Source organism: Rhodococcus erythropolis NBRC 15567 (assembly GCF_001552595.1).
In the GTDB taxonomy this organism is placed as follows: domain Bacteria; phylum Actinomycetota; class Actinomycetes; order Mycobacteriales; family Mycobacteriaceae; genus Rhodococcus_F; species Rhodococcus_F erythropolis.
Genome location: NZ_BCRM01000001.1, coordinates 344,512 through 399,457, shown reverse-complemented (window position 1 = coordinate 399,457; position 54,946 = coordinate 344,512). Strand labels below are relative to the sequence as shown.

At 61.3% G+C, this 54,946-nt stretch carries 59 protein-coding genes (2 of these 59 running past the window's edge); 29 read left to right on the top strand and 30 right to left on the bottom strand.

Annotated elements, in window-relative coordinates:
- From RE4_RS01890 to RE4_RS01880, 3 genes are all read right to left on the bottom strand, one after another.
- Window positions 1-305: the 5' portion of a hypothetical protein gene (locus tag RE4_RS01890; protein WP_060937881.1), read on the bottom strand. Its footprint begins 205 nt before the window's first position; 305 of the gene's 510 nt are visible here — the first part of the coding sequence; its start codon is at window positions 303-305; the stop codon falls past the left edge of the window.
- 70 nt (window positions 306-375) lie between these two features.
- Window positions 376-1,191: a DUF72 domain-containing protein gene (locus RE4_RS01885; protein WP_019745594.1), complete on the bottom strand. Its 816-nt coding sequence runs from the start codon at window positions 1,189-1,191 to the stop codon at window positions 376-378.
- Between the two features lie 44 nt (window positions 1,192-1,235).
- On the bottom strand, window positions 1,236-1,418 hold the full coding sequence (locus RE4_RS01880) for a hypothetical protein (protein ID WP_007729726.1): 183 nt from the start codon (window positions 1,416-1,418) through the stop codon (window positions 1,236-1,238).
- Window positions 1,419-1,499: 81 nt separating this feature from the next.
- On the opposite strand from RE4_RS01880, the gene RE4_RS01875 reads away from it, so the two are divergent.
- From RE4_RS01875 to RE4_RS01855, 5 genes are all read left to right on the top strand, one after another.
- A complete protein-coding gene (locus RE4_RS01875) occupies window positions 1,500-1,820 on the top strand; it encodes a GYD domain-containing protein (protein WP_007729728.1) in 321 nt (106 codons plus the stop codon).
- Window positions 1,821-1,864: 44 nt separating this feature from the next.
- A complete protein-coding gene (locus tag RE4_RS01870; protein ID WP_031333826.1) occupies window positions 1,865-2,713 on the top strand; it encodes an LLM class F420-dependent oxidoreductase in 849 nt (282 codons plus the stop codon).
- A 75-nt stretch (window positions 2,714-2,788) separates the two neighbouring features.
- Complete coding sequence (locus RE4_RS01865; protein ID WP_060937880.1) at window positions 2,789-3,538, top strand: SDR family oxidoreductase; 750 nt, start codon at window positions 2,789-2,791, stop codon at window positions 3,536-3,538.
- Window positions 3,539-3,600: 62 nt separating this feature from the next.
- Window positions 3,601-4,065, top strand: a complete 465-nt coding sequence (locus tag RE4_RS01860) for an RrF2 family transcriptional regulator (protein WP_020909359.1) — start codon at window positions 3,601-3,603, stop codon at window positions 4,063-4,065.
- Window positions 4,066-4,183: 118 nt separating this feature from the next.
- Complete coding sequence (locus RE4_RS01855) at window positions 4,184-5,326, top strand: GGDEF domain-containing protein (protein ID WP_020971004.1); 1,143 nt, start codon at window positions 4,184-4,186, stop codon at window positions 5,324-5,326.
- A 26-nt stretch (window positions 5,327-5,352) separates the two neighbouring features.
- On the opposite strand, the gene RE4_RS01850 is transcribed toward RE4_RS01855, so the two are convergent.
- Window positions 5,353-6,237, bottom strand: coding sequence for a helix-turn-helix transcriptional regulator (locus tag RE4_RS01850; RefSeq protein ID WP_007729733.1), 885 nt, complete (start codon window positions 6,235-6,237; stop codon window positions 5,353-5,355).
- A 167-nt stretch (window positions 6,238-6,404) separates the two neighbouring features.
- Here RE4_RS01850 and RE4_RS01845 point away from each other — a divergent pair, with 167 nt between their 5' ends.
- Genes RE4_RS01845 through RE4_RS01830 form a run of 4 tightly spaced genes read left to right on the top strand, consistent with a single transcriptional unit; the run spans window position 6,405 to window position 9,761 of the window.
- A complete protein-coding gene (locus tag RE4_RS01845; RefSeq protein ID WP_021345745.1) occupies window positions 6,405-7,442 on the top strand; it encodes a zinc-dependent alcohol dehydrogenase family protein in 1,038 nt (345 codons plus the stop codon).
- A gap of 42 nt (window positions 7,443-7,484) precedes the next feature.
- Window positions 7,485-8,957 (top strand): MFS transporter, encoded by a 1,473-nt coding sequence (locus tag RE4_RS01840; protein ID WP_019745601.1) that lies wholly within the window; start codon window positions 7,485-7,487, stop codon window positions 8,955-8,957.
- Window positions 8,932-9,318 (top strand): DUF2255 family protein, encoded by a 387-nt coding sequence (locus RE4_RS01835; protein WP_019745602.1) that lies wholly within the window; start codon window positions 8,932-8,934, stop codon window positions 9,316-9,318. Before RE4_RS01840 ends, RE4_RS01835 begins: the two co-directional genes overlap by 26 nt.
- A gap of 29 nt (window positions 9,319-9,347) precedes the next feature.
- Entirely contained in the window at window positions 9,348-9,761 is a 414-nt protein-coding gene (locus tag RE4_RS01830) for a (R)-mandelonitrile lyase (protein ID WP_060937879.1), read from the top strand.
- A gap of 13 nt (window positions 9,762-9,774) precedes the next feature.
- Here the strand turns inward: RE4_RS01830 and lexA are convergent, their stop codons facing one another.
- Complete coding sequence (lexA, locus tag RE4_RS01825; RefSeq protein WP_020909365.1) at window positions 9,775-10,464, bottom strand: transcriptional repressor LexA; 690 nt, start codon at window positions 10,462-10,464, stop codon at window positions 9,775-9,777.
- 77 nt (window positions 10,465-10,541) lie between these two features.
- Between lexA and RE4_RS01820 the strand changes: the two genes are divergently transcribed.
- Window positions 10,542-11,000 (top strand): hypothetical protein, encoded by a 459-nt coding sequence (locus RE4_RS01820; protein ID WP_060937878.1) that lies wholly within the window; start codon window positions 10,542-10,544, stop codon window positions 10,998-11,000.
- Window positions 11,001-11,101: 101 nt separating this feature from the next.
- Here the strand turns inward: RE4_RS01820 and RE4_RS01815 are convergent, their stop codons facing one another.
- Window positions 11,102-12,601 (bottom strand): flavin-containing monooxygenase, encoded by a 1,500-nt coding sequence (locus RE4_RS01815; protein ID WP_060937877.1) that lies wholly within the window; start codon window positions 12,599-12,601, stop codon window positions 11,102-11,104.
- A 579-nt stretch (window positions 12,602-13,180) separates the two neighbouring features.
- On the opposite strand from RE4_RS01815, the gene RE4_RS01810 reads away from it, so the two are divergent.
- The 3 genes from RE4_RS01810 to RE4_RS31505 are packed head-to-tail and all read left to right on the top strand — an operon-like array spanning window position 13,181 to window position 14,896.
- Window positions 13,181-13,840: a helix-turn-helix transcriptional regulator gene (locus RE4_RS01810; RefSeq protein WP_029537113.1), complete on the top strand. Its 660-nt coding sequence runs from the start codon at window positions 13,181-13,183 to the stop codon at window positions 13,838-13,840.
- A complete protein-coding gene (locus RE4_RS01805) occupies window positions 13,768-14,586 on the top strand; it encodes an AfsA-related hotdog domain-containing protein (protein ID WP_306305298.1) in 819 nt (272 codons plus the stop codon). The genes RE4_RS01810 and RE4_RS01805 overlap by 73 nt, the downstream gene beginning before the upstream one ends.
- A complete protein-coding gene (locus RE4_RS31505; protein WP_495677201.1) occupies window positions 14,528-14,896 on the top strand; it encodes an AfsA-related hotdog domain-containing protein in 369 nt (122 codons plus the stop codon). Before RE4_RS01805 ends, RE4_RS31505 begins: the two co-directional genes overlap by 59 nt.
- 38 nt (window positions 14,897-14,934) lie before the next feature.
- Here RE4_RS31505 and RE4_RS01800 read toward each other — a convergent pair whose 3' ends face one another.
- A complete protein-coding gene (locus RE4_RS01800; protein ID WP_019745609.1) occupies window positions 14,935-15,579 on the bottom strand; it encodes a ScbR family autoregulator-binding transcription factor in 645 nt (214 codons plus the stop codon).
- Window positions 15,580-15,665: 86 nt separating this feature from the next.
- On the opposite strand from RE4_RS01800, the gene RE4_RS01795 reads away from it, so the two are divergent.
- Window positions 15,666-16,508 (top strand): NAD-dependent epimerase/dehydratase family protein, encoded by an 843-nt coding sequence (locus tag RE4_RS01795; protein ID WP_060937876.1) that lies wholly within the window; start codon window positions 15,666-15,668, stop codon window positions 16,506-16,508.
- Window positions 16,509-16,726: 218 nt separating this feature from the next.
- Here the strand turns inward: RE4_RS01795 and RE4_RS01790 are convergent, their stop codons facing one another.
- Together RE4_RS01790 and RE4_RS01785 are read right to left on the bottom strand one after the other, a co-directional pair.
- The gene (locus RE4_RS01790; protein WP_020909371.1) at window positions 16,727-17,233 is read right to left on the bottom strand and encodes a hypothetical protein; all 507 of its coding nucleotides are present in this window, start codon (window positions 17,231-17,233) and stop codon (window positions 16,727-16,729) included.
- 218 nt (window positions 17,234-17,451) lie between these two features.
- Window positions 17,452-18,108, bottom strand: coding sequence for an alpha-ketoglutarate-dependent dioxygenase AlkB family protein (locus RE4_RS01785; RefSeq protein ID WP_042953100.1), 657 nt, complete (start codon window positions 18,106-18,108; stop codon window positions 17,452-17,454).
- A 94-nt stretch (window positions 18,109-18,202) separates the two neighbouring features.
- Between RE4_RS01785 and RE4_RS01780 the strand changes: the two genes are divergently transcribed.
- Genes RE4_RS01780 through RE4_RS01770 form a run of 3 tightly spaced genes read left to right on the top strand, consistent with a single transcriptional unit; the run spans window position 18,203 to window position 19,501 of the window.
- Window positions 18,203-18,547, top strand: coding sequence for an ArsR/SmtB family transcription factor (locus tag RE4_RS01780; protein WP_019745614.1), 345 nt, complete (start codon window positions 18,203-18,205; stop codon window positions 18,545-18,547).
- 2 nt (window positions 18,548-18,549) lie between these two features.
- The gene (locus tag RE4_RS01775) at window positions 18,550-19,032 is read left to right on the top strand and encodes an SRPBCC family protein (RefSeq protein WP_029256428.1); all 483 of its coding nucleotides are present in this window, start codon (window positions 18,550-18,552) and stop codon (window positions 19,030-19,032) included.
- 40 nt (window positions 19,033-19,072) lie between these two features.
- A complete protein-coding gene (locus tag RE4_RS01770) occupies window positions 19,073-19,501 on the top strand; it encodes a VOC family protein (protein ID WP_021345757.1) in 429 nt (142 codons plus the stop codon).
- Here the strand turns inward: RE4_RS01770 and RE4_RS30580 are convergent.
- The 5 genes from RE4_RS30580 to RE4_RS01750 are packed head-to-tail and all read right to left on the bottom strand — an operon-like array spanning window position 19,464 to window position 23,346.
- A complete protein-coding gene (locus tag RE4_RS30580; protein WP_007729748.1) occupies window positions 19,464-19,757 on the bottom strand; it encodes an Ada metal-binding domain-containing protein in 294 nt (97 codons plus the stop codon). The two genes, RE4_RS01770 and RE4_RS30580, sit on opposite strands and share 38 nt — an antisense overlap.
- Entirely contained in the window at window positions 19,747-20,466 is a 720-nt protein-coding gene (locus RE4_RS01765) for a 2OG-Fe(II) oxygenase (protein ID WP_060937875.1), read from the bottom strand. The genes RE4_RS30580 and RE4_RS01765 overlap by 11 nt, the downstream gene beginning before the upstream one ends.
- A 21-nt stretch (window positions 20,467-20,487) precedes the next feature.
- Window positions 20,488-21,507, bottom strand: coding sequence for an ABC transporter substrate-binding protein (locus RE4_RS01760; protein WP_060937874.1), 1,020 nt, complete (start codon window positions 21,505-21,507; stop codon window positions 20,488-20,490).
- Entirely contained in the window at window positions 21,504-22,880 is a 1,377-nt protein-coding gene (locus RE4_RS01755) for an MFS transporter (RefSeq protein ID WP_060937873.1), read from the bottom strand. The genes RE4_RS01760 and RE4_RS01755 overlap by 4 nt, the downstream gene beginning before the upstream one ends.
- A 46-nt stretch (window positions 22,881-22,926) precedes the next feature.
- Complete coding sequence (locus RE4_RS01750; protein WP_007729752.1) at window positions 22,927-23,346, bottom strand: MerR family transcriptional regulator; 420 nt, start codon at window positions 23,344-23,346, stop codon at window positions 22,927-22,929.
- A gap of 132 nt (window positions 23,347-23,478) precedes the next feature.
- Between RE4_RS01750 and RE4_RS01745 the strand changes: the two genes are divergently transcribed.
- The 3 genes from RE4_RS01745 to RE4_RS01735 all read left to right on the top strand — a co-directional run bounded on the left by RE4_RS01745 (window position 23,479) and on the right by RE4_RS01735 (window position 27,888).
- On the top strand, window positions 23,479-24,888 hold the full coding sequence (locus RE4_RS01745) for an ABC1 kinase family protein (protein ID WP_019745620.1): 1,410 nt from the start codon (window positions 23,479-23,481) through the stop codon (window positions 24,886-24,888).
- Window positions 24,889-24,965: 77 nt separating this feature from the next.
- Window positions 24,966-26,693 (top strand): PucR family transcriptional regulator, encoded by a 1,728-nt coding sequence (locus RE4_RS01740; RefSeq protein ID WP_238076610.1) that lies wholly within the window; start codon window positions 24,966-24,968, stop codon window positions 26,691-26,693.
- A 79-nt stretch (window positions 26,694-26,772) separates the two neighbouring features.
- Window positions 26,773-27,888 carry an NDMA-dependent alcohol dehydrogenase gene (locus tag RE4_RS01735; protein WP_060937871.1) on the top strand — a complete coding sequence of 372 codons (1,116 nt, stop codon included), beginning with the start codon at window positions 26,773-26,775 and terminating at the stop codon, window positions 27,886-27,888.
- A gap of 58 nt (window positions 27,889-27,946) precedes the next feature.
- Here RE4_RS01735 and RE4_RS01730 read toward each other — a convergent pair whose 3' ends face one another.
- Window positions 27,947-28,942 (bottom strand): alpha/beta hydrolase, encoded by a 996-nt coding sequence (locus tag RE4_RS01730; protein ID WP_020971029.1) that lies wholly within the window; start codon window positions 28,940-28,942, stop codon window positions 27,947-27,949.
- Between the two features lie 201 nt (window positions 28,943-29,143).
- A complete protein-coding gene (locus RE4_RS01725; protein ID WP_020971030.1) occupies window positions 29,144-29,734 on the bottom strand; it encodes a GlcG/HbpS family heme-binding protein in 591 nt (196 codons plus the stop codon).
- Between the two features lie 184 nt (window positions 29,735-29,918).
- Between RE4_RS01725 and RE4_RS01720 the strand changes: the two genes are divergently transcribed.
- Both RE4_RS01720 and RE4_RS01715 read left to right on the top strand, forming a co-directional pair.
- Window positions 29,919-31,088, top strand: coding sequence for a sensor histidine kinase (locus RE4_RS01720; RefSeq protein ID WP_020971031.1), 1,170 nt, complete (start codon window positions 29,919-29,921; stop codon window positions 31,086-31,088).
- The gene (locus tag RE4_RS01715; protein ID WP_019745626.1) at window positions 31,085-31,714 is read left to right on the top strand and encodes a response regulator; all 630 of its coding nucleotides are present in this window, start codon (window positions 31,085-31,087) and stop codon (window positions 31,712-31,714) included. The genes RE4_RS01720 and RE4_RS01715 overlap by 4 nt, the downstream gene beginning before the upstream one ends.
- A 20-nt stretch (window positions 31,715-31,734) precedes the next feature.
- On the opposite strand, the gene catC is transcribed toward RE4_RS01715, so the two are convergent.
- From catC to catA, 3 genes are read right to left on the bottom strand one after another with little or no spacing between them, the layout of a single operon-like run.
- Entirely contained in the window at window positions 31,735-32,016 is a 282-nt protein-coding gene (gene catC / locus RE4_RS01710; protein ID WP_003940264.1) for a muconolactone Delta-isomerase, read from the bottom strand.
- Between the two features lie 13 nt (window positions 32,017-32,029).
- Window positions 32,030-33,151 carry a muconate/chloromuconate family cycloisomerase gene (locus RE4_RS01705; protein WP_019745627.1) on the bottom strand — a complete coding sequence of 374 codons (1,122 nt, stop codon included), beginning with the start codon at window positions 33,149-33,151 and terminating at the stop codon, window positions 32,030-32,032.
- Window positions 33,152-33,180: 29 nt separating this feature from the next.
- Complete coding sequence (gene catA, locus RE4_RS01700; RefSeq protein WP_021331787.1) at window positions 33,181-34,020, bottom strand: catechol 1,2-dioxygenase; 840 nt, start codon at window positions 34,018-34,020, stop codon at window positions 33,181-33,183.
- 198 nt (window positions 34,021-34,218) lie between these two features.
- Here catA and RE4_RS01695 point away from each other — a divergent pair, with 198 nt between their 5' ends.
- Complete coding sequence (locus tag RE4_RS01695; protein WP_060938243.1) at window positions 34,219-34,989, top strand: IclR family transcriptional regulator; 771 nt, start codon at window positions 34,219-34,221, stop codon at window positions 34,987-34,989.
- Here the strand turns inward: RE4_RS01695 and RE4_RS01690 are convergent.
- Window positions 34,986-35,924 (bottom strand): AraC family transcriptional regulator, encoded by a 939-nt coding sequence (locus RE4_RS01690; protein ID WP_021345772.1) that lies wholly within the window; start codon window positions 35,922-35,924, stop codon window positions 34,986-34,988. The two genes, RE4_RS01695 and RE4_RS01690, sit on opposite strands and share 4 nt — an antisense overlap.
- A 275-nt stretch (window positions 35,925-36,199) precedes the next feature.
- On the opposite strand from RE4_RS01690, the gene RE4_RS01685 reads away from it, so the two are divergent.
- Both RE4_RS01685 and RE4_RS01680 read left to right on the top strand, forming a co-directional pair.
- Window positions 36,200-36,769, top strand: a complete 570-nt coding sequence (locus RE4_RS01685) for a flavin reductase family protein (RefSeq protein WP_019745631.1) — start codon at window positions 36,200-36,202, stop codon at window positions 36,767-36,769.
- 11 nt (window positions 36,770-36,780) lie between these two features.
- Window positions 36,781-38,409 (top strand): 4-hydroxyphenylacetate 3-hydroxylase family protein, encoded by a 1,629-nt coding sequence (locus RE4_RS01680; protein WP_020971036.1) that lies wholly within the window; start codon window positions 36,781-36,783, stop codon window positions 38,407-38,409.
- A 186-nt stretch (window positions 38,410-38,595) separates the two neighbouring features.
- Here RE4_RS01680 and RE4_RS01675 read toward each other — a convergent pair whose 3' ends face one another.
- From RE4_RS01675 to RE4_RS01635, 9 genes are read right to left on the bottom strand one after another with little or no spacing between them, the layout of a single operon-like run.
- Complete coding sequence (locus tag RE4_RS01675; RefSeq protein WP_020971037.1) at window positions 38,596-39,486, bottom strand: phytanoyl-CoA dioxygenase family protein; 891 nt, start codon at window positions 39,484-39,486, stop codon at window positions 38,596-38,598.
- Window positions 39,487-39,496: 10 nt separating this feature from the next.
- Window positions 39,497-40,372: an NAD(P)-dependent oxidoreductase gene (locus RE4_RS01670; protein ID WP_020971038.1), complete on the bottom strand. Its 876-nt coding sequence runs from the start codon at window positions 40,370-40,372 to the stop codon at window positions 39,497-39,499.
- A gap of 5 nt (window positions 40,373-40,377) precedes the next feature.
- Complete coding sequence (locus tag RE4_RS01665; RefSeq protein ID WP_019745635.1) at window positions 40,378-41,859, bottom strand: flavin-containing monooxygenase; 1,482 nt, start codon at window positions 41,857-41,859, stop codon at window positions 40,378-40,380.
- Between the two features lie 15 nt (window positions 41,860-41,874).
- Window positions 41,875-43,359 (bottom strand): aldehyde dehydrogenase family protein, encoded by a 1,485-nt coding sequence (locus RE4_RS01660; protein WP_060937870.1) that lies wholly within the window; start codon window positions 43,357-43,359, stop codon window positions 41,875-41,877.
- On the bottom strand, window positions 43,356-44,846 hold the full coding sequence (locus tag RE4_RS01655) for an amidase (RefSeq protein ID WP_232816851.1): 1,491 nt from the start codon (window positions 44,844-44,846) through the stop codon (window positions 43,356-43,358). The genes RE4_RS01660 and RE4_RS01655 overlap by 4 nt, the downstream gene beginning before the upstream one ends.
- Entirely contained in the window at window positions 44,833-45,591 is a 759-nt protein-coding gene (locus tag RE4_RS01650; protein WP_029256441.1) for a gamma-glutamyl-gamma-aminobutyrate hydrolase family protein, read from the bottom strand. Before RE4_RS01650 ends, RE4_RS01655 begins: the two co-directional genes overlap by 14 nt.
- On the bottom strand, window positions 45,569-46,654 hold the full coding sequence (locus RE4_RS01645) for a Zn-dependent alcohol dehydrogenase (RefSeq protein ID WP_029256442.1): 1,086 nt from the start codon (window positions 46,652-46,654) through the stop codon (window positions 45,569-45,571). The genes RE4_RS01650 and RE4_RS01645 overlap by 23 nt, the downstream gene beginning before the upstream one ends.
- A gap of 20 nt (window positions 46,655-46,674) precedes the next feature.
- Window positions 46,675-48,054, bottom strand: a complete 1,380-nt coding sequence (locus RE4_RS01640; protein ID WP_019745640.1) for a glutamine synthetase family protein — start codon at window positions 48,052-48,054, stop codon at window positions 46,675-46,677.
- A complete protein-coding gene (locus RE4_RS01635; RefSeq protein ID WP_097386755.1) occupies window positions 48,047-48,721 on the bottom strand; it encodes a hypothetical protein in 675 nt (224 codons plus the stop codon). Before RE4_RS01635 ends, RE4_RS01640 begins: the two co-directional genes overlap by 8 nt.
- A gap of 341 nt (window positions 48,722-49,062) precedes the next feature.
- On the opposite strand from RE4_RS01635, the gene RE4_RS01630 reads away from it, so the two are divergent.
- The 3 genes from RE4_RS01630 to aztD all read left to right on the top strand — a co-directional run bounded on the left by RE4_RS01630 (window position 49,063) and on the right by aztD (window position 53,322).
- The gene (locus RE4_RS01630) at window positions 49,063-49,656 is read left to right on the top strand and encodes a TetR/AcrR family transcriptional regulator (RefSeq protein WP_019745642.1); all 594 of its coding nucleotides are present in this window, start codon (window positions 49,063-49,065) and stop codon (window positions 49,654-49,656) included.
- A gap of 273 nt (window positions 49,657-49,929) precedes the next feature.
- Window positions 49,930-51,387, top strand: coding sequence for an APC family permease (locus RE4_RS01625; RefSeq protein ID WP_255246877.1), 1,458 nt, complete (start codon window positions 49,930-49,932; stop codon window positions 51,385-51,387).
- A 687-nt stretch (window positions 51,388-52,074) separates the two neighbouring features.
- Window positions 52,075-53,322, top strand: a complete 1,248-nt coding sequence (gene aztD, locus RE4_RS01615) for a zinc metallochaperone AztD (RefSeq protein ID WP_060937866.1) — start codon at window positions 52,075-52,077, stop codon at window positions 53,320-53,322.
- A 251-nt stretch (window positions 53,323-53,573) separates the two neighbouring features.
- Here aztD and RE4_RS01610 read toward each other — a convergent pair whose 3' ends face one another.
- Window positions 53,574-54,041 carry a VOC family protein gene (locus RE4_RS01610; RefSeq protein ID WP_029256446.1) on the bottom strand — a complete coding sequence of 156 codons (468 nt, stop codon included), beginning with the start codon at window positions 54,039-54,041 and terminating at the stop codon, window positions 53,574-53,576.
- Between the two features lie 102 nt (window positions 54,042-54,143).
- On the opposite strand from RE4_RS01610, the gene RE4_RS01605 reads away from it, so the two are divergent.
- Window positions 54,144-54,946, top strand: partial view of a helix-turn-helix transcriptional regulator gene (locus RE4_RS01605; RefSeq protein WP_060937865.1) — the 5' portion only. 172 nt of this gene lie beyond the right edge of the window; 803 of the gene's 975 nt are visible here — the first part of the coding sequence; the start codon lies at window positions 54,144-54,146; its stop codon lies beyond the right edge, outside the window.

Sequence of the window (54,946 nt, the reverse complement as noted above, 5' to 3'; positions counted from 1 at the left end):
ACGTCCAGATCCGGCAGCCACACGATTGTGGACTTGGCGCAGGCAGTAAGCGCATCCTGCACGTCCTCGCTGGACAAGCCGTCCGGATGCGTGTCCTCGAGCAATTCGCGCACGATCGCCGCGTGAACCGAGCTGACCTGCTCGAACGAGAGCCCGCGCAGTTCCTCGACAGCCACGAGCAGTCCGTCACGATTTGCCGCCCGCACCGCGGCGAGTGCGTCGGCCGTGGCATCAGCGATGTCACGGGCGACCTTCGGCCAATGCGTCGGCCAGCTCTGTTCTGGCGTCCGCTGGTCTGGCGTCATCGTGGTATCTCCTCGGTCCTCGCGTTCATGCGGAAGCCTTCCACATCCCACCGACAGGCCAGGCGATCCGTCAGCGCAGCCGCTCCAACAAGGACATTGCGTTGTGCGGCGCAAAGCCTTTCATGTCGTTGTCGAAGTAGACGTACACGTCGAGGCCTTCGTCCATCCAATCCCGAAAGCGCTTGGACCACTTGTCCAGAGCTTCGTCGGTGTACCCACTCGCATACAGTTCCTTGTCCCCGTGCATCCGCACGTAGACAAAATCGGTAGTCGGAGTGGTGATGCGGGGATATCTGCCGGCGGTGTCTGCGACGACAAAACCGATGGAGTGCTCGCGCATCAGGTCCACGGCTTCGTCGGTCTCGAAGCTGGCGTGCCGCGCTTCCACCGCGTAGCGAATCGGCACATCCCTCTCGGTCTGGGCAAACACTCGGTCTTCGGTGAGTTTGTCGTCGTGCTGTGCTGCCAGATCGGCGGCAGCCTGGGTGGTGCGGGGAAGACCGTCGAAGAAGTCGGTCAACCGCTGCGGTTCGAACTGCAGCGTCGGAGGTAGTTGCCACAGGATCGGTCCGAGCTTGGGACCGAGGGCGAGTGTTCCGGCGGCGAAAAAGTTGGCGAGTCCGTCACGGGCGTCGAGCAGTCGTTTCATGTGCGTGATGTACCGGCCGCCCTTGATCGCGAACACAAAATCTTCGGGAGTTTCACTGCGCCATTTGGTGTAGCTTTCCGGCTTCTGCAGGGCATAGAACGAGCCGTTGATCTCGATCGACGTCAATCTCTCTGCGGCATAAGATAATTCTTTGCGGTGAGCAAGACCTTTCGGATAGAAATCTCCGCGCCACGCGGGATACGTCCACCCGGAGATACCTACCCGAATATCTGCCATCGATTCAGACTAAGCGGCACTCGAGCGTTTTGACACTCCGTGTTTCAAACTCCGGCACTGAGCGCGACGGATACCGGTACGACGGTCAGGCACACCACCGCGCCGACGAACAACGCGATCACGAGGCGACGGTCCCACTTTCCGCGTGCACCACTGGCAGCCAGCATGAAGATCACAAAACCCACACACACGGACACGATAGTCACGATCACCGGAGTTCCAACCATGCCGTGATTGTCCCCTACCCATTGCCACCGAGCGCCCTACGGGTACACGATCGAAGTACCCATCCCGAGCAAGGAGTGGAAATGCCGAAATACCTCTGGCAAGTGACGTACTCACCTTCCGGCGCCGCCGGCCTACAGCAGGAGGGAGGCACTGCGCGGCGCGACGCGATAACCCGAATGGTCGAAAGCATCGGCGGCACAGTCGAATCCTGCCACTTCGCACTGGGCGGTCACGACATGTTCGTCATCGGCAACCTACCGGACGACGTCGCGGCAGCCGCATTGAGCATTCGCACGGCTGCGGCAGGTGCAGCACGCTCGGAGTCGATCACGCTGCTCACGCCGGAGCAGATCGACGAGGCAGTCAAGCGACCGACCGACTACCGCGCGCCGGGCAAATGACGACGGAAGGAATAGATCCCGGCAGCAGCCGAGTTGCACCCGCTGTGACGGAGACTACGAAAACACCTGACCTGGGCACCTACGGAATCTGGCGAGGAGCGGCTGGTTTGCCGCCGGGACTGGGAACAGCGATCGAGAAACTCGGTTTCGGCACCATCTGGATCGGCGGCTCACCACGCGCCGATCTACGGATCGCCGAGAAACTTCTCGACGCGACCGAGCACATCACCGTGGCAACCGGAATCGTCAACATCTGGTCCTCACCTGCGGCCGAGGTGGCGGAGTCCTATCACCGACTCGAAGCCGCACATCCGGGGCGATTCCTGCTCGGCGTAGGCGTCGGACATCCGGAGGCGACCGGCGACTACACCAAGCCGTACGCCTCGCTCGTGTCGTACCTCGACGAACTCGACGAGGCCCAGGTCCCGGAATCGCGGCGCGTCCTCGCCGCACTGGGACCGAAAGTGTTGAAACTGTCCGCAGATCGCGCTGCCGGCGCGCATCCGTACCTGACCATCCCCGAACACACCGCCGAAGCTCGTGAAATCCTCGGCCCTTCGAAGATTCTTGCCCCCGAGCACAAGGTTGTTCTGGAAACCGATCCGGAGAAGGCCAGAGCAATCGGTCGCCCCGCCGTCGCCAACCCGTATCTGTATCTGCGCAACTACACGAGCAATCTCGAGCGCCTCGGTTTTGCGCCCGAAGAGTTGGCGAACGAAGGAAACGATCGCGTCATCGACGCTCTGGTTGCGCGCGGTACCGCGAAGTCCATCGCGGATCGACTTCGGGAGCATGTCGCGGCAGGTGCCGATCACGTTGCGATCCAAGCACTTCCCGCCGAGGGTGATCCGCTCGCGACCTACGAAGCACTGGCAGCCGAACTCTTCGACTGATCAGACAACCCTTGACTTGGATAAGTTGTGTCCGAGTATACTTGGACACGACTTATCCGAGTAAAGGAGAAAATCGTGAAGATCGTCATTTTCGGAAGCGGACTGATCGGAAGCCAGGTCGCCGCCAAGCTCGCTGACGCCGGGCACGACGTGAAGGCGCTCGGCCGGGCAGACGGGATCGACATCACCACCGGCGCAGGAATCGCCGAAGCAGTCGATGGTGCCGACGTCGTCGTGGATCTGACCAATTCCCCGTCGTGGTCGGACGAAGACGTCTTGGCCTTCTTCCATGACGGAACCAGCCATATCCTCGCCGCAGAAGAGAAGGCGGGCGTCGGTCACCACGTCATCCTGTCCATCGTCGGCGCCGATCGACTGCCCGATTCCGGGTACATGCGAGCCAAAATCGCCCAGGAAGACCTGGTCAAAGCCGGCCCGACCCCATACACGATCGTCCGATCGACCCAGTTCTTCGAGTTCGTCGCCGGAATCGCCGACGCCGGAACCACCGACGGCACGGTCCATGCAACACAGGCACATCTGCAGCCCATCGCATCACGGGACGTCGTTTCTCACGTCGCCGAGGTAGTGACCGGTGCGCCGCGTAACGGCACGGTCGAGATCGCCGGGCCCGAACCGCTGGGCATCGACGAACTGGTCCGGCGCCTGTTCGTCGTCACCGGCGACAAGCGCTCGGTGATTTCCGATCCCGAGGCCGGGTACTTCGGCGCGAAACTCGACAACTCGGCACTCACCCCGACACCCGGCGCCGACGCATGGATTGCGCCGACAACGTACGACGTGTGGCTTGCCGAGAAGGCCTGACGTCGACCACTCGAGCGACGTCCGGCCCGCATCACGTTCCACCACGTCGATAGAGTTCAACCATGAAGCTTTCCGGAGGCGTGGAGTGGTCACTCCACTGCTGTGTGGTTCTCAGCCAGGCCGAGGGGCCGGTACCCACAGCCAGACTCGCCGAACTTCACGGGGTGTCGAAGACATACCTGGCGAAGCATCTGCGAGCGCTCGCGCACGCCGGTCTGGTCAATCCGACCGAGGGCCGAGACGGTGGGTACGTCCTCACCCGGGCTCCCGAGAAAATCACCGTTCTCGACGTCGTCCAGGCGGTTGACGGCACTGAACCTGCGTTCCGGTGCACGGAGATTCGACAGCAAGGAATCCTCGCCGCTCCACCGGAGCAATGCCGTTCCGCCTGCGGAATTGCCAAAGTCATGGCCGACGCCGAAAAAGCCTGGCGCGCATCGCTGTCGGGAGTCACGATTGCAGATCTTGCTGCAACCCTGGATCTTCCGGCACTCAGAAAGATCCTGACCACACCGATCGCACCTTAGAGCGGCCCACACCTCACGAGGCATCAATCCATCGTTCAACTATCGGGTACCTTGTTCGGGGATCAAATCTTGACGAAGAATCTTCCGGGAATTTTCGCAAGATCTCGGAGGGGGTTTCATGGGAGTCAGTGGCGCTGCGGGGTTGGGGCAGAACATTCGTCAAACAACTGGACTGTTGCGTCGCTGGTGGTCTCTTGCGTACGACGGTGAATGGTTCCCTCGGTTTCTGGCTGCTCGATCGATGTTGGGGACAGCCAGAGTGGTCGTCACCTTTTGGTGCGCCGTGTTCGTGGCACTCGCCGTACTGGCTCAATTCGTGAAGGGTGGCGCAACCGACCTCCCTGAACGGCTCGCGGCGGGCGCAGCATGCATGATCGCGCTCTACTGCATGATTCGCTGGTCACTCGGACGGTCCTGGCCGAGCCACCACCAATCCGTTCGTTTCATTTCGCTCACCAATATCTGCTTGTCCTTGATACTTCTCGCCGGAATCCATTCGAGCTTCCTGGCGTTGACCGGCGCCGTTCTGTTCGTGGTCGTCGCGAACTATTCGTCGGTATTCCACAGCCCTCGAATAGTCACGGCACAGATCGTCGGCGCGCTGTTCGTCGTTGCCCTACTGACAATTCGCGCTGTAACCGATCCGGATACCGATTCTTCGCTGTCGGTGTCCACTGGATTCGTCATCGGGTGTGTTATCGCGTCCGCCGCGATGACCGTGCATTTCCTCGTCTTGTACCTGACCGACGATGCACGACACTCTTGGCGCGATCCACTCACCGCTGCTCTGAACCGACGTGGGCTGCACAACGTCTGGCAACAGCTGTTCGGTGTCGGCGAACTCCAAGGACACGTTGTCCTCGCGGTGGTGATCGATGTCGATTCGTTCAAGAGCGTGAACGACAAACTGGGTCACGCAGAAGGTGATCGGATGCTGGTGACAGTCGGTCGGCGTCTGAACTCAGCGGTCGGAGAGGTCGGGCTGGTTGCCCGGACAGGCGGCGACGAGTTCGTGATTCTCATGCCCGTGGAGCCACGTCGCATCGAACAAACCGTGGTGGACATTCACAATTCGATATCGCGGCCCGCCGGTCGGCAGTCGATTTCCGTGAGCGTCGGAGCCAGCGTGTGGCTGTCCTCGACAATCCCGGACGCTTCAGGAACCATCGATCGGATACTTGCCGACGCCGACAACGCGATGTATCGAGCCAAGCGACGGGGTGGAGACCAGGTGGCCTGGGCGGTAACGCATCTGAGCTGATCGACAGGTCTACTTGCCGACCGAACTCAGAGCGCCGCTTCGCTGTCGTTCGCCGGATCCAACTGATCCTGGGTTGCCGCCCAACTCGCCAAGAGTTTGAGTGCGTCAGCCGTGGGCGTCCCCGGCGCCGCGGTGTAGACCAGCAGTGTCAGCCCGGGATTGGACGGCAGTTCCATCGCCTCGAAGTTCAGCTCCAGGTCGCCGACGACGGGGTGACGAACCTTCTTGAATCCCGTCCGATGAAAGCGCACATTGTGTTTCGCCCACCGGGTGCGGAATACCTCACTGCGAGTGGCAAGTTCACCGATGAGCTCGGTCAGCGCCTTGTCATGGGGATTGCGCCCCGCTTCCGAGCGGAGCATCGCGGCGATGTCGTCTGCCGCGCGCTCCCAATCTACGAAGAAGTCCTGCGACGCCGGGTCCAGGTACACGAAGCGGGCGTTGTTCGCCGGCCTACGCGGATCAGCCAAGACTGGCGAATACAACGCGCGCGCCATGCGATTGGCCGCCAGCATGTCGTGCCTGGCATTGCGTACCCACGCCGGCGCGTCGGTGATGGCGTCGAGTATCTGCTGAATCGCCGGGCTCACGCCCTTGGGGGCGGGCCGCTTTCTACTCGGTGCGCCTGCACTGGCGGCCTTCGCGAGGTCGTACAAATGGGCAGTTTCGGCTTCGTCGAGTTGCAGTGCTCGGGAAAGGCTTTCGAGTACCGAATCCGACGCTCCCGCCAGATTTCCGCGTTCCATGCGCACGTAGTAGTCGATGCTCACACCGGCGAGCAGAGCGACTTCCTCACGGCGCAACCCCTTGACGCGACGGTTTCCGCCGTAAGCCGGGAGCCCTGCCTGCTCGGGTGTGATGCGAGCACGACGGGAGCTGAGGAATTCGCGGATCTCGGCTCGGTTGTCCATGCAGTTCACGTTACTCGAGCGGCGAAGACCGAGGGAGGTACTGCCGTTACCTGGAACAACAGACACTCCCGCGCTCGCGAGGCGCCGCGTTGACTGATTGCAGTCGACCGGTTCACGCAGAAACGTCGACTTCCAAGCACGCGACACCAGAAGCAAGAGGGGACACCATGCGAGCAACCATCATGTACGGCGCCGGAGACGTTCGGGTCGAGACCGTGCCCGATCCGGTACTGCAGCAGCCGACGGACGCGATCGTGCGGGTCGTCAGGGCCTGCGTTTGCGGCTCTGACCTGCACCCTTACCACAACATGCCGGCAACACCCGGTGGTTCCCCGATGGGCCACGAATTTGTCGGAGTGGTCGAAGAGACCGGTCGCGAGGTGTCCACGTTGAAGAAGGGCGACTTCGTCATCGCGCCCTTCGCCTGGTCCGACGGGACGTGCGACTTCTGCCGCGAAGGCTTGCAGACGTCCTGCCGCCACGGCGGATTCTGGGCCGGAAACGGGATCGGAGGCGGGCAGGCGGAGGCCATCCGAGTGCCGTTGGCAGACGGCACCCTGGTCAAGGCGCCGGTCGGTGAGGACTCCGAACTCCTGCCGTCACTGCTCACGCTCTCCGACGTCTTCGGCACCGGCTATCACGCGGCGGTCAAGGGTGGCGTCAACCAACGCACGACGGTCACGGTCATCGGCGATGGAGCCGTGGGGCTGATGGCAGTGCTCTCCGCCAAACGCCTCGGCGCCGAGCGCATCATCCTCATGGGGCGCCACAAGACCCGCACGGATCTCGGTCTCGAGTTCGGAGCCACCGATGTAGTTGCCGAACGTGGGGACGAGGGCATCGAGAAAGTCCGCGAACTGACCGGAGGCGACGGCACTCATGTCGTCCTCGAAGCGGTAGGTCACATGCCTGCCTATGAGCAGTCACTCGGAGTTGTCCGACCGGGCGGCGTCATCAGCCGAGTCGGAGTACCCCAATACGAAGAAGCTCCAATCGGATTCGGGACGCTCTTCGGACCCAACATCACGCTCACCGGTGGACCGGCTCCGGTGCGCGCGTACATCGAAGAGCTGATGCCGGATGTGCTCGACGGAAAGATCGAGCCGGGCAAGGTCTTCGACCACACCGTCGGGCTCGACGACGTAGCGGAAGGCTATCGAGCCATGGACTCCCGTGAATCGTTGAAGGTCCTCGTCCGCCCGTAATCCACCACTTGCGAACGTCCACCACTTGCGAAGAAGAAGCGCGTGACCCACACTGCCAACCGTCCCGTTGCCGGTCGCATCAATTCCACCGCGATCCTGGCGATCATTCTGATCAGCTATTTCATGATCCTGCTAGACAATTCGATCATCTTCACCGGGCTACCCAGCATCCAAAGCAGCTTGGGTTACTCGGCAACCGGGCTGTCCTGGGTCCAGGACGCCTACACCCTGGTGTTCGGCGGCCTTCTCCTGCTGGGCGCTCGTCTCGGGGATATCTTCGGCCGTCGTCGCGTATTCGTCTCCGGTCTCGCAATTTTCGCGATTGCGTCGTTTCTCGTCGGGGTCGCGCCGAACGGTTGGTGGCTCATCGCGGCGCGCGCTCTCCAAGGCGTCGGAGCCGCAGTGGTGGCCCCGGCGTCGCTGTCACTGCTGACTGCCAGTTTCCCGCCCGGCCCGGAGCGAACGCGCGCTGTTGCCTGGTACGGCGCTGCGGCGGGAATAGGCGCCAGCCTCGGCCTCGTGATCGGCGGCGCCCTTGCCGACTGGGTGTCTTGGCGCGCAGGCTTTTTCATCAACGTTCCGATCGGAATCGCGATGATCGCGCTCGCTCCCCGGTTCATTCCGGAAACCGAACCCAACTCCGGACGTTTCGATGTGGCGGGCGCTGTTCTCGCCACACTCGGCATGACCGCACTCGTCTTCGGCACCGTCGACTCGGCCGAAGCGGGGTGGACCTCACCGATCACTGTTGCGACACTGGCGGCCGGGGCGATACTACTGACCTTGCTCTTCCTCAACGAAGCTAGAGCGGAGCAGCCGATCATGCCACTGCGGTTGTTCCGCAGCCGGGAGCGATCCGGGGCGTACGCCGCCCGAATGCTCTATCTGGGTGCCATGATCGGATTTTTCTACTTCACCACTCAGCTACTCCAAGGCGTCATGGGCTTCAGCGCGTTCCAAGCTGGCATCGCCTTCTTCCCGATGACGATCGTCAATTTTGCTGTGGCGATGCTGATTCCGCGACTGACACCACGATTCGGAAATTCCGCAATTCTGTCGGTTGGCATTGCCGTCACCCTCGCCGGGATGGCGTGGCTCAGTCTGGTCCATCCCGGTAGCACGTATCTCACTGCGATAGCACTTCCGATGATATTGATCGGCGCCGGGCAGGGGTTGGCTTTCGCTCCGCTGACTTCTGCCGGTATCTCCGGGGTGGAGGCCGAGGATGCCGGTGCCGCATCAGGATTGGTCAACACTGCACACCAACTGGGCAGTGCTCTCGGACTCGGCATCCTCGTCGCAGTTTCCGCGGGCGCCGGAGCCTCTGCCGACGACGCTACAACGGCACTCACCGATCACGTATCAACGGCTCTCACCGCAGGCACCGCCCTGCTGGCCGCTTGTCTCGTCATCGTCCTCGCACTGATCGTCCCGGCTACGAGAACGCGAAGTACCACAAAGCAATTCGAACAGGAGAAAGGAAGCCGAGATGTCGCACTCGTGGACCGAGGCTGAACTGACCAAGATCGGTGGTGCCGAGGAATTGCAGATCTCCTCGTACCGCCGCGACGGCACCGCAAGGCCGTACGTCACGATTTGGGTCGTCCGTGCCGACAACCAACTGTACGTGCGCTCGGCATACGGAACCGACAACCCGTGGTTCGTCCGAGCAACGGCAAGTGGAAGGGGCCGAATCCGCGCAGGAGGAATTGAGCGGGACGTGGTGTTCGAGTCCGCCGCACCGGATGCGCACTCGGCGATCGACTCCGCCTACCACACCAAGTACGACCGCTACGGCCCGCAGATCGTCGGCTCCGTCACCGGCCGCGCCGCCGCACCCAACACCATTCGACTTGTTCCGCTGACGCAGAACTGAACCGCCCCTTTCGATTCCGAGGAGACCTCATGGAAATCTTGAAGCCCCAGCCCACCAGCAAAGCACCCAGCGACTGGTTCACCGGCGACGTCTGGTGGGACGTCATCTACGCCGGCCAGGAGCCGTCGAGGATGCGCGCCAACATGGTTCGCTTTGCACCTTGTGCGCGAACCGACTGGCATTCCCATGTCCTCGGGCAGACCCTCCACATCGTCTCCGGGACCGCGCTGGTTCAAGCTCGCGGCGGCGAGATCGTCGAAGTTCACCCGGGCGAGACCATCTATACCCCGGCAGGAGAGGAACACTGGCACGGCGCGGCACCCGACCGTTTCATGACCCACCTTGCGCTGTGGGAAGGACCCGGCGAGGGAGGCACCGAAACGACATGGGGCGACAAAGTCACCGATGGGGAATACAACGGTCCCCGCGCCAACCATCGCTGAGACCGGACACCTCTCAGATACGTCGCATCACCGAAACAACCTTGCCCAAGATGGCCGCGCGATCGCCGTCGATGACGCTGTATGCGGGATTACGAGGCTCGAGGTACACGTGACCGTCGCGACGTCGGAGCACCTTCACAGTGGCCTCGCCGTCGATCATCGCGGCGACGATCTCGCCGGAATGCGCCTCGTCCTGGCGCCGCACCACGACGACGTCGCCGTCGCAGATTGCTGCGTCGACCATCGACTCACCGCGCACCCGAAGTCCGAACACCGTGCCGGAGCCGACGAGCTCGCGAGGAAGTGCCAGCACCTCGTCGGCGTGCTCCTCCGCGAGGATCGGCGCGCCGGCCGCGATGTCACCGACGACCGGAACCGTCACCGTATTCGACGACGATTGCTCCTTCGCTCCCACGAGGAACGGCCGCACGTCCAACTGCCGAGCCATGGCCGCTCCCCTACGGAGGAAGCCCTTTTCTTCGAGGCTCTTGAGGTGCTTGGATACCGTCGACGTCGAGCGCAGACCAACCGCGTCTCCGATCTGCCGCGTGCTCGGTGTGCACCCGTTAGCAGCCACGAGATCCCGGATGGTCATCAGAATCTGCTGCTGGCGGAGCGGCAGGGAGGAGGCGTCGAGGCCCCCGAACATGTCGAGATCGTCGTAATCGGTCACGACGAGAATCGTAGTGAGGGGTCCCGACATCCAGGCCAGGCAGCCGGAGTCTGCCAGAAACGGCACAGACAGTTTGTTTCCCGAGCGGCGCATGGCACGCTGAGCTGATGGAGCCTCTCGAACCGATGCGCCCGGTCAGTGTTGCAGTCGACACGCGGACCAAGACTCCACTCTGGAAGATGGCGGTTCTCTATCCGGCAGTGACATCGGTGTTCATGTTTGCCGCTCTCACCACCCGAACGGGAATTGGTCTTGTCGTACTGGGACTGGTCATTTTCGCAGTCGGCGCGAGCACTTACGCGATGTCGGAGCGACGGATGCTTCGGGAGAACTCCGGGGTTCGAGTTCCATACTTCGCCGGACCTCCTGTCGCCCCGCGGCACGTCGATCTACTCGCGGCAGCAGGGATGCCCCTGCTTACGAGTGGGGCGGTGCTGACCGTCCGAGCATCCGATACAGAACGTCCTTGGGTTTTCATATCGGTGTTCGTGATAGCGATGGTCCTGGCAATAACTGTCCCGATGGTTGTGCATAACGTGCGGGTCAAGCGGACAGAATCAGCCTGAGCAGTCACGCCATACCGATATCTCGCAGCGTCACGTTCAGCCTTCCCAGACGTCGGACCGACGTCTGGGTGGTGCGACCGGTTCGCCTCAGGTGGAGTCGACTATGCGCTGGCGACCTTGCTATCAGGCACGACAGCAATATCGACCTTGCTGAACTGCAGCACACCGTCTTCGATCTCGGCGTCGTGCATCAGCTTGCGGTCGCGGTAGTAATTGTTGACCACTTTCCACGCGCCGCGGGCACCCTGACGCGGCATTTCTCCGTCGCCGCGCTGGATGTAGCCCGAGGTCAGGGCTCCGCCCATGAGAGATTCTTCGGCGAAGTCCTCGGGTTCGGCGTGAACCTCGAAAGTCGTGTAGCTGCGATCGCGCATGATCTTGAGCACGCGACACAGATAGGACGCGGCCAGGTCAGCCTTGAGCGTCCACGACGCGTTGGTGTAGCCGAGGATCATCAGGAAGTTCGGGATGTCGGAGTAGAGCACGCTCTTGTAGGCCACAGTCTCGTTGAGCTTGACCGGCTCGCCGTCGATGCTCATGGTTGCGCCGCCCAGAATCTGTACGTTCAAGCCGGTCGCCGTGACGATGACGTCGGCCTCGATTTCGCGGCCCGACTCGGTCACGATGCCCTTCTCGGTGAACGTGGCGATACGGTCGGTGACGATGTCGGCCTTGCCGCTCTTGAGCACCTTGAACAGGTCCCCGTTGGGAACCACGCACAGGCGCTGATCCCACGGGTTGTAGCTGGGAGTGAAGTGACGCAGGTCCACGTTCTTGCCGAGCTGCAGGCGGATCTGGGCGAGGAACAGCTTCTTGGCCAGCTTCGGGTTGGTGCGAGAAAGCTGAAAGCTGGCGCGTTGCAGTGCGATATTGCGGGCTCGACCAATCTTGTAAGCAATCTGGTCGGGAACGCGTGCGAGCTTGAGACCCTTGGCAACAGGGTCCTCGGACGGAAGCGCCTGGATCCACGTGGGCGAGCGCTGCAGCATGGTGACGTGACCGGCGGTGGGGGCCATCGACGGGATCAGCGTGATCGCGGTGGCGCCGGAACCGATGACCACTACCTTCTTTCCGGTGTAATCGAGATCCTCCGGCCAGTGCTGCGGGTGAACGATCTGACCGCGGAAGTCGTCCTCACCGGAGAAGGCGGGGCGGTAGCCCTTGTCGTAGTTGTAGTAACCACAGGCGCCGACGAGGACGTTCGCGGTCCACGTCTCGGTCTCCCCCGTCGACTCGACCAGGACGGTCACGGACCACTGCGCGGCGGTACGGTCGAAGTCCATAGACACGACCTTGCGGCCGAAGTTGATGTGGTCGGTGACGCCGTATTCCTTGGCGGTTTCCTCGACGTAGTCACGGATACTGGCGCCGTCTGCGAGCACTTTGGTGCCGATCCAAGGACGGAAACCGAATCCGAAGGTGAGCATGTCGGAGTCCGAACGGATGCCCGGGTACTTGAACAGGTCCCAGGTGCCACCGATGTTCTCGCGGCGCTCGAGGATCGCGTAAGTGCTTCCGGTCTTCTCACGAATGAGGTGGCAAGCCGCGCCGATTCCGGACAAGCCAGCGCCGATGATCAGTACGTCGACATGCTTTGTCATGGAGGAAACTCGTTTCGTAGGTCGTCGCGAAGCTACATCTGGCGTCGGCAGTGGCCGAGAACGATCGGCCGGTTCAGGCCGGGTTCCCTAAGGTCAGCGCCAATGTACAGGGTATGTGCAACTGGCGGTAACAGTCAATGTCTCGACCCGACTGGGCACAGAACATTGAGAGCGGGACGCACCGGCCTCGCGGAAACTCGATCGAGACGCCTGAATGCCTCGAGCCATTGGAGAGTCGTTCACATCGTCGACGGAACGTCCCATGGCTCGTCTACGCGGGATACTCGTCGCCCAAATATTCAGCGCCCTAGCATAATTCGCGGGCACATCATCAGGTGTCTACGGGAGCTTTTATGTGGCACCGGAGGCGCCACACTCTATTCGCCTGGATGACGCGTCGAACGCACGAGTCTCCATGGGCGGACGGACAACTGCGCTATCGCTGTCACCCTTCGTGCGCATCAGCGGAGAGGTCACTCCGATAACGAGCCCGCTGACGAAACCACGCTGAAACCAACGGTTTTGGATTCGCAACGAGGAAAACGGGCGGACTGGACCTCCACCGGTGATGTAGTCGCTATGACACACTCCAGCACAGTCACGGTGTACACCACTCATAGCGATCGAGGGTTCGCCAATGCAATCGCTGCCGGAATCAGCACCAGGGCCTATTCCGCGCCACAAACCGCAGACATGAGCCTGTTAAGGCACCACACCAGCGATCACGGTAGAGCGCTTGTTCTCCTACCACTCGGGGGCGTCGATTGGCACGTGAAGGAGCTTTCCGCACTCGAGGGATCGGTCCTGGTCGGCGATCTCAGTAGCGGCCGCTCCATGATTCGGGGGCTTGCTGCGGGCGCCCACTCCGCGCTCAACTCTCAACTCCCGTTCGCATCGCTGCTCGATGAGCTGCAGGCCGCACTCAACCCCAATTCCACTCAACCTGCACACGAGAAGTCCTCGCTCGTACAACGCATCCGGTTGCGCACCGAAGAATCCGCACGAATCGGCAGTCTCACCGATCGCGAATTCGAGATCGTGGGTCTTCTCTACGGCGGTTCGAATGTCGACTCGATTGCTCGAACCGCCCACATCGCACCGACCACGGTTCGCGCCCACGTCCGAAGCATCCTGCAGAAACTAGGGGTGCACTCCCAACTGGAGGCATGCGCGATGCTCCGCCGCTCTGGTCACGACGCACGCAGACACCCGCTGGAACTTCGGATCGGACGCTTCTAGCAGGAAGTGCCCCAGACACACTCGTTGAGATGGGTGCTACCCCTGATCGAACTCGACCTTCGCAAAGATCGTCAATTTTGACGATTCGACGACGTGTCCGGACGTCGAAAATTGGTTCCTACACGACACCGAAGACACGAGCGAACATCGAAAGGTGCATTCAATCAATGGAATACACACGCACAGTTCCGCGGCATCTCGTCCACAGACATGCTGTTGCCGAGGTTTTCTTGACGGACTACCGGATCGAATCGGACTCGGCGTACCAGGTTGCTGTGCAACTCCCGGTCTCGCACCGGATATTCGACGTATCGAGCGAGCAACACGATCCACTCGGGGTGGCAGAAGCATTTCGACAGGCAGTGGTGCTTCTCTGCCACACCCGATACGAGATTCCACTGCACTACAAGTTCCTCATGGAAACCTTCAGCTTCGAGATGTTGGATGCGCTCGACGTGCAACCAGTCGCGGAGCCGTTGAGTTTCTCGATGACAGCGGACAACCTCACTCATCGCGACGGATGCGGTCTCGGGGGTCGAAGTGTCGGGGATCCTCAGAGAGGGCAACCGGCACGTCGCCAGATGCAAAGCTGTTGCGCGAGGAGTCAGCCCCGAGGGATACCGTCGAATCCGGCAAGGACGAGAAGACCACCGCCCGAGCCGGCGCATCCTGCCTTCCGGAACCGAGGTGGTCGGATCGGAGCGAGTCGGACGCCTAACCGATGGAGATGTGCTCATCAGCACTGATCCTGCTCGGCACACGATGTTCTGCACTCCCGATCCGCGCAACCACTCCCTTTTCGACCACCCCGTCGACCACGTCCCAGGAATGATTCTTTTCGAGGCCGCCCGACAAGCGGTCCGATTCCACATCGGCAACCCAGCAACCAAGATCGCCTCACTCTCGGCGGTCTTTCCGAGGTTCACTGAATGGGAAACGCCGTGCGAGGTGTCGACGACCCCCCTTGACGCGTCAGGCCATGTGCACCGAGTTCGGTTCACTCAAGAACTGGAAACCACCGCGGAACTTGAACTTACAGTTGCGGACCAATTGTGAAAGGGAACAAACACGTTCTTCTCGTCGCATCATCCACGTCAAACGCTCGGTGGTTCCCACTCTCTCGGTGCAAGCGCCGCCAGTTGCATGACGTGCGCCAACTTGTCCTCGCGGACAATCGTTGGCAGCACCAAGTTCCACATCTGACTCAACCGCTCGTACAGATCGGTTCTGCCCGTAAGCATTTCCGAGAGAATCTGCACTCCGGTGAACGACCCCACCACAAATCGAGCCAACGCGTCGATATCGGTGCCCGGGACGATATCGCCGGCTTCGGCGGCTTGGGTTGCCACCTGCTTGATAGCCTCGATCCAATCGAGATACGGCTGTTCGATGGGACCTTGAATACTGCCGATCTCCATCGTCAACCGCATGCCACCTCGCGCGATGGGCTCGGTCACAAGCTGCCGAGCCATCTCCTGCGAAACGAGCACCAGGGTTTCGACCGCGATGTCGGAATGCGCAGCAACCCGCCGGGTACCCTCCATCGCCATACCGTGCTGCGCTGCGATGACCGCGTGCGCAAGCTCCTCCTTCGACGCGAAATGAAAATACATCGCACCCTTGGACACGCCCCCGTGTTGCAAGATCGTGCCCAGACTGGCGGAGTACCCGAACTTCTCGAAGCTCTTCGCAGCACCCAAAATGACGGCCTGGCGCGTGAGGACCGCACGCTCCTGCATGATCTACCCAGCTCTCGTTGCCGACGGAATGAATCTCAACGATACGTCGAAAGACCCGGCAGCAACGCCCTCGACACGGACACACCATGACGACTCTGGTACTCGGAGCCACTGGTTTCATCGGCTCAGCAGTGATGAACCAGCTGGTTTCCCGGGACGGAAACGCTGCAATCGGTTTCGTGCGCACGGACAGCGCAGCCAAACAACTCAGCCGCAACGGAATTGCCGCCACTATCGGCGACATCAACGAAAGCGCCTCTCTACGAGTTGCAATGAGCCAGGCGTCCACCGTCATCTGCTGCGTGTCGTACGTGGGCGACGACGAACAACAGTGTGTTCACGTCAACGAACACGGCATACGAAACGTTGCGTCGATCGCCGCCGCCGTCGGCGTCGAACGGCTGCTCTACGTCAGCACCGCCGCGGTGTACGGGCCGGGCCCGTTTCGAGACCTGCCCGTCAACGGCGCACCTCTCAAACCCCTCTCACCTGCCAGCCGCACGCGCGCCCTCGCCGAGGAGTTCGTGCGCGACGCCGGAGGCCTCGTCGTCCGGCCCCATCTCGTGTACGGACCCGGCGACAGATGGTTTCTGCCGACACTGACGCGAATCGTCACTCGACTCGACTCGATCATCGACAATGGTAGCGCGATCCTGTCAGTAGTCGACGTAAACCTACTCGCCCGATCTATCTACAAACTGTCGACAGAACAGCAATTTCGCTACGGCTCAACACTTCACGTCAACGAACCTGTCCCGCGGACAGTCATCGACCTTCTCGAGCACCATGCGCGGGAGACCAATTGGACTCTGCCCCAAAGCTCTATCCCCCGCGCCGACGCAGTGAAAGCTGCTGCCCAGCTGGGTCTCGACATGCACAAGATAGACATGATCAGTCTCGATCACTGGTTTCGGTCGAGACTGTACTGATGACACAAAGGTTGCTCTCGCCAAAACAACTGCCTCCCAAACTCTTCAGTTCTCCTTCGGGATCATCCTGCGCAATGAACAGGACCTATTGCACTGTCACTACAGACGAACAGTGCGAGCTCTGATGGACGAAAACAATGACTGCACAATGACGGCAGTGGTCGCGCCCGACACCGATTCTCTCGGGCAGATGGCGATCCACAGTTCCACTACCGGTGTCAGCTCCCGAAGTTCATGCCAGGGGTTGATGTGGGCGCACCAGCGCTGGGCAGTGAGACCACCCAGGATGCCTGTTGCACCGCGTATGTGGTGTACGGGAACATCGCCAGGTAGGGCTCGAGTCCTGGGTAGTCCGATACCCACATACTCGTCGGTTCATCGACGCTGCCGCAGGATGCCAGGACGACGTAGGAGCCGTCCGGGATATCGTTGATCGTCTGAACTGTTGTACCGGTGGGGATCACGCCGCTCTCGTAGATCGTCTGTCCTGGACCGATCGTGGCTTCGATTGGTGGCAGCACTCCGCCGGGCGCGTTCGCGAGCGAGGTGCTGCATTGCAGAGCTCCACCCGAATTGTTGGTGATGGTGTTGCTCACGGTCGAGCCGGAAGCACTGTAAGCGAAGGTGACGTCGGCAGCTGTGGAAGCTGAGGCCAGCGAGGGAGCAGCCATTGCCAACGGAAGAGCGGCAGCACCGATGAGGGCCGCTCGTGTGATCGAATGCATCGAATCTCCATCTCGTTCAGCCTGAAAGGTCGTCAGTTGATCTTGACATGAAACGAGACCAATTGGACGGATTCAACGTAGATTGATGTCTTAGCTAAAGACCACAGTTGGTGGCTATTTCAGAATGACCTGGGATGTCGATAAATTGAATGCCCGTTTCTTCTTCGAGTGCTGCCCACCGATCCCCTCGATTCGCGAGGCCGAAATCAGCCTGAGGCTCACGACATTCCGGTATCCCGCAGGGTGATGTTCAGCCGCCCGGACGGCAGATCAATGTCGAGACTTGCACTTCCCGCAATAACTTTCGGCACTCCGTGATACGCGAACCGAGACTCCCCACCGAAGACGAAGAGATCACCCGAATGGAGTTCGACGTCGGTGTACGGCTTGTTCCGATTCTCGGAATTCCCGAACCGAAAGACACAACTCTGCCCGACGCTCAGTGAGACGACGGGAGCGTCGCAGCGCTCGTCCTTGTCCTGGTGCATGCCCATCCGAGCGCCCTCGTCGTAGAAATTGATCAGCGCAGTGTCCGGCGTGTACCGCTCCCCCGCAGTCGGATCATCATAGGCAGCGGCAACTGCGCTACGGCCGAGGCCAACGAGCCAGTCGGGCACAGCGGCAACCGGTTCACCGTTCACGTCGTCGGCGGTGCGCGTGTACTTGTACGGCTGCCAATGCCAACCGAGACAGACTGTTTGCACCGACATCTTGTGCCCACCAGGGACGACGGCCGAGCGCATCGGTACGGGCGCGGTCGCCCACCGTCGGCACTCGGCCACCAAGGTGCGCTGTTGTTCGATGCTGAGCCAATCCGGAACGAGAATCGCCCCTGGCGCCACTTCCATTCGTGGCCGAGGAATCAGAGCGTTCATGAATTCCACGCTAATCGGTTTCGAAGCATTGACACCCTCCGCATGGGCCCGTAGCGTAATCAACAGATTGGTTGATAAAGGAGATGGTTGACAAGTGATCGTGGATCCAGGGGCAGACGAGCGTCTCGACAAAGCGTTCATGGCGCTCGCCGACCCGGTACGACGGCGGATCATCGCCCGCCTGAGCACCGGCCCCCAAACGGTCAACGATTTGGCCGAGCCATTCGAGATCACGAAACAGGCCGTCTCCAAACATATTCAGGTACTCGAAGCCGCGGGTTTGGTCACTCGCAGCCGCGAAGCCCAGAGGCGGCCGGTACATCTCAACGCCGCAACTCTCGAGGCTTTGACCGCCTGGATCGACCGCTATCGACTGATCCACGAACAACAGTTCCGCAAGCTCGATCACCTACTCAGCACCACACAGAAGGAGACTTAGCCATGGCTACCACCAATCCCGTCAGCATCACGGCTCCTGAGGGCGTGCCGTACATCGACATCACCCGCGAATTCGACGCACCCGTCAGTGCCGTCTTCGCAGCTCATTCGAATCCCGAACTGGTCAAGCAGTGGCTCGGCCCCAACGGATACGAGATGGAAATCGACGAATACGAGTTCGTGAGCGGCGGTCGATACAAGTACGTCCATCGCAACCCCGAGGGCGAAGAGTTCCGGTTCAACGGTGTATTTCACGTTGTTCGCGAGAACGACTTTGCCATCCAGACTTTCGAATACGAGGGATTTCCCGACGTCGTCAGCATCGAATCGATCACGTTCGAGGACCTGGGCAACGGACGCACCCGTCTCTCCGGCCATTCCGTATATCCGAGCCTCGAAGCGCGAGACGGAATGATCGAGAGCAATATGGAGCTCGGCGTCACCGAAGGTTACGAACGCCTGGACAAGATCGTCGCGCAACTCTGACCACCTGTTTGCCCGAACCTCTTCAGCGAAAGGCAGTTTCATGGACTGGACCCTCGAAGTAGTCATCGTTCCCGTCAGTGACCTCGACCGCTCCATCGAGTTCTACCGTGACAAGGTCGGTTTCGATCTCGACCACCACACCGTCAACGAACACATGACGGTCGCCCAGCTCACTCCGCGTGGTTCGGGCTGCTCGATCGTCATCGGCAACCTGCCGTCGCAAACCGAGATGGCCCCTGGTTCGTTGAAGGGATTGCAGTTGGTCGTGGCCGACGCTGCAACGGCTCGCCAAGAGCTCATCGACCGCGGCGTCGATGCCAGTGAGGTCACCGTCTTCGACGAGCGCGACGGGGGCACCTTCTTCGGATTCGCCGACCCGGACGGCAATACCTGGGCTGTCCAGCAGCTGAAGGTCCGCGGCGACAAGCCGCTCATTCCGAAGGAGTACCGCGACCGCTTCGGCGCGTAGCAACTGCCTTCCAGGCTGCGTAACCTTCGGGCATGCAGACGGCACAAGGGCGATAGCCGGCCGCAATCGCGGTCGGCTCGTCCGCGAAGAACACCCGACTGGCGACATACCCACCACGCGCGATTGCCTGCGCAGCCCCTCGACAGTCGAGTCGACCGTAGATCTTCGTTTTCCGGTGCCCACCAAGCACACCGGGCGTCGAACTCTCGTAGGGTTTGTTGCGAGCGTCGCGGAGAATGTACGTCTTACTCGGCATCATGAAGCACCAATCCCAATGTTCGACGCGTGCCGGAGTGCACCACACTGACACCATGTCGCACAGGGGCTCTCGACCACCCCCGCGAACTCTGCACCGGTCGATCCCGCGTGGTGAAGATCAACGCGTGACCTTGCTCGAGAACTGTCACCGTCCCTTTCGACTGGGCGCGCGGCCGCTGTTCCACGAGCAAGAACTCGCCGCCGGCGTGGTCGATGCGAGGTCTGTCGAGCCCGATCACGACTTGCAAGGGAAACACCAACTCTCCGTACAAGTCCCGATGCAATGCATTCCAGTCACCAGGTCCGTAGGACAGAAGGATCGGGGTAGGGCGATTCTGACCGGCGTCGTGACACTGATCGATCCATTCTTCGAATGAATCCGGCCACGGTGCACCCTCGCCCAGCTTGAACGCCCACTCCCGCGCCACGGGCAGCAGGTGTCGGTAGAAGGCGGATCGCATAGCCGTGATCGGCTCCGGTACGGGATCGCCGAAGTACCGGTACTCCCCCTGACCGAAGCGGTATCGAGCCATGTCGATGGTGCTCCGGAACCGGTCGACGTCCGAGTACCAGGAAGCAATTTCGCGGCACTCCGACTCGTCGAGTATCGGCGCCGTCTGGGCACACCCACTGGAGTTGATTCCCTCGATCAGCGCAGGCCAATCGAGGGAATCAACTCGAGCAGACAGATCGGTGAAGAGGTCCATACGTCGTAGACGACGCGGCGGTCAGGAATGTGAGAATGCCAGCAGCTGGTCAGCCAGATTGTTGTACGTACGGGCGATCCCGGCATAACTGAGCACGGGTTCCGGATTCCAGGTCCCGATCTTCCCCGCCTTCACCGCGGGCAAGTTGGACCACGCAGGATTGGTTCCGAGCGTATCCAGTTGCAAACTGGACGGGCGATCGTCGAGGAAGATCATGTCGGCCGGATAGTGGTCCGCCATCTCCCAAGCCAGTTTCTCGACGTAGACCGACGATCCCTCGGCCGGATCGACGACGGCAAGTCCCAATCCCGCCAGGTCTGCGAGGATCGGGAATCCCGAAAGACTGACACGAATCGTGTCCGGATCTGCGGAGGCGAACAAAACCTGTGAATTATTCAGCGAAGAAGCAACTTCGGAGATCCGCGCACGCGCAGCGTCGTAGTCTTTTCGCTGAGCCTCCATATCCTGGTCCGCTCCGAGTTCCACGGCCAGTTCCGCGATCTCTTGCACGGTTCGGTCGATGGTTCCTGCTGCCGTTTCCACGAACAGTACTGTCGACAAGCCTTTCACCGCATCCAAGTTCGCCTCGTCTAGTAGTGCCGAACCACGCAACTGAGGGACGATGACGACGTCCGGCTCCAGCGCAGCGATCTTCTCGAGTTCCACTTGTCCCCAGAGCTGCCCGACCATGTCGGTCTTCGAGAAATCCAAGTTGCCGGAGATGCTGGTGTCCGTTGATCCCGGTGATCGTGTCAGCGCCCCGAAAACACCGACAGGCACCAGTCCGTAATCCCAGAGAGCACCCGCGATACCGGTGTAGGTGACAAATGTCCTTGGCGGTGAATCCAATTCGATCAGGTTGCCGCGATCATCGGTGAAGGACCAGCCTGCATCGCCTTCACCCCCGCCGTCTGCGTCCGAACGCGAGCAACCGGCCGCTGCCAGCGCAGCAGCCAATCCTGCTGCAGCGCCGAGGAACCTGCGGCGATTCCAGTCCATCTCGAGACGCCGGTGCGGTCGTGGAGTGAACAGCGTGGTCATGTGTGTGCCCTTTCGGCGATTGTTTGAACTGTTGCAGGAGTTGACGAACGAGAAAAGAGAAGGATCGATACCAAACCCGTGAGCATTCCGACGCCGGCGCAGAAGACCAACGGCCACAGCAAGGCGAACTCGTCCGGACCGGCGAAGAGAGAGCCGCACAACGCAACTCCGACGGCAAGCCCGAATTGACGCGACGAGTTGGCTGTCGCCGAAGCTGTCCCGGCGCGCTCTGCCGGGGCGTCCGACATCGCGGCACCCGGCATCACCGGCGACACCATCGCGGAACCGACACCGGTCAGAATCAGCCCGGCGATCAGCGCGGGCCAGACCGGCTCGGCGAGGACGTACAGCATGGCCACGCAACCGATTCCGCAGAGGACCGTCCCGAATCCGAGCGACAGTCGAAGGTCGACTCGCTGAAGCCGTGATCCACACAGCGCCGACACGAAGACAAAAGCGAGCGGTTGAATCGAGAGCACGAGTGCGGCCGCCGATGCCGACAGTTCCAGCCCGTTCTGCAGCCACAATGAAAGGACTACGAGCGGGCCGTAGGCCGCGAGGTAGTACCCGAACGCAGCGACGAGGACGCCATCGAATTTCAGGGATCGGAACAATGCCGGATCGAGCATCGGACTGCTGCCTCGACGCTGCCAGGACACAAACGCCGTCAGTGCACCGATTGCGATCAGGAAGGCAAAAACTGTCGACGACGAAGCCCACCCGATGTCGCCGCCCCACGTCACGCCGAGAACCGCGGCAACGGCAGCGAGGGTGAACAAAACGATTCCGGCCCAGTCGATGTTGTCGTCGCCGCGCTCACTGTCGGCGAAACAGAACACAGCCATTGCGAGCGCTACTGCGGCCACGGGGATTCCGAAATAGAAGACCGCACGCCAGTCGAAGAACTGCGTCAGCAGTCCTCCCGCAACGTTCCCGATTCCCGCCGCCAATCCAGCGACGGCGCCCCACGCGGCAAAGGCGACGTGACGATCGCGGCCCGAATATGCGTCGCCGAGCAGAGGCAGGAGCGTCGCGAACATCGCCGCACCGGCAATTCCTTGCGCACCGCGAGCAACGACCAGAACCGTGACGTCCGGAGCAATCGCGCACACGGCCGTTGCAACCAGGAACACGACCAGTCCGCAGATGTAGAGGCGTTTACGTCCCCACGCATCGCCGAGTGCGCCCATGCCCACCAGAAGCGCAGCAAGAGCCAGCGTGTAGGCGTCGACGACCCAGGACATCGCGCCCGTACTGCCGTCCAAACCGACTGCGATGGCCGGCACTGCGATTGTCGTGATGGTGGCGTACGTCAGTAACAGGAAAGTTCCGATGCATGCGGCGATGAGCGGCAGCCATCGTCGTGCCGACATGGTCAACCTCCGGATAGGGCGGTAAGTGCGCCCTAACTATGAAGGTTCAAGTCAACTTGAAGTCAAGCGCCGCTTCGACGCGTATGTCGAGCTGCTCGAGCAACCACGGGCACTGCATCGGACGCTCTTGCCGACACGTCAGGTGATGCTCGAGAATCAGCTTCGCTCGCGTAGCAGCGGCGATCTGTGCCTCGAGTGTCGACACTTGATCTGCGAGAACCGTCGAGAACTGGTCGGACGTCGTGTCGGTTTCGATGAAGGACCGCACCTGTTCCAAGGACATTCCCGTCTCGGTGTACATCCGGATCAATGCCAGCCGGCGCAGCTCACGCTGCCCGTACCAGCGTTTGCCGCCAGTTCGCGACCGCGCGGACAGCAGTCCTTCATCCTCGTAGTAGCGCAAGGTCGACGCCGCAATTCCGAACGATTTTGCAACCTCGCCGATCGGGATCAAGTGCTCACGCATTCACCGATCGTAGGCTGAACGCGTAGGCGGTTCCGGCAGTTATGTGTGACTTGGCATACTGACTAACGGAAGGGGTCGCGTAAGTGATCTCACGGCAAAATGCTGGATGCGCTCGTAGAACGAGGGAGAGCTGTGCTGGATCCAACGCGACCTGTCGGGCCGTACTCGTCAGGAGTGCCCGCCACTGCCCTCGAAGTCCACATGCCGGACCTCGAACGCTTCGGCCTCGCCCAGTTGTGGCGTTCCGCGATCATCGCCGTCGTGTTGTCGACGTCGATCATGCTGGCACTGATCGTGTGGCCTTTCCGCAAGCGTGGACGCACGTGGGCTGACGCTGCATCCGACGGGATGGTCGACGGCTTCATCGCGCTGGGTCCCACCTTCGTCAAGCTCGGTCAACTGGTCGCGTCGTCGTCCGGCCTGTTCCCGGCCCCCGTCGCCAATGCATGCCTACGTTGCCTCGACGACGTTCCGTCATTTCCTGCCGAGCAGGCCAGAAGCGTCGTACACGAAGACCTCGGATACTCCGTAGACGACCTGTTCGCGAAATTCGACGACGTACCTCTCGCGGCCGCGTCGGTAGCGCAGGTACACGCGTGCGTTCTGCACGATGGCCGCGAGGCCGTCATCAAGATCCAGCGTCCGGACATCTATGCGCGGATGCTGATCGACCTGAGGGCGGCGTACTGGGGCGCGAACATCCTCGAGAAGTTTGTCGAGTTCCTTCGAATTGCCAATGCCACCGCCATCATTCGCGATCTGCACAACGCAACGATGACGGAGTTGAACAGCGCGGTCGAGGCCGACCGGCAGACCACATTCCGGAACAACATCAGCGCATTCGGTGACAACAAAGGAGTCACGACACCGGAGGTGTACTGGGACTACTGTGGTCCCCGCGTCATCTGTATGGAACGCATGCGCGGCGTTCCACTGGATCGGTTCGTCGCCGGTCCGGACGGCATCGACGAAGCCCGCATGCTGATCCGGCGCGGAGTGAAGGTCTGGCTCGAATCAGTCATCGTTCACGGTCCATTCCACGGAGATGTCCACGCGGGAAATTTGTGGGTCCTCGACGACGGCCGGATAGCGATGCTCGACTTCGGCATCGTCGGCGTCCTTCCCGAGACCTGGAGATCCATCCTTTCCGACATGTTCCGAGCCACCCTCATCGACGGTGATTTCGCCCGTGTCGCCCGCGGAATTCGATCCTTGGGATATGCAACTGACTACGAAGTCGACGACGATCAGCTCGGCATGCAGGTCGCAACGGCCCTGGCCCCGATTCTCGGCCGTGACCTCGGTGAACTCAAGCTCAGTGAATTGATCATGGCACTAATTCAGTTGGGCAAGCAGTGGGGTGTTGCGAGTCCCGAGGAATTGGTTCTTTTCGGTAAACAACTCGGATACTTCGAGCGATATGCGACGGCGTTGGCACCTGGTTGGGTGATCGGACAAGACCTTTATCTGTTCAAGAACGTTTTTCCAGAGGCAGTCGCCGAAAAGGTGCAGGAACTCGGCATCACCATGCCTGACGAATAAATTTGTCCCCTATTTCCTTATTCTGCATTTCGTCTGTCGGGGTTAGCCTGTAATGACCCACCGGCCGAGGAGCAAATGTGCAGCCACTTTCTGTAGCCCTCCCGCAAGCGTCGACAGGTCCGAGGAATAACGGGCCGAGTGTCGGCACCACCCTCGGCGCCCTCATGCATTCCACGGACAAGTCCGTGATCGAACTTCTGGAAAGCCCGGATGGACTCGATGTCGAAATCCGTTCGATCGCCCTCGTCGAGTCCTCCGATATCGACGGCACCGACAGCCGTGGTGCGATCTCCGACATCTACCTCCCCGTAGGGGTTCCCGAATCGACGTTGACGCAGTGGCTGCGAAAGTTCGAAGGCAGGCCGGCGAGGCGTCGCCCGAAGCTTCTGCTCGTCAAGAATGCGCGCGAGGCGACGACGGTTCTCACCGCCGCACGTAACATCGGGATCGCAGTGGCCGCGGTACATCCGCAGGCTAGTTCCGGGCACGTCTATTCGCTCGTACTACGGCTTCTGACACAGAGCATGTACCGTTCGCGGGCCGTCGCAGGAGCTGTGGCCGGTGGTGATTCGGATCTGTTCGCGCTCTCGGAAACGATCGCCGAATTGACTGGCGGACTCGTGACGATCGACGACACGGCACTCCATGTCATCGCATATTCCTCTGCTCACGAAGGCGAAGACGAACTCCGTCAGCTCTCCATACTCGGCCGGGAGTGGCCGATCGAATACACCGAATGGATAGAGAGCATAGGCGTGTTCGAGCATCTCAGGCGATCGGACGAGGTCATCAGTCTGCCCTCCGAGCCGAGCATCGGCGCCGCGCAGAGGCTGGCTGTGAGCATCACCCGCCCGGACCTGTCAGCGCCGACGGGTTCTGTTGCACACCAACACAATCTCGGCAGCATCTGGGTGCAGCGCACCTCTGAACCTCTTTCCCACGACGCCCAAGCGGTATTGCGGGGTGCAGCGGCGGTCGCCGCACGCATTCTCATGCGTACCTTGGACGCCTCCAGCCGCGAGAATGCCCAAGTGCAAAGGCTGTTCGGTGTTCGCTCCGGTGGGGTCGACATGCACTCGCTGGCCGGTTCTTTCGGCATCAACACCGACGGACCGTCTGCGGTCATCGGATTTGCGACATCACTCTCGCCCGGATCGAATCTCGATCGAATCACCAACGCCTTGCGCCTGCGCGCCAGCGCATTCCGCAGCGACGCGGTCACGACGATCATTGACAACCGGATCTACGTATTGTTCCCTCAGGCCGACCACGAGGTCGCTGTCAGCGACTGGGCTTACGACACCGTGCGAGTAGTCGAGGACCGTGCGGGCATCAGCGTGCGCGCCGCAGTCGCGGTCCCGATCGCGCGGTTGCACGGCGTACCCGAGGCGCGTCGAGAGGTGGACCGCGTGCTCGATACCACCGATGATCACGAAACCTCGAAGGTCACCACACTCGCGGCGTCACGCACCGCGGTATTGCTGGGCGAGATACTCGACCTCGTTGCTGATCACGAGCGATTGCGAGACCCTCGTATCGACAGACTCGTCTCCTACGACGACAAGAACGCCTCTGACATGCAGTTCACGCTCACGGCCTACCTGACAGCTTTCGGGGATGTGAAGAAGGCCGCCTCGTCTCTGAAAGTACATCCGAACACGCTGCGCTACCGCATTCGGCGCGCTGAACAGATCATGGGCATTTCGTTGGACGAACCGGACACACGACTGCTCACCGAACTGCAACTCGCCATCTTGGGACGAACCCCGGACGAATCCGAAAAATACGAAACGTCCGATCAGTGAGATGGGCCTCGAGCCCGTCCTGAACTCTCGAGTAGACAACTGAGGTAGCCGAAGAACAACTCTCACCTCAGGAGACAACTTGCGCACTCGTGGAGCCGTCATTCGCCAAGCACCAGGCACATACGAGGTGGTCGACCTCGAACTCGATTCACCCCGCAGCGGCGAACTCACTGTCAAGATGGTCGCCTCCGGCCTGTGCCACTCGGACGATCACATCGCCAGCGGCGACCACGGAGTCGGCCGCTATCCCATCTGCGGCGGACACGAAGGCTCCGGAATCGTCGTCGAGGTCGGGCCGAACACCGAAGGATGGTCCGAGGGCGATCATGTCGTGTTCTCATTCCTCGCCGCCTGCGGCCGCTGCCGTTGGTGCGCAAGCGGAATCCAGAACCTCTGCGACAACGGTGCTGCCATCATGACCGGCAGCAGGCCCGGCGAAACCTCTAGTTACAGAATGTCTCTCGACGGTCAGCCAGTCGCACAAACCTGCGGCCTGTCCACCTTCAGTGAATACACCACGGTCAGCACTCTCTCGGCCGTGAAAGTCGACAAGCACCTGTCGCTCGACGCTTTGTGTCTGCTCGGCTGCGGCGTCGGAACCGGTTGGGGCGCCGCGGTCAACTCCGCTCAGGTGTACCCCGGCCAGACCGTCATCGTCATGGGAGTCGGCGGAATCGGAATCAACGCGGTACAGGGCGCCTCGCATGCCGGCGCCGCCCACGTGATCGCGGTGGACCCGGTTGCGTTCAAGCGCGACAGTGCATTGAAATTGGGAGCGACCCATGCCGTGGCCACCATGGAGGAAGCCACGGACATCGCGCGCTCGTTCACCAACGGCCAGGGCGCGGATTCCGCCATCGTCACCGTCGGCGTCACCACCGGAGAACATGTCGCGCAGGCGTTCTCGTCAATCCGCAAGGCAGGAACTTGCGTCGTCACCGGTCTCGGGAAGATGACGGACATCGGCATTCCCGTGAGCCTGATGGAACTCACCTTGTACCAGAAGAGAATTCAAGGATCCTTGTTCGGCGCATCCAATCCCACTGCCGACATTCCCTGGATGATCGATCTCTATACCAGCGGCAAGCTCGAACTCGACGGACTCATCACCAACCGGTACACTCTCGACCAGATCAACGACGGTTTCGCCGACATGCATGCCGGTCGCAACCTCCGTGGAATCATCACCTTCTGAGCGAGTTCTCTCCGGACTTTCGATCGAGAGCAAGTCCGGAGAGATCCTCACTACAGCTTCACCAGGCGTTCATGGTGTCGAGGATTTGTCCTCTGGCCATCCACAATTCAGCAGACCAATACGGCCAGGAGTGAATCCCGGCGGGCGGAAAGCTGTACGTCGCTGGGATTCCCATGGATTTCAGACGAATTTCGAATGCACGCGCGTGCACCCACGAGAGCGCCTCCAGCCCCATACCTGTCGCCGTGTGGAAGTAATCGATCGGCGCAGACGGATGATCGTACGGTCCCGGGATGCCGTTGGACGACGAAATGTACATCGACAGTCCGCGAAGCGATTCCGCGTTGACGAACGGGTCGTTGCGAAGCCACCCGGATGACCACGGCGGGCCCCACATCGAATCGACGTTGTACCGGCCGGCGTCGAACATGGCTACGCGGATCGCCTCACGCATACCCGGGCCCGAGATATTGATGTAGCCGGACAGCGAGCCCGCGAACTTGAACTGATCCCGATGATGCCCCGCCAGGTTCAACGCGGCACTGCCGCCCATCGACAACCCGATGATCGCATTGTTGGTTGGTGAAACACCATACCCTGCAAGGAAGTCCGGAAGCTCGCGTGTGAGAAATGTTTCCCACCTGTACGTTATGGGCTGAGCATTGAAATTGGACGGCGCGTACCAGTCCGTGTAGAAACTCGACTCACCGCCGACCGGCATCACCAACGTGATGTTGTCGTTGCGGTACTGATCGAGTGCGTTGGTTTCGAAACTCCAAGCATTCCTGTCGTTTTGCGCGCGAAGACCGTCAAGTAGGTACAACGCGGCGTTGCCGCCCCGCGCGGCCCACTGCACCTGAACCTTGATGTTTCCCATCGAAGACGGGACCCACAACTCGTCGTAACCACCCCATGGCGCCGTGTGCGCCGGAGTAGCGCTCGCGGCGGTCGGACCGAACATGCCGCCGAGGAGGAAGATCGACAGCAACGCCGCTACGAGCACCCGCGCCCGCCGTGTATTGCGTTCGGGCAACCTGAATCTGATTCTCTGCAAGGTTGTGTCTTTCCCCGAAACTGCGCATCAAGAAACTCGCTTCGGTAAGTGCATCGTCGGTTCCACTGTCGACGTGTTTGTCCCTTTCCGGGGGCTCCGGTGTTACAAAGTCGAGGTCATCGCAACAATCGGACAACTGTCGTGCCGAGCGAATCCAGGTGGCGAAAAGCACAATTCACGAAGCACGCTGAATGCGCTCACTCAGCCGAGTGACGAAGCGATCGCATCACGACCTGCGGCAGCACACGTTTGGTCCTGCATTCCGTCCGGTGCACCACCGACACCGATGCCGGCGATCGACGCGGATCCAGCCTTCACAGTGACTCCACCTGCAAGGAAGAGAGTGCCGGGGAGGTCGGCGATGGTTGATCCCTCGCCTTTGGTACGCTGCGAGAGGTCACTGGTGTCGGCTCCGAAAGCTGCAGAGGTGTAAGCCTTCTCACGTGAGGCCTCCACCGTGTGCTGGGCTGCGTTGTCGCCGCGCACCATAGCGATGACGTTTCCGGCACGGTCGACGACGGAGACGGTGACAAATCCGAGCCCGTCCGCCCGGCATTTCGCCAGGGCCGCACCAGCAGCCTTCACTGCTGCGTCGGCGCTGAGTCGATTCTGAGTGACAATCGCCGAATCGCCGGTCGCAGCAGGCTGCTGCGTGGCAGAAATCGACGTCGTGCTCGATGCGTTCGCCACCGGTGTGTCGGTGGTCGAGCACGCGGCGCTGGCAAGGATTGCGACAACCGGAATGGCGACAGCGATCGTACGGGGAAGTCGTGTGTAAATGCGGTGGTTCATGTCGGGCACACTTTCAGTCGAATGGTTCGAAACCGTCCACTACAGCGTCGCGTCCCGGCGCGGGTGCGCACATCGGGCGCTCGGGTGACGGACCGTGCCCCGTCTGGTTGTGCAGATATCATCCGAATGGTTGATACGACGGCCTGGCGCCCTCCGTAATATTCGAGGGATGAGTAACGGAGCCATGAACGCCGACGCCGAACTCGGCCTGCGCGGCCCGTTGGCGTATGCGATCCACGCGTCGTTCTTCGTACTGCTGTCCACGTCAGGAGTCCGGTACGTCACAGTCCACGGGACCAGCGGTCGGTTCGGGGTGGTACTCGTCCTGGCCGTGGTCCTCGCCTTGCTCTACGCCGTCATGGCTACGGTGTCTTCGCGAGATGTGGTTCGCCAACGACTGTGGATGTGGCCGGTACTGAGCACCTGGGCAGCGCTGGTCTGGCTTGCGCCGAGTTTCGCGTGGTGTGCGTTCCCCGTTCTCTTCCTCTGTATTCGTCTGTACCCGAGCAAGATCGCCTACCCCCTCGTCGGGATCCTGGGCGTCCTCGCCGGAATCGCGTTCTACCGAGTCACCGGTCGTGCCGAATTGGTGACACTGCTCGGACCTCTGTGCACCGCGGCACTGGTCGCGGCAGCGTACGGGCAGATGGAACGAGATGCCCGAGAACGCCTTCGGCTTCTACGTCAGGTAGCAGAAGCGCAATCTGCATTGGCAGATACCGAACGTGCTGCCGGCGTTGCCGCTGAGCGAGAGCGCCTCGCGCGCGAAATCCACGACACCGTTACTCAGGGACTGGCGAGCGCTCTTCTACGACTCGAGGCAGCCGAACAAACTTGGAATACAACGGGTTCGCCGTCTCGAGCCGATGTCGATGCCGCAGCAGAGAACATCCGAACGAGCTTGATGCAGAGTCGCGACCTCGTCCACGATCTGGCACCGGCCAAGGGCGGTACGGGCGACTTCGACGCCTTGGTCGTGGCCGCCGCCCGCCAGTTCGTCCCGACCGTTCGGATCCGCACCGTCGGTGAAGCCGTCATCTTGCCCTCGGACGTAGCTCATGCCATCGTGCGAGTGGTCTCGAGCGCGTCCTCCAACATCGCCCGCCACGCTCGCGCCGAAACGGCGGGCGTGACGATCACGTATCTCGACGACTCCGTCTCCGTGGACATCTTCGACGACGGCGTCGGCTTCGATCCGGGAAAGCTCGCCGACCATTCTCGGTACGGTGGATACGGCCTACGTGCGATGCGAAGTCGCATCGCACAGCTCGGCGGATCGTTCACCGTGGAAAGTGCACCGGGAGACGGCACCGTCGTCGCGGCCCAGTTCCCTCTCGAACGGAGGATCCGGTGACCACCACCATTCGCGTGTTCCTCGTCGACGATCATCTGGTCGTGCGAGCCGGGCTGAGAGCGCTGCTGAACACTCAGCCGGACGTCGAAGTAGTCGGCGAAGCATCGTCCGGTGAGGGGGCGGCCACGGCGATACCGTCGGCCTCACCGGATCTGGTGATGATGGATCTGGACATGGGCACCGGCATGCACGGTGCAGAAGCGATCAAACGCTTGCGAAGCGACGGTGTCGATGTTCCCGTACTGGTTTTCACGACGTATGACACCGACGCCGACGTCGTGCGAGCCGTCGACGCCGGTGCCATCGGTTACCTACTCAAGGACTCAACGCCCGACGAGATCTTCGGCGCGGTGCGCGGCGCTGTAGCCGGGCGCAGCGTTCTCTCTCCCACTGTGGCCTCTCGTCTTGTCCAGCAGATGCAGCGCCCGCAGGAAGCGCTCACCGCCCGTGAGTCCGAACTGCTCAGCCTGCTCGCCGAGGGGATGACCAACCGCGAGCTGGGCAAGGCACTCTTCATCAGCGAAGCGACGGTGAAAACCCATCTTGGGCACATCTACGCCAAGCTCGGCGTCGATACCCGCTCTGCCGCAGTGTCCGTCGCATTGCGCCGCGACGGAATACGCTGACCCGCCCGCCCGCGCAGGCTCTACTTGATCGAAGATCCGTGCTGCGTCAACGGCATGACCTCGATGGTCATGTACGGGAACAGCGGGAGGTTCCAGAGAATCTCATGGAGTTCGTCAGCCGACTCGACGTCGAAGATGCTGATGTTGCTGAACTGTCCCACTATTCGCCACAGATGCACCCACTTTCCCTGTCGCTGAAGGTCTTGCGAGTACGCCTTCTCCGTTGCGACGGTATCGGCGCGTACTTCCGGATCCAGGTCGCGCGGAATATCGACGTCCATTCGAACGTGAAAGAGTGCCATGTTCTTCTATCCTCTAGTTCCTGGTCCAGGTTTTGACGGCGTCCATGTTGAGTTCGACTCCCAGGCCAGGTCCGGCGGGGAGGTGCAACTGACCCTCGGAATACTTCAGGGGTTCCTGAAGCAACTCTTCGCTGAAGAGCAGTGGGCCGAAAAGCTCTGTTCCGAAGTTGATTCCGGGCTCGGCGCACGCGAAGTGCAACGAAGCCGCGGTACCGATCGGACCCTCGATGGACGTCGCACCGTGGCACGCGATACCGGCGGCCTTGGCAATTGCGACGATGTCGCGGCTGCGCTGGAGGCCACCACACTTGGTGGTCTTGAGGGCGATGACATCGGCGGCGCTCCGGCGGGCGATTTCGAGAGCGTCGTGTGGGGTCTGCACACTCTCGTCGGCCATGATCGGAATCGGTAGTAGCCTGCTGAGTTCGGCGAGGACCTCGATTTGGTCTGCCGGAGTGGGCTGTTCGATCAGTTCGACTCCACCGTCTGCGAGTTGTGGCAGGTACCGCAGCGCCGTGAAACGATCCCACCGCGCGTTGACGTCGACGCGGACGCCGGCGTGGCCGTCGAGCGCCTGCGCGATGCTGACGATGCGCGCGACGTCGACCGCCGGGTCGAGTGCTCCCATTTTCAGTTTGAAGCTGAAATTGAGCCGGGATTCGAGCTTTTCGTGAGCTTCTTCGATGATCTCGTCCGCCGGCGCAGCACCCAGTGCCCACGTGACGTCGACACTCTCGCGGAAAGCCCCGCCGAGGAGCGTGTGCACGGGGACTCCCAGGCTACGTGCCCAGGCGTCGTGCAACGCCACGTCGACGGCGGCCTTCGCGAATCGTGCATTGGCAACAACTTTTTCGATGTCGGCCATGATCGCGGTGATCTGATCCACGCGCCTGCCGACCACCACCGGCGCGATGTACTTCTCGATGATGACCTGCATCGTCTCCACCGATTCGCCGCCCCACCACGGACCGCCCGGAACGACACCTTCGCCATATCCGATAACACCGTCGGATGTGCGAATCGCGACCAGCAACAACGGCTGCGCCGTCATCGACGTGGTGGCGAACTTGTGGGGGCGAACCAGCGGAACGTCGAGGATGGTCGTCTCGATGGAGACGATCGACAGGTCTGTCATCAAATCACTTTCTTTCGAACAGTTGTGGATCAGGCCGGGTCGAGCACGAAGTCGTACGTGACCCGGTTGATTCCATCGGCACCCGGCTTCGGATCGAGAATCAGTTCGGGCTTCGTGGCAGTTGCCACGTCGTTCTCGATCCACTCACCGTCCTTGAAATAGAGCTGGGTAGTGATCGTGCGCTTACCGGGAGCCTTCACCATGAGGTGCAGGTGCGCTGGACGCCACGGATGCCAGCCGGCCTTCTCGATGAACCAGCCGGTGGGGCCGTCGGTCGGGATCTGGTACGGCGCAGGCTGAATCGTGGTGATCTCGAAGCGCCCCTCACCATCGGCAACGATCGTTCCGCGGAGGTTACCGTCGGGGATGTGCGGCGCGAAATGGGAGTAGTAGCCCTCGTCGTCCGCATGCCACAGCTCGACGGTGGCCCCATCCAACCCGTTGCCGTCGAGATCGCGAACCTGGCCCTCGAAGACCAGCTTCGATCCAACCTCGTTGTCACGCATCGGAAGTTCACACTTGGATGGCAACGTCTTGGCGTCGGCGACGTAGTAGGGGCCCTCGATGCTTCCCTTGGTGCCGTGCTGGCCGCGGTACGCAACCTCCTCGACGTTGTGCTCGAGGAAGACGTCCAGCCACAGGGGCCACTCGCCGAACTGGCCGATGTCGATGAGCCACTGCTTGAGTACGCGGTACTCGGGGTAGGTGATGCCGTGCTTGTCGATGACGCCGGCAAGTGCCTCGAGCACGTCCTTGGCGATGGCCGAGACGCGCTCGGGCGGGGTGTCCGCGCTGACTCGTTCCTGGAGGAACTTGTCGGTGGCGGCCGTGCCCGAACCTACTGCGGTGGGGCTCTCGGAAGTGGTCATGTGGTCCTCCTCGGGGCCGTATGTGGCTGTTACCGGGTGGGTGCCGTACTGCTGGGCTGAGTCGGCTTCCCAAGTCTGTTTGTACGCTTTGCGTACATCTGTTACGCTGTGCGTACGCTTGTACTGTGCGCCCAGTCACAAGGTTTGTCAACCTTCGAGGGCACTGATCAGGCATACCCGCAGATGAGAGGTCATTCCGTGAGCGAGAACGATCGCGATTACATCCAGAGCATCGAGCGTGGATTCGCTGTGCTGACGGCCTTCGACGAGAAGAACCCCAACCCGTCGCTCGCAGATCTTGCCGCCGAAACGGGCCTCTCCCGCCCCGCGGTCCGACGTATCCTCCTCACCCTGCAGAAACTCGGATACGTCACCGGCAACAACAGTCGGTGGTCGCTCACCCCGCGCGTTCTAAGCATCGGCCAGCACTTCTCTGCATCGCATGCCCTGACCGAGGCGGCGCTCCCCCGCCTGCTGGAGATCGCAGAACACACTCACGAGTCGGCGTCGCTGGGCGTGCTCGACGGCGTCGACGTGGTCTACGCCGCGCGTGTACCCGTACGCCGGATCATGAGCATCAACGTCAGCGTCGGTACCAGAGTGCCTGCATATGCGACCTCCATGGGCCGCGCCCTGCTAGCTTGGGCGCCAACCGAAATCGTCGACAAAGTCATCGCGAACTCCACGTTCGACGCCCTCACACCCACCACGATCACCGACGAAGGCGCATTCCACACCGCACTTCGAGTGGTGCGCGAGCAGGGTTATGCACTCACGTCCGAGGAACTGGAAGACGGCCTGATTTCCCTCGCCGCCCCCGTCCGCGACGCCGGCGGAAGCGTCGTCGGTGTGGCAGCGTGTTCTACCTCGGCCGGACGCACAACCCCGGAAGCCTTTCGCACCGACGTCGCACCGTTCCTCGTCGAGAAGGCGAATCAGCTCAGCGCGGACATGGGGTACCGGAGCTAACTTCTCAATACTTCGGAAGGCAACACACCGTACTTACGCCGAAAAGACGACGCGAATCGTCCGGTGTGCGTAAAACCCCATCTCACAGCGACATCGGTGACCGTCGTCGAGTCGTCGGCATCCACCAGATCTGCGTGGACCCGCTCGAGGCGGATGTCGAGCAGGCATTCCGACGGACTCCGGCCCACGTACTGCCGAAATCCCTCCTGCAATCTCCGTACGCTGACGCCCGCCACCTCGGCCATCTCTGCTGCGGTCCACACGCGGGCCGGGTCGTCGTGCATCTCGTCGAGCACCCGCTTGACGATGCGCGGCCTGGCGTGTCGCACCGCGTCCTCACTTTCGGGCATTGCAGCGAGGACGAATGCCGTGACCACGGCACCGGAGAGCTGAGCTGCCACCAGTTCGTTGTGCAGCACGCCGACCGGGCCGAGGATCTGATCCGACAGTGAGCGAACAAATTTCAGCCATCTGGCTCCGTCGTCTCCCCGAAGATCCACCTGATCAGGCAAGTGCATTCCGGGCCGGCCAAGTACCTTCTCCATCTCGCGGTCGAGGTACTGACGGTCCATCCGGACTCCGACAATTTCGCAGTCCGCGCTCCACCGCGTGATTCTTGTGGTGATGTCGGGCGGACACACCGTCGCAACGCCCTCCGTCGAGAGCACGTGCGAGCCCGCGAACACCGACTCGAGCTCGCCCGAGAGCGGGATGTTCACCCCGTAGGCACCGGGATGCTCGGATTCGACCGCGACGTCTGCTCCCCATCGAATATGAGCGATCCTCAGCGGTCCCAACTCGGCGGTGCACACCCCGACTCCGCTGGCCGCGTGCCGTGACAACGGCGTGAGCGTGTGCGGAAAATAGGCGTCCGAAACCGCATCACACGCCTCGTCCCAGTCGCGGGGAGCTGTACCGATCATGGAGTCGACCATCGCCCTTCTTCACCTTCCAAACCCGTGACCAGCCACATTGCCGAGCATGAGCGCTGAACATCATTGAACACTGTGTCCCCGGTCACTTCCAAGAGGAAACGGATACAGACTTCGATCGGGTGCGCAATCCGGATAGACACCGCGCTGTACGGATCGACCGAACGCCGCGCTCGCCGTACGTTCGTCTTCACTCCCGGCGCGAGTCGTCCAGCACCTCCGCCTCCCGCACTTCGCGGCACCCTCACTCACCAGCCATCCGACAAGGAGGTCCGGTCATGGAACAAAATCAGCTTCGAGGCATCTTCGGCCAATTCGCCAGCGGCGTCACCGTCATCACCTGCACCAACGCCGACGGTCAGCCACACGGAGCCACCGTCACCGCATTCACGGCAATCTCGCTGGAACCACGCCTGTGCCAGATCACGATGACTCGCAAGTCCAAGGCGTGCGGCTACCTCGGCAACGCGCCGTTTGCCGTCAACATCCTTGCCGCCGACCAAGTGGACACGGCCATGCATTTTGCCGGCCGACCGCAGCGCACCGAACCGAAGTGGATCGACGGACCGACCGCTCCCCTGCTCGACGGCGCCGCAGCAACCATCTCGTGCGTCCCGTGGAAGGAGTACGACGGTGGTGACCACATCATCTTCATCGGTGAGATCGTCGATGCGCAGTCGAGTGGCAAGGATCCGCTTCTGTTCTACCGAAGCACTTTTCACGACCTAGGCGCCACCTCGTCGACCACAGTCTGGAACGGCAGTCAGGACGACCCCCACAGCGGATGGTTCGACGCCACCACTTCCTTCACCCCGATTCATCTTCAGCCCGCACCTCAAACGATCTGAAAGGCTTTGCCATGACGACCACCGAAATTCCTCCCACCGGCGTCGACCCCGCAGATTCCGGAGCGCCACAGGTCAATCCGGCCGCCGACAGCGAAGCCAACCGCACGAAGAACTTCGCCACCCGGCCGATGACGGGCGACGAGTACATCTCGAGCCTGCAGGACGGTCGCGAGATCTGGCTTCACGGTGATCGCGTGAAGGACGTCACGACGCACCCCGCGTTCCGGAATCCGATCCGCATGACCGCAAGGCTTTACGACGCTCTGCACACGGGCGAGCACGTGGACGCCCTGACGGTTCCGACGGACACGGGCAACGGCGGTGTCACCATGCCGTTCTTCCGCACACCGACGTCGTCGGCCGATCTGCTCAAGGAACGCGACGCCATCGCGACGTGGGCACGTATGACCTACGGCTGGATGGGCCGCTCCCCCGACTACAAGGCAAGTTTCCTGGGAACCCTCCACGCCAACAAGGAGTTGTACGCACCGTTCCAGGACAACGCCGAGCGCTGGTACCGCGAGTCGCAGGAGAAAGTTCTGTACTGGAACCACGCGATCATCAATCCCCCGGTGGATCGCCAACTTCCGCCGGACGAGGTCGGCGACGTCTTCATGAAGGTGGAGAAGGAAACCGACGCCGGATTGATCGTCAGCGGTGCCAAGGTGGTCGCCACCGGATCGGCGATCACCAACTACAACTTCATCGCTCACTACGGTCTGCCGATCAAGAAGAAGCAGTTCGCCTTGATCTGCACGGTACCGATGGACGCTCCGGGTGTGAAGCTGATCTGCCGCACCTCGTACACCGAACATGCTGCGGTGATGGGCAGTCCGTTCGATTACCCGCTGTCGAGCCGCATGGACGAGAACGACACCATCTTCGTCTTCGACAAGGTGCTGGTTCCATGGGAGAACGTCTTCATGTACGGCGACGTCGACCGGATCAACGCATTCTTCCCTCAATCGGGTTTCCTGCCGCGCTTCACCTTTCAGGGCTGCACTCGCCTGGCCGTCAAGCTCGACTTCATCGCCGGACTGTTGATGAAAGCACTCGAAGCCACCGGCGCTGGCGGCTTCCGCGGAGTTCAGACCCGTGTCGGCGAGGTGATCGGGTGGCGAAACCTCTTCTGGTCGTTGACCGAATCGATGGCACGCGATCCCGAACAGTGGGTCGGCGATTCGGTGATCCCGAAGCTCGAGTACGGCCTCACCTATCGAATGTTCATGATCCAGGGGTACCCGCGGATCAAGGAGATCATCGAACAGGACGTGGCGTCAGGCCTGATCTACCTGCCTTCGAGTTCACTCGACTTCAAGAGCCCGGACGTGCGTCCGTACCTCGACAAGTACGTTCGTGGTTCGGACGGCATCACCGCCGTCGACCGGGTGAAAGTCATGAAGGCTCTGTGGGATTCGATCGGCACCGAGTTCGGCGGGCGCCACGAGCTCTACGAGCGCAACTACTCCGGCAATCACGAGAACGTCAAAGCGGAACTGCTGTTCGCAGCCCAGAATCGTGGACACGCAAGTTCCATGAAGGGACTGGCCGAGCAGTGTCTGAGTGAATACGACCTCGACGGCTGGACGGTCCCTGACCTCATCGGCAACGACGACGTCTCGTTCTTCAAGAACCGGTAGCTCACGCGGCACGAACACTGCACCCTTGGTCAGGACTAGGCAATTGCCTAGTCCTGACCTGAGACACACGATGTCAAGGTGAATCAGCTGGAGTACGCCCATGACGGATATGTTTCTCGATTCGAAACCCAGAAACTACTGTGCGAGTTGGGTTGCGGGTGGCAAGCGACGTGCAGGATCGAGGGTTCAGCGGGCAGTCGGGAGTTCGACGGCGCCGTTTTCGAGGAGAACGTGTGCGTCGATCATCTGACCGCCCCGTTCGACGTAACCCATCAGGTTCGCTCCGGACCCCCAGCCGAGCAGTCGCTGTACCTCTTCGGAAAGATCAAGCAGTTTTTCACGCGGGATTGACAGGTATTGGTTCTCTTCCTGACGTAAGCAGGCGAGGTCGAATGCCATCGTCAAGCCGGTCCGTGGCGCCTCGGACGAGTTGTTACCACCGCCGTGGTACGTAGAACCGGTCCAGATGAGGGCAGCACCGGCCCGCATCACGGTCGGCGCCGCTTCGGCTTGTTTCGGGCCTCGTTGGTCGTCCCACCGATGGCTTCCGGGTATGACGAGGGTGCCGCCGTTTTCTGCTGTGAAATCGCTGACCGCCACCATGATCTGCAGTCGGCCCTCGCGTCCGTAGTCGGGGTGGCGCCACAGAAAGCTCGTGTCGTCTCGATGGAGACGCTGGGCACCCTGCCCAGGGTGGATTTCGATTGCCTGAGTGACACCGATCTGGATATCAGGCGTGATTTCGATCTGGTCGTCTCCGACCCAGACGGACAGGGGCACCTGAAGGATCTTCTTGGCGGCCCCGTAGTAGAGCGGGTGGAGCGCGATCTGGGGCATGAGGTCGATCCGACCGAACAGCCCTCCTGCTCTTCGCGTTTGGGTTCCGGCGAAGAATTCGTCTTCTCCGTAGCCGGTGCTTTCAAGGACGGGGCCAAGTTGGGCGCGCAGCTCGTCGAGCTGGGGGGTGTCGAGGAAATCTTCGACGATGACACCGCCGTCGCGGTGGATCACGTCGACGATCTCGTCGACTGTTGTTGTCGAGGGCAGGGCGGTGAGGTGATTGGCCATGGTTGTCATTGATGTCTCCTTAGATTGCGGATTGAGGGTTGGCGGAGAGTGTTTCGATTTGGGCGAAGATGCCCTTGTCCCCGTGCCCGGCTGCGCATGCACGTTGCAAGTTGTCGAGATTCGCCGTCATCAGAGCGGCGCGTTGGCCTGCTCGCTGCATCGATTGTTGCCAGGCTTCTACTGCGGCTGCGTATACGTTCAAGGTTGCCTGATCGGTCTCGTACTCTCCGGATTCGAACGCTTTGAGTGCTTCGTGAAGGAGTTCGAGAAGTTTATCGGTCCACAGGTGCAAACTGTGGCGCATCTCCGCGATCGCGACGTCCTCGGACCGCACGTACGCTGCTGCTTCGTGGAAGGCACCGAGCGCGACGTTGAAGAATGCGCCTGCCATGGCCGCGTCGATCACGTTGGCGGCACCGGGACGGGCTCCGACATATCGTGATTGGGCGGCGATGGGTGTCAGAAGGCTCTGGACGTCCTCCCACACGTCCTCGTCTCCGGAATAGTTGATCCCTGAACTTTCGGTTCCGATGTCCTCCGGGTATGCAGCTATGGCTCCGTCGAGGTACCGAGCGCCTCGCCCTGCGATCCACTCGGCGAACTGGTTCGCTTCCTCCGGCGTACCGGTTGCGGTGTTGACGATGATTTTTCCGGCAATCGAATCTGCTTCTGTAACGACATCTTTGGCGATCTCGTAGTTCAGGAGACTGATGACGATTAGCGGGCTGGCCGCAATCGCAGATTGTGGAGATTCGGCGACTGTAGCTCCAGCCGCAGCGAGGGGTAACGCTCTGTCGGCGGTTCGATTCCACACCGTCACCTTTGTCCCGCTGCGTATGAGCGCCTGAGCGAGAGCTGTTCCCATCAAGCCGGTGCCGAGTATTGATACGTCCATGTTGTTCATCCTTTGCCTGTCGTCAGTGCATGGAAGTCGGACTTGCGGAATAGCCTGGTGCGCAACCAGTATTCGATTGTGCTGGCCGGCCACAGGGTGTCGATTCGACCGTCAGCGGATTGATACCAGCTGTCGCAGCCACCCGATGCCCATACAGTTCGGCGCATGCGTTCTTGGGTGGCGGCGTAGCTGCCTGTCTGGACGGTGCGATCGAGTTCGAGGGCAGTGATACTTTTTCGGCGCATGTACTGCACTGCCGAAGCGATGTATCTGGCTTGTGCTTCGATCATGAAGATGATCGAGTTGTGACCGAGACCGGTATTCGGGCCGTTGAGGAACCACAGGTTCGGGAACGCGGCGGATGCAAGCCCGAGCTTTGTTGCGGCGCCCTCGCGCCAACTGTCGGAGAGTTCGACTCCTTCGCGGCCGAATACTTTCATCGGTGCCAGGAAGCTGGTTGCCTGGAATCCGGTCGCGAAGATCAGGGTGTCGACTTCGTGTTCCGCTCCCTCTGAGTCAATGATCGAATGCGGGCGGATCTCGGAAACCCCCGAGGTGTTCAAGTGCACATTTTCCCGTTGCAGCGCGGGGTACCAGTCGTCGGATATCAAGCGACGTTTACAGCCAGGATCGTAATCTGGGGTGACCTTCTGCCTCAAGTCCGAATCCGGCACTTGCTGTTGAAGATTGGCGAGCGCCTGGGATCGGTACTGTTCGACGAGTTTGCGATTTCCGAGGAAGGCGCTGGCGAGCTTTTCGAATGCCCAGTAGGTCCGCCATCGCAGCCACCGTTGACGATAAGGACGCCGTGAGAATCTTTCGCGGGTGGCGGGCGACAGCGCGGCATCACCACGTGGCATGACCCAGTTGGGTGATCGCTGAAACACATGCAGGGTCTCGGTGTGCGGGGCGATTTCGGGGACGAACTGGATCGCACTGGCGCCGGAACCTATCACCGCGACACGCCTTCCCGACATGTCGAGGTCATGTCGCCACTTGGCGGAGTGGAATGCGGCACCCTCGAATGATTCCAGTCCGGGTAGCTGCGGGATGTACGGATTACTCAAGCCCCCTGAGCCGTTGACGACAACGGCAGCCGTCACTGATTCGCCGGATGCGAACTGGATGTTCCACCGGAGCCGGTCCTCGTCGAACCGCATTTCGGAGACCTCGACACCGAAGCGGATGTGCGGCAGCAAATCATACTGCGCAGCAACAGATCTGAGATAGTCGAGCAGTTCCGACCATGGCGGGAAGATACGGGTCCAGTTCGGGTTCTGAGCGAAGGAGTAGGAATACAACACGCTGGGCACATCGCAGGCTGCCCCTGGGTATGTGTTGTCGCGCCAGGTTCCGCCGACATCGTCGGCGCGTTCGTACAGGACGAAGTCGTCGATGCCCTTCTTCTTCAGTTCGATCGCCATGCACAGCCCGGAAAACCCGGTTCCGATGATCGCGATGTGGCCGTCGTTGACCCGTGATGACATGTGCTGTGCCTTTGTTCAGAGATGGATCCACGTCGACTTCGTCGACGTGAATTTGTCGAGTGCATGGATGCTCTTGTCCACACTGTGGCCTGAGAGTTTGCGACCGCCGAAGGGGACGGAGAGATCCCCTTCCTCGTAGCAGTTCACCCAGACAAGACCTGCGTCGATTTCGCGCGTGAGCCGGTGGGCTCGTGTGAGATTCGACGTCCACACCCCCGCTCCGAGACCGAACGGTGTGGCGTTAGCCAACCTGACGGCGTCAGCGTCGTCAGTGAAACGGGTGACTGCGAGGATCGGTCCGAAAACTTCTTCGAGGAACAGGCGGTGCTCGGCCTGAACATCGGTGAACACGATCGGATCCAGGTACGCCCCCGAACCTGCTCGTTCCTGCAGCGAACCGTGGGCGAGCGTTGCGCCTTCTGTGTGAGCAGTTCTCGCGTGTTCGAGGACGTCCGCGCGATGCGCCCGACTCGCGACGGGCCCGATGTGGGTATCGGGATCGAAAGGGTCACCGACAGTGCAGCGCTTGATTTCCGAAACGACCTCGGCGACGAATTGATCCGCGATCGTTTCCTCGACCAACAAGCGAGCACCTGCAGTGCACATCTGTCCGGCGTTGAAGGTAATTGCCCACGCCACGGTGCGCGCTGCAACGGCGAGGTCCGGAGCATCGGCGAATACCAACTGTGGGCTCTTGCCGCCGAGTTCGAGATGCACGGGTTTCGCATTCGACTCACCCGCGTAGATCAGCAGCTGTTTGCCGACGTCCGGTGATCCGGTGAAGGTGAGACAGTCGACGCCGTTGTGGCGAGCAAGGGCAGCTCCGGCCTGTCCACCGCTACCTGTGACAACTTGCAGCACGCCGTCGGGAAGTCCTGCAGCCGAACCCAGCTGAGCCAAGCGAAGCAAGGACAACGGTGACTGTGTAGCGGGCTTGATGACCATGCTGTTGCCTGCAAGCAACGCAGGGGCGATTTTCCAACTACTGAGAGTGAGTGGGAAGTTCCATGGGGTGATCGCCGCGACCACCCCCACCGGCTCACGGCTCACCAACACGACCGCATCGATCAGGCCGCGTGGCGACTCGTCGTAGAGTTTGTCAGCCAGTTCTCCATACCAGCGGAAGGTGTTCTCGACGGCGCGCAGCTCGATATCACGTGCCATCTGGATCGGCTTACCCATCTCGAGTGTGATGAGCGCAGCGAGTTCGTCGCGGTGCTCGTAGACGAGCTCTGCCCACCGCTGCAGTACCGCACCACGCTCGCGCGCACTGATCCTCGCCCACCGGCCATCGAGAAACGCCGCGCGAGCACCTTCGACGGCTCTGTCGACGTCGGCGTGAGTGGCCAGCGGGACACTGGTTACGACGGTGTCGTCATGCGGGGACAAGACATGGTGGCGCTCACTCCCGTCACCGTTGAACCATTGACCGTTCAGCCACATAGCCGATGGCGCTTCGATTGACGTCGCGAATCGTGTCCATTCCTCGCGGGTGTTCATGTGCGTTCCGTTTCCGAGTAGAGGGTCGGCATTTTTTCCGTTTCTGGGAGGAGCGGCTTGCCGGCATGAATCGGTGGGACGCGGCCTGCCCATGGGACGGCTTCCTCGAGTTGCGCGGCCACGGCAAGCAACAGATCGTCACGGCCGGGAGCTGCGGCGAGCTGCACTCCGATCGGCAGTCCGTCACACATTCCTGTGGGCATGGAGATAGCCGGTTGGCCCGTGACGTTGTAGATGGCAGTAAAGGGCGAGTACTTCGCCAAGGTGTCCACCCACTCGCCGGCGGTGATACCCCGCCGGTTGGAGGCGAGTTCGCCGACGTGCCAGGCGGTCGTCGGTGTGGTGGGCGTGAGAGTGAGGTCGAAGAATTCGAAGAAGCTCGCCGTGCCACGGGTCAGGTGATTCTGGTAGCGGCGGGCGCGGGCGATGTCCGCCCATTCCACGGTGAATCCGTGACGAACCATGGCGGCAGTCGAGCTCTCCAGCGAGGAGTACATGTCCTCGATGGCGCGTACTCCGGTCAGTGCGCGCATGGACTCTGCGATCGACGCAGACCAGAAAGTGAGATTGAGATCCCGAAACAGTTCGGGGTCAACATCTGGTGCCGCAATCTCGACGTGGCCGCCGAACTGTTCGAGCAAGCGCGCGATGCGCATCACCTCGGCTGTCACGGCGGGGTCCGCAGCGTGACGACTGCCAGGTGATTCGGTCGACACAGCGATCCGGAGGCCTTTCGGTCGCCGGCCGACTGCTCGGCTGTAGTGGCCGGGGCTTCGACGCGGCTGAAAGTACCGGTCCCCCGGTGCGCTGCCGTGCACTACGTCCATCAACGCGGCGGCGTCGCGAACTGTCCGGGTGACCGCGAACTCAGTCGTGAGGCCGAAGAGCGGTTCATCCGAATCCGGGCCGGGTGGAACGAGCCCGCGGGTCGGTTTGAGTCCCACCACCCCGCACAGTGCGGCAGGGATTCTTATGGATCCGCCGGCGTCGTTGGCGTGCGCCCACGGCAAGGCCCCGGCGGCAACGAGCGCCGCGGAGCCACCGCTGGATCCACCGGCGACCCGCTGTGGGTTCCAGGGGTTGCGGGTAGGACCGTTCACTGCCGATTCCGTCGTTGCGCTGAATCCGAATTCTGGTGTGGCAGTGCGACAGGTCACGGACAGTCCGGCAGCGCGCCACCTAGCCATCAGATCGGAGTCACGTGTGGCGATATAGCCTGCGGTTGCTGCGCTACCGTTCTCGTTCGCTATCCCCGCCGCAGTGCACAGGAGATCTTTGAGCGCGAACGGAACTCCGCTGAAAGGACCGGATGTGGAATACGTCGGTGGTGGGTCGAGTGGAGGACCGACGGTGGCACCGAGGTGCGTGTCGACGTGGGAGATTGCAGCTAGTGCGGCTTCGCGCACTTCAGCAGGGGTTACTTCTTTCCGGTCGAGTCGACATTTCAGATCCGTGGCGTCCATGTCCGAGTATTCATGCAACTCCATCGAGCACTTCCTTTCGCGCGAGAGCGACCTGGACCAACCAAGCGAAGACGGGGTCCTTCCGGCGCCATTCCGGATGCCATTGGACGCCGACGATCGGTCTCCCGCGCATCTCCACCGCTTCGACGACACCGTCCGGAGCCCACCCGCTGGGAGTGAGGCCCGGGCCGAGCCGGTCCACTGCTTGGTGGTGCAAGGAGTTGACCTCTACGTGTGCGCCGTATATCTCGAACACCGTCGAATCAGTGGCGATCCGTACGGGGTGGGTCTCCTCGGCTATGCCCAGTCCTGGTGACTTGTGGTTGATGTCTATGGTCGGAAGATCAGGCACGAGCGTGCCTCCCAATGCCACATTCAGCATCTGCATCCCGCGACAGACACCCAGCAGTGGAGTACCGAGTTCTACTGCACCCGATATTAATTCGATCTCATACGCATCTCGACGCGGGTCACTGTCCGGGTCGGTGGGCGCGGCGTCGATACCCAGTGTTTCGGGGTGAACATCCTGCCCACCAGAGATGACTATTCCGTCGAGCCGCTCAATCAGGTCGATTCCGCTTGCCTCATAGGGAATTTGGACGACCAGGGCGCCTTCGGACGACAGCCGGGTGGGAAAATCGGAGTAGTGCATGTCGAACTCGAGATGGCGGTACCGAGGTTCGACGGCCAGGCGTTCCGCGCTCGAGCGCCGACCGGTCACTCCGATCAATGGGCGACGCGCACGCTCAGGCGAATTCGACGACGACACGATTCACCCCTCCTTCACGAAGCGCTGCGATTCCTGTGTTGATCTCGTCGAAGGGGACTCGCAACGAGATCATCTCGTCGAGTTCGAGTCGGCCCTGGACGTACAGCTCGGCCAATCGCGGAATATCGGTCGGGAATTGGTTCGACCCGAGGAGGGAGCCTTGCAATCGCTTCTCCTGGAAAAACAATTCCGACGCCGTGATCCGCAGCGGCTCGTCATCAGGAACCATGCCGAGGACCGTGGCCACTCCGCCGGGAGCGAGCATCGAGAATGCCTGCTCGACAGTGACTCTGCGGCCGATCGCCTCGAATGAGTAGTCCACCCCACCCGGACACAACGCGCGTACGGCGTCGACGGGCTCGATCTCAGCCGCGTTCACTGACGCAGTCGCCCCGACTCGAAGAGCCTGATCGATACTTCGCTGGTCCACATCGATCGCGATGATCCGGGCCGCGCCGGCTAGCCGGGCGCCCTGAATTACCGAAAGCCCCACGCCTCCACAACCGATGACGGCAACCGACGACCCTGGTTCGATGCGAGCACTGTGCCAGACCGCCCCGACGCCGGTGATGGTGGCGCACCCGAGCAAACTCGCGCGATCGAGAGGTACCGAATCGTCGACGCGGACGACGCTGTTCTCGTGCACGAGCATCTGTTCGGCGAATCCACCGATGCCACCCATTCGTCCCACTGCGCGCCCGGCCTTGGTCGTCAACGCCGGCTGGGGCCGCGAGCGGAGGCGGGAATGATTGGAGCAGAGGGTGAGTCGACCTGCAATGCAGTATCGGCATCGGCCACAAAAAGCTGTCATGCACGTCACGACGTGGTCGCCAGGCGCTACAGCCGTGACGTCTGACCCAACCGATTCGACGATGCCCGATGCCTCGTGACCGAGCACCTCCGGAAGTTCTGTTCGCCAGAGCGCGTCCACGTAGTGCAGATCGGTATGACACAGCCCGACGGCTGCTGTACGTATGCGAACTTCTCGAGGTCCGGCCACGTCGATGTCGAGTTCTTCGAACTCGAGCCGACCAGGGGCAGCGTTCAGTATTGCTGCTTTCATCTTCAGACCTGTCCTCGTTGTCAGACGTGCTCGAAGTAGCGTTCGAGCTCCCAGTCGGAGACTCCTGCGGCCGGGTCTCCCCCAGTGGTGAAGAACTGCAACCATTCCCACCGGCGCGTGCCGATCCAGTACTCCACCAGCTCTCGCCCCAAAACCTCCGTCAGGTTTACATCGCCACTCAATTCCGCGATCGCTCGAGAGAGGCTGGCTGGCAACTTCGGGGTTCCCGGCGGCAATCCCCAGGCCATGACGGTGCATTCGAGGCCAGGATCGCTGTGATCGCGCAGGCCGATCAGACCGCCGGCAAGGAACGATGCCATCGACAGATAGATGTTCACGTCCGCCGAAGGGACGCGATACTCGACACGAGAGAGCTTCTCGGTCGTGCAGACGGCTCGAACGGCCGCACTCTTGTTGTCAACACCCCACGTGACGGTGGTGGGAGGTCCGTCGAATTCTGCGATTCTGCGGTATGAGTTCACGGTCGGATACTGGAAAGAACTGGCCGCCGCCATTGTGTCGAGGACGCCACCGATGAAGTTCCGCATCGTCTCCGACGGGCGCGAGGGCTCAACTTCATCGAAGAAGGCGTTCCGTCCGTCCTGTTGAAGCGAAAGGTTGATGTGAGCGCCCTGCCCGAACTGGTCCGGCGACCACCGAGCCATGAAGGTGATGGTGCGACCGTGCTCGTAGGCGACTTCCCGCATGATCTGCTTCGTTCGTACGTACCAGTCCGCTGCGGTGAGAATGTCGGTCGGTGGGAGATTTACTTCGATTTGGCCGTGCGCGGACTCGTCTGCCCAGCCTTCCCAAGGGATTCCGGCCCGTTCGATGCGGTCAGCTATTGCGTCCATGAGCGTCGTGTAGTCCCGTGATCTGCTCAACAGGTAGATCGCGCCCTGGGTACCGCCGAGTGGATGCAGGTTCGTGAAACGCTGTTCGCGGGCCTGCTCGATCGACTCTTCGAACACCGTGGCCTCGATCTCCACGGCCGCCTTACCTGTAAATCCAAGCTCGGCAAGCTCTTTGACCACACGTGCGAGCGTGGATCGCGAACACACCGGAAGCGGTGCCCCGTGTTGATCGACCAGATCACACATCACCGTGGCGAGACCTGGTAGTGATGCGTCGGTTGACAGAGTCGTAAGGTCGGGACGAAGGAAGACGTCGTGCATCTCACCGCGCCAATCACCGAAATCGAATCCGAGCTGAGCGGTGTTCCCGAGATCGACTGCGAGGGCGATATCAGCGAATCCCCAGCCCGATTGCGCTCCGGACTCAAACTTTTTGGGTGACAGATGTTTTCCGACCAAGGCACCATCCAACGTCACGGTTTGTGCGCGAATCGTGCGAACGGAATTGTTGCCGATCCATTCACCGAGGTTCGTCGTGTCAGACATGGAGGACCGCCTTCATTGATGCTCCCGCGACGACCGACAATTGTCGGTTCGTGCCTTTGATGTAGAACTTCCCTGCGCGCAGGGAATAGACGAACAACTCGAAACCCGCTAGCAGTCGACGTAGATCCATCTCGAGCCCGTGAATTTCATACGCATCCGTTGTCGGCCCCACGTGCACGGCTGCGCCCGTATCGAGAGCAGCCAATGACAATCCGGGCATTCCAGGCAGGCCCGAAGCTTTCTCCCAGAATTCACACGCTGCGATGTCCAGCGTCGGTGGCTCTGGTTCGATAAGAGGGGTTAACGCGGCAACATTCGCAGTGCCCGCCAGGGGCTCGTCCTCGGATATCGCCAGTTCGTCGACGCTGATTCCGACAACAGGAACTGTCGACCCCTCGGGGCTACTGACGTGCACGCCGGTTGCTGTTCGAGTCAATCGCGCGCTTTGCGGATCACTGGTCGACTGCAGGTCGACCTCGGGGGGCATTACCTCGAGAGCTTTCCTGCCTGAGTCGGAATCGAGAGCAACGCGCAGGCGGGTCACGACAGCTCGTACCAACGGGGGTGGGTCGAACTCCATCGTGACGGCGACGTCGGGCGCACACCGGGTATGGGATTCATCGGGTCGCGGTGGATCTGTATCCACCCGCTCTCGGATGTCGGTCATGGGGTGGTCCCTCCAGTTTCGGGGCATGGGGCAAGCGATTTGGTTGCGCGTCAGAGAGACGCGGTTTTGTGCGATGTCGCAGCTCTCGCCCTGGTGTGATCTGCCAAGCGCTATAGTCGAGCAATGAAGTCAGTCACATGACTAACTCATGTGACTGAGATTATGGCGGATCGGAGCTAGCGTCAATAGGCAAACTGCAAGAGATCCCGAAGAGCGGCAACGACGCACCCGGAACGCACCGGGCAGATAAAGGATCGACCAGGGTGTCACGCACGCTGAGTGACATCGATACGCTCGACCCCTGGAGTCCCACGACAACGAGAAGGTGAACGGTAAAGCGAATGGCGTATCTGACAGCATCCGAGCGGCGGACTGCGATCGTCAAGGCCGCCGCCCGAGTCATCATTCGCGACGGACTGGCCGCGGCGACCACCCGCCGCATCGCCGACGAAGCCGGAGTCAACCTCGCTGCGTTGCACTACAGTTTCGACGGCAAAGGAGAGATCTATACCGCCGTGGACGACATGTTTCGTGCCACCACAGTGGGATCACGCCTGGTACCGACAACTGGCTGGACACGTCAAGAGATCATCCGTTCATTGCTCGAACGCTTCCAAGATCTTCTCCACGCCGATCGGGACGTCCCGATCGCCCAATACGAGCTGCTGCTGTGGGCGCTGCGCAATCCGGACAAGGCCGAACTCGCCAGAGCCAGCTACACGACGTACATATCCGCCTTCGCCGATGAGCTTCGGCACGCAACCGACATCGCCGGCAGCGACGCCACACTGCTCGCCCGCTACACGATCGGCGCAATCGACGGAATCTACATGCAAAATCTCGCAACTGGCGCGACCGGAGTGAGCGCACCCGAACTCGACGCCATCTCGTCCGCAATCGTCGGCATCATCGATTCGATCCACCCGCCCCACTAGAGTTTTCCCGTTTCCCGCCCGGCGTTGCAATCGACAGCGCCGGGCCGCAGTCGTGCCCGTCATCATCCGAATCCCGCAGCTGTATTCAAGGAATTTCCCGGAACTCATTGACGAACAGCAAGGGCGAAGCTAATCTCAGTCGATCGACTCAGTCATGTGACTAACATCACCATCTCCTGAGGGCTATCCCGATCCTCACACGCGCGATCGCGGCCGATCCCGGCATATAGCCCCTGCCCGCACTCGACAGTGCACAAATTCAAGGACGCACATATGAATCACTCGTCGAATAATGCTGTAGCACAGACTAATACGGAGTCCATCAACCTTGAATCCGGCCATCTCAGCCGCCTTCAACTGACCTCGCTGGCCATCTCGTCAATGATCCCTGCCGTCGGCATGGCGTCGTTTCCAATGCTGCTGGTACTCAACGCAGGACTCGGTGGTTGGGTCGCTGCTCTGCTCGCAGCGCTGACAGTCATCTGCGTCGGCAGAGCAGTAACCGTCTTCGCTAGCCGGTATGTCGCCTCCGGATCGCTCTACTCCTACGCCGGCGAAGTATTCGGGCGATGGGCACAGTCACTGATCGCAGCCTCGTTGTTCCTCGGGTATCTGGCGATGGTCGCAAGCATTTTGCTGGTCATCGGCGCGTACAGCGGTAGCTTCCTGCAATCTATCGGCATCGACGGCGGCCTCGATCGCCCTGCACAAATCGCGATCTACCTCGCCTCCGCAGCAATTGTCGCGGCGATCACCTGTCGCGGCCTAGATGTTTCGATCGTAATCGCGGTCCTACTCACCGCGATTTGTCTTCCACTGTTGCTGGCCATTACCGGGGCGAGTGCGATTCACACTGGTCTACATCTGCAGGAACAACTGACTCTTCAGGGCGCGTCCGTCAGCGGGATCGTGGCCGGCATCGCATCCGGAACTGCGTTCCTGGTCGGTTTCGAGGGGAGCGCAGCCCTGGCCGCCGAGACCCGCGACCCGAAGAAGAATGTGCCGGCCGCCGTGATGAGTGTTCCCATCGTGCTTGGAACCTTGTACGTGATCGCAACCTTCCTACAGGCACCAGGAATCACGGAGACGTCCGACCAAATCCTTTCCGGCACATCATCCCCCGCCGCCCTGGCCGAGAATGCGGGCTTACCGACCGCAATGGGACAAATGACGGACCTCGTTGTCGCCGTAGCGACCTTCGCCGCACTGATCGGATTCGTCAACTACGGATCCCGCTTCGTCGCCACCCTGTCAGCCGAAAAGCTTCTACCACAAAGGTTCACACGCATACACTCCCGATTCCACAGCCCTGTTTCCGCAATCCTGCTGATCATTCTCGGTGGCCTCTTCGGCATTTGCACTTTGGTGATCGGCGCCACGGGCCCACTTCCTTCCATCTATAACGCAGTGTCAACTCTGGTCGTCTATTTCTGGGTGAGCCCATACGTCGTCATCAGCATCGGCGCCGTGATGCTCCTCTTCCGCGAGCGCGCAGCCACCGCCGTGACAATCGCAGCACTGATCGCCGGTGCCGTCGCAACCTCATGGATCTATCTCAACGGAATCTTCTTCCCCGCACCGTCTCCAGTCAGTGCCATGTCCTACGTTGCGCTCGCAACCATCACGCCGGCCACTATCGCCTTTTACCTGATGGGGCGTCGAAGCCACGCTGACGCCTCCCAGCCGCCACCTCACCTGAACTCGGAACGAGCGACGGCCCGAGAGCAGTAGACGAACCTCAAATTCAAGCCAACAAACCGGCTTCCCCGTCGCGAGGCACGGGCCCACTGGAGCATGAAAACCACGCCGCCCAACCTGCACTGGAACTAAAAGCGGAAGCGCCGTCGGCGCCAATTTGCTCGAGTTGGATCAGTGGGCCAAAGACATGGTCCTTTAAGCCGTCGCTACGTCGCGTACGCGCCATCCTTCGGACGCAGCCCCTTCGGCTACTACGCGTGCGCAGCAGCCAACAACGCTGTGGCGCATGGAATGCCCTTCGACCATGCACTCGCTGACGGAGACCTTCGGATCGATACTGAGCGATTCCGGATTCCTGATCAACACCGAATTCGGAGTCCTCGGCATCAGGCCGACATCAGGACCCACATACTCGAACACCGGCCGACCTGGGCGGGAATACACACTATGCCCAGGCCTGCTGCCAGCCCTGGAATCCTGGGTCATGACTTACGCCGACGGCCATGATCCAATGTCGAGGCGTTCGACGCGGCTGATTCCGTACGCGGCAAAGAATCGCAGGCATGTTCTCAACCGCTCAATATCGGAACGCCCTTTCTGGGAACTCGTGTTCGGGGTCATCGGCTCGCGAATGCTCGAGCGCGGTGCCCACGCCCGACATGCGAACATTCGCATACTCGACTTTGACAATCATTTACATTAAGCAGTAGATCTATACCCATGCACCTCAACACCCGCATGTCGCGGCGCCTCACCCTTGCCACATCAGTTGGCCTCTCACTCGCCCTCGTCACGGGCTGCTCGTCCGACAACAAGGACTCGGCCCCGTCGGAGACCACCACGACAACCGCGTCCGCACCCACCGAACAAGCCTCGGCAACACCGCGTCTCGCAGTCTCCTACGACGGTGGCGTCCTGGTGCTGGATGCAACGTCGCTCGACGTGGTCGGCGAGACCAAGATCGACGGCTTCACGCGACTCAACCCGGCCGGCGACGGTCGCCACGTCATGATCTCGTCGGGTGAGGCGTTCAAGGTGCTCGACACCGGCACGTGGTCCTCGGCCCACGGCGACCATTCCCACTACTACACAGCCGATCCCGCGATGTCCGAGGTCGAGTTCGCAGCCAACGAACCCGGACACGTTGTACGCCATGCCGGAAAGACCGTCCTCTTCAACGACGGCTCGGGACTCGTCGAGATCTTCGATCCGGCGCAACTGGCAAAGCGCCAACCTCGCGTCGAGACGTACACCACGCCAGAACCCCATCACGGCGTTGCGGTCGCACTTGCCGACGGCAGCCTGTTGACGACCATCGGAAATTCGGAGTCCCGCAACGGCATTGCCATCCTCGATGCCGACCGCAAGGAAATCCTGCGCAACGAACAGTGCCCCGGTGTCCACGGCGAAGCAGTCGCTGCCGGCGAAGCCATCGTGCTGGGCTGCCAGGACGGGTTGCTCGTGTACAAGAACGGAGCGATCACCAAGGTCCAGAGTCCGGATGCATACGGCCGCATCGGAAATCAAGCAGGCTCGGAGGAGTCGGACATCGTCCTGGGCGATTACAAGACTGACAAGGACGCCGAACTCGAACGTCCGCAACGGGTCTCGCTGACCAACACGACGACGTCCGAACTCAAGCTCGTCGACCTCGGCACCAGCTACACCTTCCGCTCACTCGGCCGCGGACCGCACGGAGAGGCACTGGTGCTCGGCACCGACGGCGCCATCCACGTCGTCGACCCGAACACCGGCGTCGTCACCAAGAAGATCGCCGTCATCGACGCATGGACCGAGCCCACCAAGTGGCAAGAGCCCAGGCCGGCACTCTTCGTGGAAGACCACACCGCGTACGTCACCGATCCCACGTCGAAGAAGCTGATCGCCGTCGACCTCGAAGACGGCAGCATCCTGACCGAGACCACCCTCGATCACGCCCCCAACGAATTGACCGGTGTCACCGGCTGATTCAGATCCTCATCTCAGCTCTGCTGGAGCTGAGCGATGAGCAGGACCACGATTGACCGCGGCACAAGTCAGCATGGAATAACTCCGTGTGGAGGTTCGTTGGAGATGGTGTCGGTGTTCGGTTCTTTGCCCCGGGTACCACCCCAGAATTGCCACTTCGAGTGGCCACTTGCCGAGAGGCGCAAGACGGGCACCGACGCGCTGGAGCCGCTGGACACCTTTCGGTGCCAGCGGCTTTGTCGTCTGAATGATCAGGCCGGGTTTTCGCCGGCAGCGACGTCGAGGATCCACGTCACCCCGAACGCATCGGTGAGCATGCCGAATCCGGGGCTCCACGCCGCCGCGGCAAGACCCTCGATGATGGATCCACCGACAGAGAGTTTGGCCCAGTAACCCTGCACCTCTTCGAGCGATTCACCGCGAACCGAGACGAAGAACGGTTGGTCGGTGATCGTGGTGCCGTTCTCGCGGTGCGTCGTGCCGGCATTGGCGGTCGAGCCGCCCGACTGTCCTGGGATGTCGTACGCCATCACGCTGAAGCCGTCCGCGGTTTCGACTTGGCCGAACACAATGTTCTCAGCGCCAGGCACATCCTTGGGCATTCCGAAGTCGCCGTAGGTTGCGATCGTGACCTCGCCACCGAAGACGGACTGGTAGAACTCCAGAGCCGCGCGGGCGTCTCCGCGGAAGTTGAGGTGGGTCGTTGTCTTGATGCTCATGTCTGCTCCTAGTACGAACGTCGCCCGGGTTTTCCCTGACAACGTCGACTCTCACAGCCGTATAGGACTGTTTTCGTCCTAGACTCGTCGTAGTCTCACGACATGGCGACCACCACTCGGCTCTTGAATCTGCTGTCCCTCTTGCAGACGAGGCGCGACTGGCCGGGCGCTCTACTCGCCGAGCGGCTCGACATCAGCCACCGCACGGTCCGCCGCGACATCGACCGGCTCCGGGAGATGGGTTACAGCATTGCGGCGACCATGGGCCCGGACGGCGGATACCGACTCGACGCCGGCAGCGAGCTACCACCCCTGCTGTTCGACGACGATCAGGTCATCGCCTTGGCAGTCGCTCTGCAGGCGGCGACGCTGACCGGCGTCGGCATCGAAGAGGACGCAGTGCGTGCGCTGACCACCGTGCGACAAGTGATGCCGTCGCGCCTGCGTCATCGCCTCGACGCACTCACGTTCACCACGATTTCGACCGATTCCAGCGACGCAGACTCGGTGTCCCCTGAGGTGCTCGTAGCGATTTCCGCAGCGGTGCGCGCTCGCGAGGTGCTCCGCTTCGACTACTCGAACGGCCGCTCAACTGACAACATCGAAATAACACCCCCACGCCGCGTGGAGCCACATCATCTGGTGACCTCCAAGCGTCGCTGGTACCTCGTCGCGTGGGATCTCGAGCGAGACGACTGGCGAATCTTCCGCGCCGATCGCATCACCCCACGCATCCCGAACGGCCCGCAGTTCACACCGAAGGAGATCCCCGGCGGTGACGTGAGCGAATACGTGGCCGCGTGCTTCAAGGGATCGGAACATATCAACAAATGGCCGTGCCACGGCAAGGTCGTTCTCCATCGACCAGCCAGTTATGTTCTTCCCTTTGTCGAGGACGGCGCCGT

What these genes read in the sequence shown, in the direction of transcription:
- RE4_RS01885 (WP_019745594.1), bottom strand. Translation starts at nt 1,191, where the DNA reads ATGGCAGATATTCGGGTAGGTATCTCCGGGTGGACGTATCCCGCGTGG.
- RE4_RS01880 (WP_007729726.1), bottom strand. Translation starts at nt 1,418, where the DNA reads ATGGTTGGAACTCCGGTGATCGTGACTATCGTGTCCGTGTGTGTGGGT.
- RE4_RS01875 (WP_007729728.1), top strand. Translation starts at nt 1,500, where the DNA reads ATGCCGAAATACCTCTGGCAAGTGACGTACTCACCTTCCGGCGCCGCC.
- RE4_RS01860 (WP_020909359.1), top strand. Translation starts at nt 3,601, where the DNA reads ATGAAGCTTTCCGGAGGCGTGGAGTGGTCACTCCACTGCTGTGTGGTT.
- RE4_RS01855 (WP_020971004.1), top strand. Translation starts at nt 4,184, where the DNA reads ATGGGAGTCAGTGGCGCTGCGGGGTTGGGGCAGAACATTCGTCAAACA.
- RE4_RS01850 (WP_007729733.1), bottom strand. Translation starts at nt 6,237, where the DNA reads ATGGACAACCGAGCCGAGATCCGCGAATTCCTCAGCTCCCGTCGTGCT.
- RE4_RS01845 (WP_021345745.1), top strand. Translation starts at nt 6,405, where the DNA reads ATGCGAGCAACCATCATGTACGGCGCCGGAGACGTTCGGGTCGAGACC.
- RE4_RS01835 (WP_019745602.1), top strand. Translation starts at nt 8,932, where the DNA reads ATGTCGCACTCGTGGACCGAGGCTGAACTGACCAAGATCGGTGGTGCC.
- RE4_RS01830 (WP_060937879.1), top strand. Translation starts at nt 9,348, where the DNA reads ATGGAAATCTTGAAGCCCCAGCCCACCAGCAAAGCACCCAGCGACTGG.
- lexA (WP_020909365.1), bottom strand. Translation starts at nt 10,464, where the DNA reads ATGTCGGGACCCCTCACTACGATTCTCGTCGTGACCGATTACGACGAT.
- RE4_RS01820 (WP_060937878.1), top strand. Translation starts at nt 10,542, where the DNA reads ATGGAGCCTCTCGAACCGATGCGCCCGGTCAGTGTTGCAGTCGACACG.
- RE4_RS01815 (WP_060937877.1), bottom strand. Translation starts at nt 12,601, where the DNA reads ATGACAAAGCATGTCGACGTACTGATCATCGGCGCTGGCTTGTCCGGA.
- RE4_RS01810 (WP_029537113.1), top strand. Translation starts at nt 13,181, where the DNA reads ATGACACACTCCAGCACAGTCACGGTGTACACCACTCATAGCGATCGA.
- RE4_RS01805 (WP_306305298.1), top strand. Translation starts at nt 13,768, where the DNA reads ATGCGCGATGCTCCGCCGCTCTGGTCACGACGCACGCAGACACCCGCT.
- RE4_RS01800 (WP_019745609.1), bottom strand. Translation starts at nt 15,579, where the DNA reads ATGCAGGAGCGTGCGGTCCTCACGCGCCAGGCCGTCATTTTGGGTGCT.
- RE4_RS01795 (WP_060937876.1), top strand. Translation starts at nt 15,666, where the DNA reads ATGACGACTCTGGTACTCGGAGCCACTGGTTTCATCGGCTCAGCAGTG.
- RE4_RS01790 (WP_020909371.1), bottom strand. Translation starts at nt 17,233, where the DNA reads ATGCATTCGATCACACGAGCGGCCCTCATCGGTGCTGCCGCTCTTCCG.
- RE4_RS01785 (WP_042953100.1), bottom strand. Translation starts at nt 18,108, where the DNA reads ATGAACGCTCTGATTCCTCGGCCACGAATGGAAGTGGCGCCAGGGGCG.
- RE4_RS01775 (WP_029256428.1), top strand. Translation starts at nt 18,550, where the DNA reads ATGGCTACCACCAATCCCGTCAGCATCACGGCTCCTGAGGGCGTGCCG.
- RE4_RS01770 (WP_021345757.1), top strand. Translation starts at nt 19,073, where the DNA reads ATGGACTGGACCCTCGAAGTAGTCATCGTTCCCGTCAGTGACCTCGAC.
- RE4_RS30580 (WP_007729748.1), bottom strand. Translation starts at nt 19,757, where the DNA reads ATGCCGAGTAAGACGTACATTCTCCGCGACGCTCGCAACAAACCCTAC.
- RE4_RS01765 (WP_060937875.1), bottom strand. Translation starts at nt 20,466, where the DNA reads ATGGACCTCTTCACCGATCTGTCTGCTCGAGTTGATTCCCTCGATTGG.
- RE4_RS01760 (WP_060937874.1), bottom strand. Translation starts at nt 21,507, where the DNA reads ATGACCACGCTGTTCACTCCACGACCGCACCGGCGTCTCGAGATGGAC.
- RE4_RS01755 (WP_060937873.1), bottom strand. Translation starts at nt 22,880, where the DNA reads ATGTCGGCACGACGATGGCTGCCGCTCATCGCCGCATGCATCGGAACT.
- RE4_RS01750 (WP_007729752.1), bottom strand. Translation starts at nt 23,346, where the DNA reads ATGCGTGAGCACTTGATCCCGATCGGCGAGGTTGCAAAATCGTTCGGA.
- RE4_RS01725 (WP_020971030.1), bottom strand. Translation starts at nt 29,734, where the DNA reads ATGAACCACCGCATTTACACACGACTTCCCCGTACGATCGCTGTCGCC.
- RE4_RS01720 (WP_020971031.1), top strand. Translation starts at nt 29,919, where the DNA reads ATGAACGCCGACGCCGAACTCGGCCTGCGCGGCCCGTTGGCGTATGCG.
- catC (WP_003940264.1), bottom strand. Translation starts at nt 32,016, where the DNA reads ATGGCACTCTTTCACGTTCGAATGGACGTCGATATTCCGCGCGACCTG.
- RE4_RS01705 (WP_019745627.1), bottom strand. Translation starts at nt 33,151, where the DNA reads ATGACAGACCTGTCGATCGTCTCCATCGAGACGACCATCCTCGACGTT.
- catA (WP_021331787.1), bottom strand. Translation starts at nt 34,020, where the DNA reads ATGACCACTTCCGAGAGCCCCACCGCAGTAGGTTCGGGCACGGCCGCC.
- RE4_RS01690 (WP_021345772.1), bottom strand. Translation starts at nt 35,924, where the DNA reads ATGGTCGACTCCATGATCGGTACAGCTCCCCGCGACTGGGACGAGGCG.
- RE4_RS01685 (WP_019745631.1), top strand. Translation starts at nt 36,200, where the DNA reads ATGGAACAAAATCAGCTTCGAGGCATCTTCGGCCAATTCGCCAGCGGC.
- RE4_RS01680 (WP_020971036.1), top strand. Translation starts at nt 36,781, where the DNA reads ATGACGACCACCGAAATTCCTCCCACCGGCGTCGACCCCGCAGATTCC.
- RE4_RS01675 (WP_020971037.1), bottom strand. Translation starts at nt 39,486, where the DNA reads ATGACAACCATGGCCAATCACCTCACCGCCCTGCCCTCGACAACAACA.
- RE4_RS01670 (WP_020971038.1), bottom strand. Translation starts at nt 40,372, where the DNA reads ATGGACGTATCAATACTCGGCACCGGCTTGATGGGAACAGCTCTCGCT.
- RE4_RS01665 (WP_019745635.1), bottom strand. Translation starts at nt 41,859, where the DNA reads ATGTCATCACGGGTCAACGACGGCCACATCGCGATCATCGGAACCGGG.
- RE4_RS01660 (WP_060937870.1), bottom strand. Translation starts at nt 43,359, where the DNA reads ATGAACACCCGCGAGGAATGGACACGATTCGCGACGTCAATCGAAGCG.
- RE4_RS01655 (WP_232816851.1), bottom strand. Translation starts at nt 44,846, where the DNA reads ATGGAGTTGCATGAATACTCGGACATGGACGCCACGGATCTGAAATGT.
- RE4_RS01645 (WP_029256442.1), bottom strand. Translation starts at nt 46,654, where the DNA reads ATGAAAGCAGCAATACTGAACGCTGCCCCTGGTCGGCTCGAGTTCGAA.
- RE4_RS01640 (WP_019745640.1), bottom strand. Translation starts at nt 48,054, where the DNA reads ATGTCTGACACGACGAACCTCGGTGAATGGATCGGCAACAATTCCGTT.
- RE4_RS01635 (WP_097386755.1), bottom strand. Translation starts at nt 48,721, where the DNA reads ATGACCGACATCCGAGAGCGGGTGGATACAGATCCACCGCGACCCGAT.
- RE4_RS01630 (WP_019745642.1), top strand. Translation starts at nt 49,063, where the DNA reads ATGGCGTATCTGACAGCATCCGAGCGGCGGACTGCGATCGTCAAGGCC.
- RE4_RS01625 (WP_255246877.1), top strand. Translation starts at nt 49,930, where the DNA reads ATGAATCACTCGTCGAATAATGCTGTAGCACAGACTAATACGGAGTCC.
- aztD (WP_060937866.1), top strand. Translation starts at nt 52,075, where the DNA reads ATGCACCTCAACACCCGCATGTCGCGGCGCCTCACCCTTGCCACATCA.
- RE4_RS01610 (WP_029256446.1), bottom strand. Translation starts at nt 54,041, where the DNA reads ATGAGCATCAAGACAACGACCCACCTCAACTTCCGCGGAGACGCCCGC.